This is a genomic window from Arthrobacter sp. J156, from assembly GCF_056172865.1.
On the sequence record NZ_CM149650.1, the window covers coordinates 2,326,065 to 2,381,498 of the forward strand.

A 55,434-nucleotide genomic window follows, 5' to 3' on the forward strand; every position below is an offset into this window, starting at 1 on the left:
TGTTCCGCAACCCCGTCTTCAGCGGGGCCCTCTCGGTGAACCTGCTGAGCGTGTTCGCGTTCGTCGGCTTCATCTACTTCCTGGCCCAGCACCTGCAGCTGATTGCGGGCCTGACGCCGATGCGGGCCGGGATGATGATGCTCCCGGGGCTCGGCCTGACGGTGCTGTTCGGATTCCTCGCGGTCCCCCTGGCCCGGCGGCTGCCCGTCTCGCGGCTCGTGGTCGCGGGGCTGGGGCTGAACGCGGTCGCCTACGGGATCGTACTGGCGTGGGGCCACACGGGTTCCGTCGTGGCGCTCATGGCGGCGTTCAGCGTGCTGGGCGCGGGCGTGGGCCTCGCGGAGACGCTCTCCAACGACATGGCCCTCTCGGCCGTTCCTGCCTCGAAGGCGGGCGCGGCGTCGGCGATCTCGGAAACCGCCTACGAGGTGGGCTCCGTGCTCGGGACGGCGGTGCTGGGAAGCATCCTCAATGCCGCCTACTCGCGCAACCTCGTCGTCCCGTCGATCGTGGAAGCGGGCGACGCGGACCGCGCCACGCAGACCCTCGGCGGCGCCCACCAGGTGGCCGGGGAGCTCGCGGCGCAGGAATCGGCCGCGGCCGCCCGCCTGCTGGAGTCCGCCGCCCACGCCTTCGACTCCGGCGTCACGATCACCGCCGGCATCGCGATCGTCGTGACGCTCGTCGCCGCCGTCGTGGTGTCCCGGGCGCTGCGCGGGAAGGCCTGACCGGGAGGCCCGCTTCGCCACCCGCGGACTACGCCGCACCGCGCCGGCGGCCATGCCGGGGCGTGATGTCGAGGACGAGGTCGGCGGGAAGTCCGTTCACCGGGGTCCCCGGCAGGGGCGGAGCCACCGAGGTCGTGGCGGGGCCGCCGGGCCTCGTCGTGACCACCGCGTGGCGCCCCGCCTCGGCCTCCGACACGGTCTCCTCGGACCATCCTTCGGCCTCCTTGTCGTAGTTGCAGGCCTCGCAGAGGCCCTGCCCGTTGTCGGTTGACGTCGCGCCACCGGCCGCAAAGGCCACGACGTGGTCGATGTGGCGGATCGGGGCGTCGCACCACGGCGTACGGCACGTGGCATCCCGCGTGGTGATGAACTTCTTCATCAGCGTGGGGAACGCCCTGGCACGGGAGTCCATGGCCATGAGCTCTCCGGAGCCGGGAGCCGTGTACAGGCGCCGCAGCCAGACCCGGGCGGCCTTGTCGCCCGGAGGAGCATCGGGGGCCCCGGGCGGCTCGCCGCCGACGTCGCCATCGTCACCGTCCGCGTCGCCGTCGACGACCACTCCGGACGACCCGGGGATGAACGTGCATCCCACCAGGGACCGTGCCCACTGGGCGGGAACGACGCCGTAGCCATTCAGTAAGGCCGGCTCGGCGTCCCCCTGGAACAGCGTCCTGTCGGTCATGACGAGTTGGATCTCGAGGTCGACCGGTGCCCGTGCGGGACGGCCGGTGACGCGTTCGACGAGCGTGTCGGCCATGATCTGCCCCCGGGAGCGGCGGTCGCCGGAGGCCCGGCACCGCTCGGCCTCCTGGGAGAGCGCCGCGACGACGGACACGCCGGCGGCGACCGGCAGCAGGGCCGTGACGTTGACCATCGTGTCGGGGGCGGGCCGCGAGGTCACGCGGCGCTCGGACTCGGCCTTCGCGGCCCGGGCCACGACCGAGTGCGGATCCAACGCCTGCGCCAGTTGCTGGGCCCGCGCCGCGAGGGCGCGGGGCCCGAGGCCGTCGACGCGAACCAGGTCCGAGCACATGTCCTCGTCGATGCGCCGGCGGTCGTCCAGCGCGAGGCAGGCGGTCTCCCGGGCCAGAAGCGTCGCTCCCCACTCGTCCAGAACGCCCTGGGACAACGCCCTGAGCGTGTGGGGCATCTCCGTCACGAGGATCTTGCCCAGACCGAGATGCCTCTTGCCCCGATGCGGGGACTCCCTGCGGGCGATCGCGAGCTGGGCTGCGACGCCCTGCCCCTGCCGCTCGGCCGGGACGCCCCGCGCGGCACGGTCCGAGCGCACGACGTGGTCGAATCCGGCGGCGAGCCGGGCCTGTGCCGCGCAGGCCGCCGACTTGAGGACTTCGAGCTCCCTGAGCATCTCGAGCGCTTCGTCGGCCGAGTGGTCCGGCAGGCCGGAATCCGGGTCGAACAACGCGGCCGAGCCCACGAGCGCCGCAAAGGCCGCGACCCGACGGGCGCTCAACCGCAAGGCGGGTTCGGCAGGGGCACCGAGCATGTCTGGAACCGGCCCTCCCGGCGGCTCCAACATCGATTCTTCGAACATGTGTACTACTCTACGGACGCGCCCCGACACTTTGCCCCGGCACCCCGGCCCCGTGGACAACCCCGCGGAATCCAGCGCTGTGGAGGGCGGCTCGCCCACGATCCACGCAACGCATCACACGTTCAGCCGGTACCCCCGTTTGATGACCGTCGCGACGAGCGCGGCCGCCGGCAGCGCCTGCCGCAAGCGGCTCACGGCCATGTCGAGCGCGTGCTCCCCGGGCGACTCGGGCAGCAGCCCCATGAGCTCGGAGCGCGGCAGCACGGCCCCCTGGGCGTCGGCGAGCGCGCGGAACATCGCCAGCTGCGAGGCCGTCAGCTCGGTCTGGGCCCCGCCGAGCTCGACGGTGTTCCCCCGCACGACGCACTCCCCCAGCGTCGTCGCATAGCGTTGCGTCCCGCGGTCGCCGAGGAACTCGACGACCTGCCGGATCAGCGCACCCATCCGGTACCGCTCGGGCACGAGGGGTTCGATCCCGGCGTCGTACAGGGGTTGCGCGGTGACGGGCCCGACGGCCGCCGCGGTCAGCGTGGTCTGGAACGCCTGGACGAGCTCCCAGTACCTCCCGCGTTCCTGGGCCGCGCTCCAGAGCGCGTCGACGGCCGGCGCGGAGGTGAAGGTGACGACGTCGAGCCCACCCCCGCAGGCGGCGTCGATGAGCCGCTCGACCTTCTCCTCGCTGTCCTGCGGCACGACCCAGCGGTAGGGCGAGACGGTCAGGACGCGGGCGCCGGCCGCGCTCAGCCGGGCGATCCCGTCGAGGTCGGTATGCCCGTGCAGCTGCAGGGCCACGGTGCGCCCGTCGACGCCGCGCTCGATCACGGCGTCGACGAGGGTCGCGGTCCGCTCGTCGTCGCTGATGCCGTCGTCGGTGAACCCGGCGGCGCGGACGGCGCCGCGCGCCTTGGGTCCGCGCACGTGGATGCTGGCGGATTCGAGGACCTCGGCGAGCGCCTCGCCGTGCCCGTGGGCCTCGGCGGCGTCGATCCAGCGCCGCATCCCGTAGGCGGTGGTGACGAGGAGGTAGTCGGGCCGGGCCTCGATGATGCGCCGCGTCTCCTCGACGAGCTCGGCGTCCTCCGCGATGGGGGCGATGCGCAGCACGGGGGCGTGGAGGACGCACCCGCCGCGGCGCTCGAGCGCCTCGATGAGCTCGGTGGAGCGCCGGTCGGAGGTCACGCCGATCCGGAAGCCGGCGAGCGGGGCGGCGGGCGCCGCCGAAGCGGGGGAACCCTCGGCGGGGACCGGAGGGAGGACGACGCCGGGGCCCGGGCCGGGTGCGGAGCCCTCCTGGGGCACGGGGCCGGCCGCGGGGCCGGGTCCGGGCTCCACGCACACGCGGCGCGTCACGGGCCCACCTCCAGGGCCGCGGGAACGGCCGCGGACATCCGGGCGGCCTGCGCGATCCAGTCGGACCCGAGGGCCACGACGTCGCCGATGACCACAACGGCCGGGGAGGCGCAGCGGGCGCGCGCCGCGGTGGCCGCGAGGGCGTCGAGCCGGGCGGTGGTGGTGCGCTGGGTGTCGCTGTAGCCGCGCTCGATGACGGCGGCGGGCGTCGAGCCCGCGAGGCCGTGGCGCAGCAGGCCCGCCGTGGTCTGCGGCAGGGTCGCGACGCCCATGAGCACGACGATCGTCCCGCCGAGCCCGGCGAGGTGGCGCAGCTCGGCGTCGGAGAAGGGCTCGTGGCCGGAGACCACGGTGAACATCTTGGACACGCCGCGATGGGTCACGGGGATTCCGGAGGAGGCGGGCACGGAGACGGAGGACGTGATGCCGGGGATGACGGTGACGGGGATGCCGGCGGCGGCGCACGCGGCCGCCTCCTCGCCGCCGCGGCCGAACACGAACGGATCGCCGCCCTTGAGCCGCACGACGGCCTTGCCGGCCAGCGCGGCCTCGACCATGCGCTCCTGGATCCGCTCCTGCGGGACCTTGTGGTGCCCGGGCGTCTTGCCGACGTCGACGAGTTCGGCGCCGGGGGCGAGCTCCGAAACCGTCCCGCGGGGCCCGAGCCGGTCGTAGAAGACGATGTCCGCCCCGGCGAGCGCGCGCACGCCGTCGACGGTCAGCAGCCCGGGCGTCCCGGGGCCTCCGCCGACGAGCGTCACGGTCCCGGCCGCGCCGGCGCCCTCCTCGCGGAGCAGGGGGATCCGGCGCTCGCGGGAGAGGGCCGGCAGGAAGCCCCAGCGGGCGTCGCCGTCCTCGACGGCGACGATCAGGCTCGCGCGCCCCAGGACGGGGCCGAGCGCGGCGAGGTCGGAGGGTGCGACGGCGGACATCACCTCGGCGCCGAGGGTGCGGTAGCGGGCCCGGGCCCGGCGGGAGGCCTCGAGCGCGCCGCAGACGACGACGGTGTGGCCCTTCAGGTCCAGCGTCCCGGGGATCACCGGGCACCTCCCGCGGGGGCGCCGACGGGGATCGTGCCGCCGAGCGGGACGGGACCGGCGGGGCGGCGCTGGCCGCGCTCCTCGACGTAGGAGAGCGAGTCGTCCTTCTGGTTCGGCGCGTTGACGAAGGAGCGGAAGCGGCGCAGCCGCTCGGGGTCCGCGAGGGTCGCCGCCCATTCGTCCTCGTAGGTATCCACGTGGCGGGCCATCGCGGCCTCGAGCTCCTCGCCGAGGCCGAGGGAGTCCTCGACGACGACGGAGCGGACGTGGTCGATCCCGCCGTCGAGGGCCTCCATCCAGTGCGCGGTGCGCTGCAGGCGGTCCGCGGTGCGGATGTAGTACATGAGGTAGCGGTCCACGTACTTCACGAGCGTGGCGTCGTCGAGGTCCTGGGCGAGCAGCTGGGCGTGGGCCGGGTTCGCGCCGCCGTTGCCGCCGACGTAGAGGTTCCAGCCATCGGCCGTCGCGATGACGCCGACGTCCTTGCCGCGGGCCTCGGCGCATTCGCGGGCGCAGCCGGAGACGCCCATCTTGAACTTGTGCGGCCCGCGCAGCCCGCGGTAGCGCAGCTCCATGGCGATCGCCATGGCCACGGAGTCCTGCACGCCGTAGCGGCACCAGGTCGAGCCGACGCAGCTCTTCACGTTGCGCAGCGACTTGCCGTAGGCCTGCCCGGATTCGAAGCCGGCCTCGACGAGCTCCTTCCAGATGTCCGGGAGCTCCTCGAGCCGGGCGCCGAACATGTCGATCCGCAGGGCGCCGGTGATCTTGGTGTAGAGCCCGTACTTCTGCGCGACGGCGGCGATGACGCCGAGCTTCTCCGGGGTGATCTCGCCGCCGGGGATGCGCGGGACCACGGAGTAGGTGCCGTCCTTCTGCATGTTGGCCAGGGCGCGGTCGTTGGTGTCCTGCAGGCCGCCGAGCCCGCCGTCGAGCACGTAGGCGGAGTGCTGGGAGGCGAGGATGGAGGCGATCGCGGGCTTGCAGATGTCGCAGCCCAGACCCGTGCCGAAGCGCTCCATGACGGCCTCGTAGGAGTGCAGGCCGGCGAGCCGGACGGCTTCGAAGAGCTCGGCGCGGGAGAACGCGATGTGCTCGCACATGGCGCGGGAGACCTCGACGCCGGACTTGACGAGCTCGCGTTCGAGGAGCTTCTTGAGCATCGGCACGCAGGAGCCGCACTGGGTGCCGGCGCGCGTGCAGGACTTCAGCGCGGGAAGCTCCTGGACGGGTTCGCTGCCCTCGCACGTCCCGCAACCGCCGACCGCGTCGCGGATGGCGCCCGCGGTGACGTTGTTGCAGGAGCACAGCACGGCGTCGTCCGGAAGCTCGGACTCGGGGGCCTCTCCCCCGCCAGCGGCGGAGAGGTAGGCGCCGGGCTCGCCGGGCAGCTCGCGGCCCAGGAGCGGGCGCAGCGAGGTGTAGGGGGCGGCGTCGCCGACGAAGATGCCGCCGAGCAGCGTCCTCGCGTCGTCGCTGACCACGAGCTTCTGGTAGACGCCGCGGGCCGGGTCGGCGTAGACGACCTCGAGCGCGCCCTCGGAGCGGGCGAACGCGTCGCCGAAGCTCGCCACGTCGACGCCGGAGAGCTTGAGCTTCGTGGCGGTGTCGAAGCCGCCGAACTCGGCGTCGCCGCCGTTGAGCCGGTCCGCGACGATCTCCGCCATGGTGTTCGCGGGGGCGACGAGCCCGATGCACATCCCGTCGAAGTTGGCGACCTCGCCGACGGCCCAGACGTGCTCGACGTCGGTGCGGCACGCGGCGTCGATGACGATCCCGCCGCGGGCGCCCATCCGGAAGACGGGAGCGTCCTCGGTGCCGAGGCGGGCGTTGACCGTCCGAGCGATCTCGTCGCGCGGGCGGACCCCGATGGAGACGACGACGAGGTCCGCGTCGATGACCCGCCCGTCGGCCATCTCGACCCCCGTGACGCGGGCTCCGCCGTCGTCCTCCGCGGTCAGGACGGCGGCGGGGAACACGCCCCCGTGGACGGTGAGGCCCTTGCCCGCGATGAGCCGGCCCATCGCCTGGCCCGCGCCCTCGTCGAGCTGGGTGCCCATGAGCCACTTGCCGCCGTCGATCACGATCGGCTCGGCGCCGAGGGACTGCAGGCCCGCCGCGGCTTCGAGGCCCAGCAGGCCGCCGCCGATCGTCACGGCGTTGATCGTGCGGCCGTAGCGCTCCGTGAGGACCGCGACCTGTTCGTTGATCGTCCACACGTCCTCGAGGGTGCGGTAGACGTGCGTGTGCTCGTTGCCGGGGATCGGCAGGGTCGCGGCGTTGGAGCCGGTGGCCAGGACCAGCTCGTCGTAGCCGAAGCGGCGGCCGTCCTCCGTCAGCACCTCGCGGGCGTCGAGGTCCAGGTCGACGGCGCGGGCCCCCGTGACGAGCTCGATGCCGGGCGTCTCCCAGAGGCCCCGCTCGCCGAGGGTGAGATCGACGTCCGTCTCGGTGAGCGCCTTGGAGAGGGCGACGCGGTCGTAGGGGACGTGGGCCTCCTCCGTCAGGACGGTGACGGTGCTGCCGTCGAGGCCGCGGGAGGCCATGGCCTCCGTGAAGCGGTGGGCCGCGGGGCCGCCGCCGATCACGACGACGCGGCGGGGCGACGGGGCGCCCGCGGCACCGCTGGCGGCTTCGGGGATGCTGTGGTGGCTGCTCATGGTGGGTCCTCGCTTGGTTCGCGCCGTGGTGGGCAACGCGGTGGTGCGGCCGGAGGGACGCCGTGGCGTGCACCCCTCCGTGGTGCTGTGGATCCAGCCTAGGAAGCGGGTTTTGCCCCGTGGTGTCCGAAGTGTTTCGGCGGCGCAACGTTGTCTTCCTGCACCCCCGGAATCCCGGTGAGCCGGGCGAAACCTGCCGGAAACATGGGCGCCGGGCGCCGCCAACCGGCGCCTCACGCGGTGCCCGGGACCGGCGTGAGAGCGGATTTACGGCAGGGAAACGGGCGCGGAACCGGACCCGTAACACGGCGCTGACAGGCTGGCCGCCAAGACACCGACACACGGGACCGACACACCGGACCCCCGACGCACCGAACCCCTGAGGAGCACACCATGACCATCCTGATCGACGAGGCCCGCACCCTCTCGTCCGCCACGTGGCGTCCCGCCTGCCGCTTCGACGACCTCGAGCCCGGTTGGGGCGAGGCCGCCTGGATCGACGGCACGCAGGTCGCCCTCTACCGCTTCGCCGACGGCATCGTCCACGCCGCGGGCCAGCGCTGCCCCGCCACGGGGGCGCAGGTCATGGCCCGCGGCATCATGGGCAGCCGGATGATCGACGGCACCCTCGTCAAGACGATCGCGAGCCCCCTGCACAAGCAGGTGTACCGGCTCGACGACGGCACGTGCCTCGGCGAGCCGGGCCTCGCGCTCCCGGTCTATCCCGTGCATGTCGATGACGAGGGCCGGGTCTTCGTGGACCTGGACGGCACGGAGCGCGCCGGGACGGAGGCCTCGGCATGAGCACGGGCCTGCTGATTCCGACCCCGCCCGCGTCCGCCCCGGCGTCGAACGCCGCGTGGTCGGGGTGGGAGCCTCCCGTCGTCGCCGGCACCCTCGTCGCCGCGGCCCACGGGACCTCGAGCCCCGCGGGCCGGGCGGCGGTCGGCGCCCTGGTCGAGGCCGTCGCCGCGGCCCGGCCCGAGCTGTCCGTCCTCCCGGCGTTCGTCGACGTGCAGGAACCGGACGTGTCCACGGTGCTGCGCCTCGCCGGGCGCAACCCGCGGATCGTGCCGCTCCTGCTCTCCGCCGGCGTGCACACCCGGCGGGACCTCGCCGGGGACGCGGGCCGGTTCCCGGGCGCGACCGTGGCGCGGGCCCTCGGCCCGGACCCGCGCATCGCCGAGGTCCTCGGACAGCGCCTCGAGGAGGCGGGCCTGCGCCGCGGAGACCACGTCGTGCTCGCGTGCGCCGGATCCAGCGATCCGCAGGGCGTCGCCGATTGCCGGGTCATGGCCCGGATGCTCTCCGAGCACCTCTCGCGCCGCGTGGAGCCGGCGTTCGTCTCCGCCGCCGAGCCCTCGATCGCCTCGGCCGTGGAACGCGCCGCCGAGCGTTCGCGCCGCTCCTGGTTCCGCGGCGGGCGGCTCGTGCTCTCCAGCTACCTCCTGGCGCCCGGCCACTTCGCGGCCCGCGTGGCCGGCGCGGGGGCAAACGTCGTCACGGCCCCGCTGCTGGCGGCGGGGCGGCCCGTTCCGGAGCGGCTCGTGGAGCTCGTGCTCGAGCGCTACACCCAGCCGTAGGGGTTAATACGGGGTAACCCGGGGGCGAACTTTTCCACCCGATCCGGGGACCCGGTAGGTTCTGGGCGTGAAGTCGCGTATCGTTGCGTGTGTAGTCGTAGTTTTCTCGCAGTAAATTCAGTGCCAAGTCCCCGTCAGCGGGGCGTGTCTCTTTGTGACTCGCGGTAAATCTCGTAGCTGCATGCGGCCACCACGTCCGGTGGCTGCTCCCCTACGTCCCCTGCGGACAGTCTCGAAAGGACACCAACATGGCAACCGGCACCGTTAAGTGGTTCAACGCCGAAAAGGGCTTTGGCTTCATCGCCCCCGATGACAACTCCGACGACGTCTTCGCGCACTACTCCGCGATCCAGTCCAACGGCTTCCGCTCCCTCGAAGAGGGCCAGCGCGTTGAGTTCGAGGTGACCCAGGGCCAGAAGGGCCTGCAGGCCACCGACATCCGCGCCCTCTAGGCAGCAGTCGCACACAGAAGGCCCCGGACCGATTGGTCCGGGGCCTTCGTGCGTCCGGGGCAGAGTTCCGGGCGCGGGGGCCGGGACTCCCGCTGCTACGGCAGGAGCCCCGAGTGGCCGCGGGCGGCCGCCGTGCGGCGGGCCTCCTCGTGGCGGGCCAGGACCGCTGCGCGGGCGGCGCGGCCCGGCGTGCGGAGGGCGGCGTGCCGCGCCGCACGGCGGGCGGTGAGGACGTCGCCCCAGTCCTGCAGCGCCGCTCCGGCGCCGATGAGCGCGTGGGCGAGCACCGACGTCGTGCCGTCCCGGGGGACCGAGCGGAGCGGACGGGCGGGGGTCTCGAGTGCGGTGGACGGAGTGAGGGGCCGGGGGGCAAGCGTGCTGGTGGTCATGGCCGGGATCCTTCGGCGGGAGGTTCTTGCGGTGGCGCGGGAAGCCGGTCGCGGGCGTCCGGATGGGACGGGTCGACGAGCGGGAACGCGTTGAAGTGCAGCTGCACGGGGCGGGCCTCGGGGCCGCCCGTGCCGCGGTATTCCTCGACGAGGTCGGCGAGGAAACGGACGACGCGCTGGGAGAGCTCTTCGAGCCGGGCCGCGTCGAGGCGCAGGTTGGAGGAGTTCAGCACCGAGCTCTGCATCCATTCCTGGGGCAGGCGCTCGTCGCCGAAGCGGATGAAGTCGTCGAGGGCCTGGGCCCTGTTCTGCTCGAACTGCCGGGCGACGATCCGGGCCGCCGCGAGGGCCGCGCGGTCGTCTCCGTCGTCCGGAGGCGAGATGTTGATGGCGCCGGGAGGCCTCTCCCACCACCGTTCGCGGGCCGAGCCCTTGCCCTCGACCTCGCGGACCAGATCGTGCTTGGCCAGCTGGCGGAGGTGGTAGCTCGTCGAACCGCTCGACTCGCCGATCCGCGCGGCCAGCCCGCTCGCCGTCTGCGCTCCGTAGCGGGAGAGCATCTCCAGCAGCTGGAGGCGGATGGGGTGGCTCAGGACCTTCAGGGCCGCCAGGTCCAGCTGGCGGCTGCCGTACCGTTCGGCGTGGTCGTCGGGGTTCATGCTGGAAGACTACGCTTGCAAAAGAATCTTTGCAAGCATTTCTTTGCAACGGGATCTTTGCACTTGGCGGCCGCCCGTCGGGGCAAGCGATGCTCCTCACGGATCCCGGCGGGAATGCCCCGCGCCTCCCGGCGGTTGCCGCCTACGTGAGCATCCCCCTTTCGGTCCTCGACCTCGCCCCCGTGCCCGTCGGCGGTTCCGCCGCCCAGACCTTCGCCGAGTCCGTGGAGCTCGCCCAGACCGCGGAAGCCGCCGGATACCGGCGGATCTGGTACGCGGAGCACCACAACATGGAGCGCATCGCCTCGAGCGCCACCTCGGTGCTGATCGGGCACATCGCCCACCACACCTCCTCGATCCGGCTCGGGGCCGGCGGGATCATGCTGCCGAACCACTCGCCGCTCGTGATCGCCGAGCAGTTCGGCACCCTGGCCACGCTCTTCCCGGACCGGATCGACCTGGGACTCGGCCGCGCGCCGGGCAGCGACCAGCTGACCTTCCGCGCCCTGCGGCGCGATCCGGCCGCCGCCGAGGCGTTCCCCCACGACGTCCTCGAGCTGCAGGCCTACCTCGGCGACTCCTCGCGGATCAACGGCGTCAACGCCTACCCCGGACAGGGCACCCGCGTGCCGCTCTACCTCCTCGGCTCGAGCCTCTTCGGCGCGCAGCTCGCGGCCCAGCTGGGCCTGCCGTACTCCTTCGCCTCCCACTTCGCCCCGGATGCGCTGACCCAGGCCGTCGCGCTGTACCGGGAGCGCTTCGAGCCCTCGGAGCAGCTCGCCGAGCCCTACGTCATCGCCGGCGTCAACGTCGTCGCCGCCGAGGACAACGCCACGGCCCACCGGCAGCTCGAGCAGCTCAAGCGGGACCGCGTCGCCGCGTTCCTCGGCCGCGGCCGCGCCGTGCCCTTCACGCCGGAGGAGACCGAGATGCTCCTGGAGTCCCCGGCGGGCGAGAACATCCTGGCCATGCTCAAGTACACGGCCGTGGGCACGCCCCAGGCCGTGCGCGAATACCTCGAGGGCTTCGCCGCGCACGCCGGCGCCGACGAGCTCATCACGGTCCACGGGGCGAGCGGTCCCGGCGAGCGGCTGGCCTCCGTCCGGCTCGCCGCGCAGGCGATGGGGCTCGTCCCGGCCCGCGCGTCCTGAGCGAGGACGGAGTTCCGGGCGCCCGGTGGAAGCCGGGCCCTGTTCCCATCCCGCCCCGCGGGTCCTACGCTGTGCATCAAGGGGGACGGCCGGCCGGCCGCCGCCACGCTGAACGGCACGCGGAACAGGAGAGGCACCATGGGCAACCCCTACCTCGAACCAGCGGGAGAGCCCCGGCAGGGCTTCCCCCGGAGCGTCAAGGACGCCCTGCCGGCCGGTGGGTTCTCCGGGATCTTCAAGGCCGCCGAGCTGCCGACCGAGCTCAAGGTCTCCTACTACATCTGGGTGATCGGCGGCCTGCTCGGGCTGGTGTTCGGCCTCCTCGGCTTCTTCGGGATGCTCTTCGCGCTCGGCCTGTTCGCCGCGGCGGGGGCCGGTGGCCTGGGCGTGCTGGCGCTCGTGCTGATCGTCGTCTCGCTCGGCCTGGCCGCTGCGCAGGTCCTCATGGCCATGAAACTCAAGGAGCGCGAGCTGTGGGCGCGGACGGGCCTGACCGCGATCGCGGTGCTCTCCCTGCTGCTGGCCTTCTGGTCGGCGGGTGCCACCGCGGCGATCGGCAATGCGGCGGGCGGGAACTGGTTCGGAGTCCTCGTCGCCGGCACCGCGACGGTGCTGATGTGGCTGCCGAACTCGAGCGCCTGGCTCGCCGGACGTCCCGCCTCGGGGACCGGAAGGATGCTCTGACCCGGGCCGCGGCCCACCACACGACGGGAGGACGAGATGAGCGACTACTACGACGACACGGTGTTCGACGAGGAGGCCGACGACGACCTGTTCCCGGGCGAGGACGGACGCGACGGCCAGCCCTACGGCGGGTCCTCCGACGCCCCGGAGACCATGGCGGCCCTCGACCCGCTGCGCAAGCACGCCTACCTGACCGACGACGACCTCGAGAAGCCCGAGGACCTCGACAACGAGGACGACGGGCACGACAAGGACGAGGACGCCGAGTGGCCGGAGGAGGACGACGGCTTCGGCGACGACGAGCGCGTGGACCTCGAGGACGAGGACCGCGACAGGGACTGAGCGGGCGACCGGGACTGAGCGGGCGACGGGGACTGAACCGGCGGCAGCTGGGCCAGCCCGCGCTAGCATGGACCAGCGGCACCCGCCGCCCGGCACCGTCCAGCGCAAGGAACCTTGATGGTCAATCCCGTCCACTTGCGGACCCTCCTCGAGGTCCTGCGCCTGGGCTCCTTCGCATCCGCCGCGACGTCGCTCGGCTATACCGCCTCCGCCGTCTCCCAGCAGATGGCCGCGCTCGAGCGGGACACGGGCGTCGTGCTGTTCCGCCGCTCGGCCCGGGCGATCGAGGCCACCGAGGCGGCGTCCGTCATCGCCCGGCACGCCCGCCGCGTCCTGACCGACCTCGAGGCCCTTACGGCGGCCGGAGCCACGGCCGCGGCCGGGCAGGGCGGGAGCGAACTGCGGATCGGCCTCTTTCCCTCGCTCGCGAGCCACGTCCTGCCGCGCCTGCTCGCCGATGCCGCGTGGCAGAGGCTGGGCCTGTCCCTGCGGCTGAGCGTGGGCGAGCCGCACCAGACGATCCACGCCCTGCAGCAGGGCGGCGAGCTGGACGTCGCGCTCGTCTTCCAGGTGGGCCAGGCGGGGCTCGCCTGGCCGAGCAGCCTCGAGCGGCAATGGCTCGGCGACGACCCCTTCCGCGTGGTCCTCCCCGCCGCGTGGGGGATCCGCTCCGGCGCCGAGGTGACGGCGGACCAGCTCGCGAACATGCCGTGGCTCCTGCACCATCCCGGGACCCCGGACGCCACCGTGATCTCGCGCCTCTTCGCGGCGGTGGACCTGCACCCGCGCGTCGTCGCCTATTGCGACGACTTCAACGCCTCCCTCCGCCTCGCCGCCGCCGGGCTCGGCGCCGCGCTCGTGCCGCAACTGGCCCTGCAGGAGGCGCCCGACGGCGTCGTGCTGGTCGACGTGCCGGAGATCCGGCTCGCGCGGGGGATCTTCGCGCTGCGCCCCGGAGGGCGGGGGCCCGGCGCCCCGGTCGACGTGCTGCTGGAGCGGATCTCGGCCGAGCTGCGGCTCCTGCGGATCGGCGGCTGAGCCCCCGGGCCGCCGGTTAGCGCCGCAGGCGCAGGGCCTCGCCGATCCGGGCGGCGGCCTCCTGCACGCGCGGCAGCACGGCGGCCGCGGCGTCCTCCGGCGAGGAGTCGGCGTGGGGGCTGCCGGGCACGGTGCTCATCGAGAGGTTGATCGCGGCCGCGGGGGTGCCGTCGGGGGCGAAGACCGGCACAGCGAGGGAGCGCAGGCCGAGCTCGAGCTCCTGGTCCACGAGGCACCAGCCCTGCTCCCGCACGCGCTCCAGCTCGGCGCGGATCGCGGCCGGGTCCGTGAGGGTGTGCGGCGTGAACGCCTCGAGCGGGCGCACGGTCAGGGCCGCGTCGAGCGCCTCCGGGGACAAGTGGGCCAGCAGGACGCGGCCCATCGACGTCGCATGCGCGGGGAAGCGCGTGCCGACGGCGATGCCGACGCGCATGATCTTGCGCGTGTGCACGCGGGCGATGTAGACGATGTCCGGCCCGTCCAGGACGGAGGCGGAGGAGGATTCGCCGAGCTCGGCGGAGAGCCCCTCGAGCACGGGCTCGATGAGCTGCGGCAGCGTGTGGCTGGAGAGGAACGCGTAGCCGAGCTGCAGCACCTGGGCCGTGAGCTCGAACTGCTTGCCGTTGCCGCGCACGTAGCCGAGGTCGGCCAGGGTCAGCAGGAAGCGGCGCGCCGTGGCCCGCGACAGGCCCGTGCGCTTGGCGACGTCCGTGAGGGTCATCGCGGGATGCTCGGCGTCGAAGGAGCGGATGACATCCAGCCCGCGGGCGAGCGACTGGACGAACTGCTGCCCCGCGCCCTGCTGGGCCGGGGCACCCAGGGCGGCTCCGGCGTCGTCATCCATGCGGTACCTCCGTGCTGGCTCTGTTCGGGGCGGGAAGGCGCCCGGAACCATCCTATGCGCGTCAGGACCGCCGCTCAGCCGACCTTCGTCTCCACGTGCAGGTGGTCGAAGTGCATCGTCGTGGCGTTCCAGCCCCGTGGGTTCAGGTGCCGGCCCCAGCCGCCCTTCGAGTACGGGCCCCACTGTCCGTCCTGGCTCAGCCAGATCCGGTCCCGCCAGATGATGTAGTCCACGCCGAGGCGGCGGTGGTTGGCGACGAGGTAGGCGGCCATCGCGTCGCCGTTGCGGATCCCGGCGGCCGTGTTCCAGCCCTTGACCATGAAGTCGGCGCCGAGGCCGAGGCGGTGCCCGATCGAGCCGTTGCGCAGGGTCCCGACGGAGCCGTAGCTGCCCCCGTGGCGGGCCTTGACGTCCGCGAGCATGCGGGCCGTCACGGGCTGCAGGTAGGCGGGCGCCTTCGTGGCCAGGTTGGTCACGAGCGTGCCCTTGATCCAGCCCGTGCCGCGCGAGGTCTTCACCTGCGACCAGCCGTTGCGGCTCGCGAGCAGCGGCATCATCTCCCCCGCCGGGACCACGCCGAGGCTGCGCGTGGCCGTCGAGGGGCCCGTGCGGACGTTGGAGCGGTAGAGGGCCCAGCGGTGCGTGCTCGAGGGCAGGATCGTGGCGCCCGTGTAGACGGTCGCGGTCGTGGACAGGTCGCGCGTGGGCACCCAGCCCTCGCTCCCGGGGGCCTTGACGTAGGACCACGCGCCGGAGGCGCGCACGAGCGTGGCCCGGGTGCCCTTCGTGAAGGCCTGGAGGCGCTTGGACGCGAACGTCGGCTGCGCGTAGAGGGCCTGGGATCCGCCGAACCAGCGCGCCGTGGAGGCCGGGGCCGGCTTCGCGGGGGCGGGCGCGGCGACGAGGTAGGTGCTCGAGGCCCAGCCGGTCTTCGCCCCGTGCCTGACCTGCCACCACGTCCCGGAGACCTTGCCGGTCCGGGCCACGACGGTGCCCTTCGGCATGATCCCCAGCGAGGCGTGCTGCGTGCCGGCGGCGGCGCGCAAGTGCAGGTTCGCGGTGGTCCGGGCATGGGTGGCGGCCGGGGCCGCCGGGACCGAAACGCGAGCGGCGGCGGTCGTTACCGCGACGGAAGAAGACGACGCCGGGGCGGCACCCGCGCCGGGCACGGTGCCGAACGCCGTGCCCGCGAGGGCCAGCGCGAGGGCGCCCGCGGCACCGCGGCGCAGGAGGCGGCGTGGGACGGGGCGTGGGAGGCGGAGCGTGGCCGGGGAACCGCCGGGGACTCCGGGCGTCCGGGCGGGCTGGGGTGAGACCGACATGAGCCGACCCTAGCCGCCCGGGCCGCCGGGGTCACCCCCTGGGCGGCCCGGGATCCGGCGTCTAGCCCCGGTGCAGCTGGACCGGGAGGCGCTCGGCGAGCTCCTCGAAGGTGGTGCCGTGGGTCGAGCGGACCACGACGCGCCCGCCCTCGAGCAGGAACACCGCCGATTCGGTGTAGATGCGGGAGACGCAGCCGAGCCCGGTGACGGGGTAGCTGAGGGCCTCGACGAGCTTGGAGGCGCCGTCCTTCGTGAAGAGGCCCATCATGACCCACGTGGCTTTGGCGCCGATGGCGAGGTCCATGGCGCCGCCGACGGCCGGGATCGCCCCCGGGGCGCCGGTGTGCCAGTTCGCGAGGTCGCCCGCGGCGGAGACCTGGAAGGCGCCGAGCACGCACACGTCGAGGTGCCCGCCGCGCATCATCGCGAAGGAGTCCGCGTGGTGGAAGTAGCTGGCACCGGGGAGCTCGGTGACGGGGATCTTGCCGGCGTTGATGAGGTCCTCGTCGACGTCCTCCCCCGTCGCCACGGGGCCCATGCCGAGCATGCCGTTCTCGGTGTGCAGGGTGACGTCCTGTTCCGAGGTGAGGTGGTTGGAGACGTTCGTGGGCTGGCCGATCCCCAGGTTCACGAACGAACCGGCCGGGATGTCGGCGGCGACGAGGCGGGCCAGGGCGTCGCGGTCGAGCGGCGCGGCGGTGGAGGCGTGGTGCACGGGGGCGTCGGTCGTGGTCTGCGGGCTCGGGTTCACGCCGCGGCTCCTTCGGTGGTGGCGGGCAGGGGAAGCACGGTGTCGACGTAGAGGCCGGGCGTCACGACGACCTCCGGATCGATGCCGCCGAGGGGGACGACCTCGTCGACCTGGACGATCGCCTGGCGCGCGGCGGCGGCCATGATGGGGCCGAAGTTGCGGGCCGTCTTGCGGTAGACGAGGTTCCCGGCCGTGTCGGCGCGCAGGGCCTTGATGAGGGCGACGTCGCCGTGGATCGGGGTCTCCAGGACGTAGCCGCGGCCGTCGATGACGCGGGTCTCCTTGCCCTCGGCGAGCAGCGTGCCGTAGCCGGTGGGCGTGAAGAAGCCGCCGATGCCGGCGCCGGCGGCGCGGATGCGTTCGGCGAGGTTGCCCTGCGGGACGAGTTCGAGCTCGATCTCGCCGGCGCGGTAGGCCTCGTCGAAGTGCCAGGAGTCGGACTGGCGGGGGAAGGAGCAGATGACCTTGGCGACGCGGCGCTCCTTGATGAGCAGCGCGAGGCCGGCGTCGGCCTGACCGGCGTTGTTGTTCACGACCGTCAGGTCCGTGGCGCCGCCGTCGAGCAGGGCGTCGATGAGCTCCATGGGCTGGCCGGCGTTGCCGAAGCCGCCGATCAGGACGGTCGCGCCGTCGTGGATGCCGGCGACGGCGTCGGCGGCGGAGGTGGCGATGCGTGGTGCCATGGGGGTTCTCCCGGGATGGTGGCTGGGTGTTTGCGGGGCGGTGGTCAGTGGGTGGCGGCGGTGTTCTCGAGGACGACGGCGAGGCCCTGGCCGACGCCGATGCACAGGCTCGCGACGCCGTAGCGTCCGCCGGAGTCCTGCAGGCGGCGGGCGAGGGTGCCGAGCACGCGCAGGCCGGAGGCGCCGAGCGGGTGGCCGATCGCGATCGCTCCGCCCCACGCGTTCACGATGTCCTCGTCGATCCCCCACTGGCGGACGCAGGCCAGCGACTGGGCGGCGAACGCCTCGTTGAGTTCGACGGCGGAGACGTCCGACCACGTGATGCCGGCGCGCTTGAGCGCCGTGTTGGCGGCCTCGACGGGGGCCTCGCCGAAGTACTGCGGCTCGTTCGCGGCGGCGCCGCGGCCGGCGATGCGGGCGATCGGCTCGAGCCCGAGCAGCCCGGCGGCGCGCTCGGATCCGAGCCAGGCGGCGGAGGCGCCGTCGCTCATGGGCGAGGCGTTGCCGGCCGTGACGGTCGCGGTCTCGCCCGTGCGGAAGACGGTGCGCAGCCCCGCGAGGACCTCGGGCGTGGAATCGGCGCGGACGGTCTCGTCGCGCGCGAACTCCGTGCCCTTCCGGGTGTTCGGCGGGACCGGGACCACGAGGCCGTCGTAGCGGCCCTCGTCCCACGCGGCCGCGGCGAGGCGGTGGGAGCGGGCCGCGAACACGTCCTGCTCCTCGCGCGTGATGCCGTGCTTCTCGCGCAGCTGCTCGGTGGCCTCGCCGAGGGAGACGGTCCACTCGGCCGGCATCTGCGGGTTCACGAGCCGCCAGCCGAGGGTCGTGTTGGCGAGCTCGAGGTTGGCCACGGGGTAGGGGCGCTCGGTCTTGGGCAGGACCCAGGGGGCGCGGGACATGGACTCGGTGCCGCCGAGCAGCATCAGCTCCGCCTCGCCGAGCTCGATCTGCCGGGAGGCCATCATCGCGGCGTCGAGGGAGGAGCCGCACAGGCGGTTCACGGTGGTGCCGGGAATCGAGGTGGGCAGACCGGCGAGGAGCGTGGCCATGCGGGCGACGTTGCGGTTCTCCTCTCCGGCGCCGTTCGCGTTGCCGAAGACGACCTCGTCGATGGAGCCCGCATCGAGGGCCGGGGCGCGCTCGACGAGGGTGCGCACGACGTGCGCCGCGAGGTCGTCGGGCCGGTGCGAGGCGAGGGCGCCGCCGATCTTGCCGAAGGGGGTGCGTACGGCGTCGTAGACAAAGGCCTGCTGCATCGAAGTCCTCACCTCGGGAAGTCAACATCAAAAAGTTCACATGATGCACTCATGTGCGTACTGTGAACTCTACCGTGTGATGGCGTGCGCCACAAGGGCCCGGTTAGGGTGTGAGGTGCCGGCCGGCGCCGGATCCACGGCGAGCGAAGGAGGCACGGGTGGCGAACTCCCCCTCGGGCGACTCCGCGCTGGACCGCCTCGTGCGGATCCTGACCTCCTTCGATGCCGCCCACCCCGGCCTCTCGATCGGCGCGCTCGCCCGTCGCGCGGACATCCCGCGCGCCACGACCTACCGGCTCGTCGACGAACTCGTCGAGCACGGGCTCCTGGCCCGGGAGCCGGACGGATCGGTGCGGCTCGGGCTGCGGCTCTGGGAGCTCTCCAACCGCGCGTCCCCGGCGCGCGACCTGCGCCAGGTCGCCCTGCCGTACATGGAGGACATCAACCAGCTGCTGCGCCACAACACGCAGCTGGCCGTGCTGCACGAGGACGAGGTGCTGATCGTCGAGCGGCTCTCCCGCCCCGGCGCGGCCGTGAACCAGGCGCGCGTCGCGGGCCGCATGCCGGTGCTGCGCACCTCGATGGGCATGGCCCTGCTGGCCTTCTCCCCGCCGCACGCCGCGGACGGGTTCATCGAGCGCCACGCCGACGAGGTCGCGGCGCGCCACCCGGACATCCGCCGCGAGCTGGCCCGGATCCGGCTCGCCGGCCACGCCACGTTCGACGGCTTCATCGACGAGGACACGACCGGGGCGGCGGTCCCCATCCTCGACGGCCGCGGGCAGGCCGTCGCCGTCCTCGCCGTCGTCGTGCCCCGCGGCTCCGAGCTGCTGCCGGCGGCCGTCATGGCGCTGCGCACCGCCGCCCGCGGCATCGCGCGCGAGCTGTCCGGGGAACGCTAGGCGCCGCCCTCGTCCGCCGCGGCGAAGTACGCGTCGACCGCGTCGTCCAGCACGGCCGCGACGGGCCAGGCACCCTCGCTGCTGTTGCCCAGCACGCTCGCGGTGATGCGCGCCGCGGGGAGGTGGGTCGAGCGGAAGGAGGCCCCGGCGTCGTACCCCTCGAGCACGAGCGCGGGGTGCCGGGCGTGCAGGAAGAACCCCATCCCGGCCCGCAGCCCCTCTTCCGGCACGTCGTGGCGGGGCCGGGTCATCTCCTGGACCGTCGCGGGCGAGACGATCCGCCCCTCGACGACGGCGAGCCAGAAGCGGTGCAGATCCGCAGCGGTCGTGAACGCCCCGCCGTCGCCGTTGCCGAGCACGGGCAGGTGCAGGGTGTTCACGACGTCGCCCTCGTCATAGACGTAGCCGTACGCCGCGTCGGCCGGCAGGGCGTTGAGCGGAGGGAAGCCCGTCCGCTCCAGGCCCGCCGGATCCAGGACGAGCCGGCGGATCAGCGAGTGGTAGCCCTCGCCCCCGACGCGCTCGAGGAGCACGGCCAGGACCATGTAGCCGCCGTTGCAATAGGTGAAGCGCTCCCCCGGCGCGGACGCCTGCGGGTAGCCGTCGAGCAGGGGCAGGAACGCGGCCGCGCTCGTGAGCGTGTGCACGGGGGCGCTCAGCACGAAGTCGTCGACGTCCCAGTCCGCCTCCTCGTCGAGGTAGTCACCGATCCCGGACGTGTGGGTGAGCAGGTGCTCGACCGTGACGGCGTCGTCGATGAGCGGCAGGTCATCGCCGAGGAGCTCCCGCACGCGCTGGTCCAGGCGGAGCCGGCCGCCCTCGACGAGCCGCATGACGGCCAGGGCCGTGAACGCCTTGCTACCGCTCGCGATCCCGATCCGGGCGTCGGCCGTCATCGGCACGCCGAGCGCGCGGTGGAGGTGGCCGGCGCAGCGCTCGAGCGTGCGCACGCCGCCCTCGTCGACGGCGACGACGCCCGTGAAGGAGTTCCTGGCGATGGCCGCCTCGAGGGCGGCGGGATCGACGTGCATCACGGCCTCCTGCCGGCGCTGGTGGTGCGGACTCTACCCCGGGAGGGGCGGCGGGCACAGTGACGGATGCCGGGCCGTCGTCCCAATCAATGAGACCGTCCGGGACGGGCCGGGGTGGCCCGGGACACACTGGTTGCGGGCCGCCGCGGCGCATCGAGGCACCGCCGGCCCCCGAAGACTTTCCAGGAGGCCCACGCCATGGCGGCACCACGCACCACGCTGACGACGCGCGTCGGCATCGTCGGCGGCGGACCGGCGGGGCTCATGCTCTCCCACCTGCTCTCCCGCGCCGGGATCGAGAACGTCGTCGTCGAGTCCCGGGAGCGCGACGACATCGCCACGACCCACCGGGCCGGCATCCTCGAATCCGGTTCCGTGCGGCTGCTCGCCGAATCCGGCGTCGGGGGGCGCGTCCTGGACCAGGGCGACGAACACGCCGGGATCGACCTGCGTTTCAACGGCGAGTCCCACCCGCTGGACTTCAAGGACCTCGTCGACGCGACCGTGACCCTCTACGCCCAGAACGAGGTCTTCGCGGACCTCGCCGCGGCCCGGGAGCGCGACGGCGGCGACGTCCGCTACGGCGCCCGGGTCACCGCCCTGTTCGATCTGGAGTCCACGGCCCCGTCCCTGCACTTCACCGACCGCGACGGGGCGGAGTTCGAGCTCCGCTGCGACGTCGTCGTCGGCGCCGACGGCTCCCGGAGCTTCTGCCGCCGCGCCATCCCGCACGCCTGCGACTTCAAGGCCGAATACCCCTTCGCCTGGTTCGGCATCCTCACCGAGGCCCCCAAGAGCGCCCCGGAACTGGTCTACGCCAACTCGCCCCACGGCTTCGCCCTGATCAGCCAGCGCAGCGAGACCGTGCAGCGCATGTACTTCCAATGCGATCCGGGCGAGGACGTCGACGCCTGGAGCGAGGACCGCATCTGGTCCGAGCTGCAGCGCCGCGTCGACGGCCCCGACGGCTTCGAGCTGAAGACCGGCCCCATCTTCGACAAGACCGTGCTCGGCTTCCGCTCCTACGTCCGCGAACCGCTCGGCCACGGCCGCCTGTTCCTGGCCGGCGACGCCGGGCACACCGTGCCCCCGACCGGCGCCAAGGGACTGAACCTGGCCCTCGCCGACGTCGAGGTGCTCTTCGAGGCCCTCGACTCCTTCTACTCCACCGGCAACGACGCGCTGCTGGCGGCCTACTCGGACACCGCCCTACGGCGGGTCTGGAAGGCGCAGAACTTCTCCGCGTGGATGACCAACATGCTGCACACCCCCGCCGGGGGAGATCCGTTCGCGGCCAAGCGCGCGCTCGGCGAGCTCGAGACCGTCACGTCCTCCCGCTTCGGCCGGCAGTACCTGGCCGAGTCCTACACCGGCTGGCCCCACGCCCCGGCGTCGTCCTCCCGCTAGACCACCACCCACCACACCAAGCACCCCACCCGAAAGGAGCGCTCGATGGCCACCACCGACACCGGCAACGAGACGTTCGCGAACAGCCACGTGCTGGACCCGGCCGCCTCGACGGCCTCGCAGGAGCAGATCAACGAGGAGATCTCCGCCCTCCACGGCGCCTACCGCGATTCCGTCGCGGCGGGCGGCGAAGAGGAGACGCAGCCGCGGATCGACTTCGCCCCGTACCGCAGCTCCCTGCTGCGCCACCCGACCAAGAGCCTGCACCACGCCGACCCGGAGACGATCGAGCTCCACAGCCCGGCGTTCGGCCAGCGCGACGTGCACGTCCTCGAATCGGACCTGACCATCCAGCACAACGGCGAGCCGATCGGCGAGCGCATCGTCGTCACGGGCCGCGTCCTCGACGGCGACGGCCGCCCGGTCCGCAACCAGCTGATCGAGGTCTGGCAGGCCAACGCCGCGGGCCGCTACGTGCACAAGCGGGACCAGCACCCGGCCCCGATCGACCCGAACTTCACGGGCGTGGGCCGTGCCATCACGGGCGAGAACGGCGAGTACACGTTCACGACCATCAAGCCGGCCCCGTACCCGTGGAAGAACCACCACAACGCGTGGCGCCCGGCGCACATCCACTTCTCGCTCTTCGGCACCGACTTCACGCAGCGCATGATCACCCAGATGTACTTCCCGGGCGATCCGCTGTTCAGCCTGGACCCGATCTACCAGTCGATCCAGGACCAGAAGGCCCGCGACCGGCTCGTGGCCGTCTACGACCACTCGGTGACGAGCCACGAATGGGCCACCGGATACCGCTGGGACATCGTGCTCACGGGCAGCAACCGCACCTGGATGGAAGACGAAGAGGGGGACCACTAGAGATGGCACAGGCACCTGAACTGAAGCTCGTTCCGACGCCGGGGCAGACCGTGGGCCCGTTCTTCGGCTACGCCCTGCCCTTCGAGAAGGGCGGCGAGCTGCTGCACCCGGGCCACCCGCGCGCGGTACGCCTCTACGGCGACGTCACCGACGGCAACGGCGATCCGATCCCGGACGCGCTGCTGGAGATCTGGCAGGCGGACGAGGACGGCAACGTCCCGGCCGAGACCGGATCGCTGGTCCGCGACGGCTATACCTTCACCGGCTGGGGCCGCGTCCCCGTGGACAACCTGGGCCGCTACACCTTCACCACGGTCAACCCGGGGCCGAGCGAGCCCGGCAAGGCGCCGTTCATCCTGCTCACCGTGTTCGCGCGCGGCCTGATGAACCGCCTGTTCACGCGGATCTACCTGCCGGAGGACGCCAAGGCCCTCGCGGCCGACCCCCTGCTCTCCTCGCTCGACGACGCCGCCCGGGACAGCCTGATCGCCACGCGCGAGGCGGACGGGAGCCTGCGCTTCGACGTGCGCCTGCAGGGCGAGGGCGAGACGGCGTTCCTGCAGTACCCGCGGCTGTCCTAGCCCGGAGCCGGGACGCCGTTGACACTGCTAGCTTGTGGAGCATGATGACCAGTACCGACTACGGACTGCTGAACCCCGCCTGGGCGGGCACCGCCGTCGCCGCGGCGACGGATGACGCCGCGCTGGTCCAGGCGCTCCTCGACGTCGAGGCCGCATGGGTCGCGGTGCTCGAGGACGCGGGGCTCTGCCCGGCGGGGACCGCCGACGCGGTGGACGCGGCGGCCGACGCCTCGCTCTACGACGCGGCGTCGCTCGCGGCGCGCACGGCCGACGGCGGCAACGTCCTCATCCCCCTCCTCGGGGACCTGCGGGCGGAACTGAAGGCGGCCGGAGCTCCGGGCGCCGCGGCCGTTGTCCACCGCGGCGCCACGAGCCAGGACATCATCGACACCGCGCTCATGCTGCTCGCCGTCCGCGCGGGCGGGGTGCTGCGGGCGGACGTCCGGCGCTCCGCGGACGCCCTCGCGCGGCTCGCGGACGCGCACCGCGGCACGCTGTGCGTCGCGCGCTCGCTCACCCAGCACGCCCTGCCGGGCACGTTCGGGCTGCGGGCCGCGAACTGGCTGTCCGGCGTCGTGGAGGCGGGGCGGCGGCTCGAGTCCGCGCTCGACGCGGCGCCGCTGCAGTGGGGCGGGGCCGTGGGGACGCTCGCCTCGCTGACGGACTCGCTCGCGTCCGCGGGGTACGACGCCGGGGCCCGGGTCCCGGAGCTGACCGGCGCCCTGGCGGCGCAGCTGGGCCTCGCGGATCCGGGCGCGCCGTGGCACACGAACCGGCTCCCGCTGACGGGGCTCGGCGCCTCGCTCGCGGATGTGTGCGCGGCGGCCGGCAAGGTGGCCGCCGACGTCCTGCTGCTGGCCCGGCCCGAGCTCGCCGAGCTCACCGAACCCCGCGAGGCCGGCAAGGGCGGCTCCTCGGCCATGCCGCAGAAGCAGAACCCCGTGCTCTCGGTGCTCATCAAGCAGGCCGCGCTCGCCGCGCCGCAGCACGCCGCCCAGCTGTTCCTCGCCGCCGGCACCGCGGTGGACGAGCGCCCCGACGGCGCCTGGCACGCCGAGTGGGCCGCGCTGCGCGAGCTGCTGCGACTGGCCGGCGGGTCCGCCGCGAAGCTCGCCTCCCTCGCCGAGGGCCTCGGCGTCCACCCCGAGGCCATGGCGCGCAACGCGGCCCTGTCCGGGGACCTCCTCGTCTCCGAACGGCTCATGGCGCGGCTCGCCCCCGCCCTCGGGAAGGGGGACGCGGCCGCGGGCAAGGCCCGGATCCAGGCCGCCGTGCGGGACTCCCTCGGCGGCGGGGGCGAACTGCGGGAGCTGCTACGGGCCGGACTCCCGGACGGGGCGATGGATCCCGCGGACTTCGACGCGCTCTTCCACCCGTCCGGCTACCTCGGCCAGGCGGACGCCTTCATCGACGCCGCCCTGGCACGCCACCGACACCTCCGGAAGGAATCATGACCGCACCACGGCTGCGCACCACCCACCTGAACCCGATCGCCGGCGGCGACCCGTCCGGCGCGCCCTCCGGCAGGCCCGCCCTGGTCCTGGGCCCCTCGCTCGGCACGGGGGCCGTGGCGCTGTGGGGGCCGATCGCGCCCCTGCTCGCCCCGCACTTCGAGCTCTTCGCGTGGGACCTGCCGGGCCACGGCGGGGCCGCGCCGAGCACGGAGCCCTTCACGCTCGCCGAGCTCGCCTCCGCCGTCGTCGCCGCGGCCGGGGCGCTGCGGGAAGAGGGGCGGATCGATCCCGCGCTCCCCGTCCACTACGCCGGGGTTTCCATCGGCGGCGCCACGGGCGTGCAGCTCGGGCACGACCATCCGGGCTTCTTCTCCCGGATCTCCGTCATCTGCTCCGCCGCGAAGATCGGCACGCCCGAGGCCTGGACAGAGCGCGCGGAGCTCGTCGCGCGGGCCGGGACGCCGACCATGGTGGTCGGATCGGCGCAGCGCTGGTTCGCCCCCGGCTTCATCGAGGCGAACCCCGTGGTCTCCACCAACCTCCTGCACACCCTGCAGGACGCGGACCGCTTCTCCTACGCCCACGCGTGCGGGGCCCTCGCCGGCTTCGACCTGCGCGACGGGCTCGGTGCCATCACCGATCCGCTGCTCGCGATCGCCGGCGCGCACGACTCCGTCTGCCCGCCCGCCGACGCCGAGGCCCTGGCGGCCGGCGTTGCGGACGGACGCTCCGCCGTCGTACCCTCCGCCGCGCACCTGGCGCCGGCCGAGGATCCCGAGGCGACCGCCCGACTGCTCATCGACTTCTTCACCCAGGAGGACCCCCGTGGCTGAATCGACCCGCCTGCCCGGCGACCCGTACGACGACGGCATGGTGGTGCGCCGCCAGGTCCTCGGCGACGCCCACGTCGACCGCGCGAACACCAACACGAGCCCTTTCACCGAGGAGTTCCAGGAGATGATCACCCGCTACGCGTGGGGCACCATCTGGACCCGCCCGGGGCTCGAGCGCACGACGCGCTCGGCGATCACCCTGACCGCGATGATCGCCGGCGGCTACTGGGAGGAGCTCGAGATGCACGTCCACGCCGCCCTGCGCAACGGCATGAGCCCCGATGAGATCAAGGAGGTGTTCCTGCAATCGGCCATCTACTGCTCGGTGCCGGCGGCGAACGTGGCCTTCAAGATCGGGCAGAAGGTCCTGGCCGAGTACGAGGACTGAGCCCGGGGCCCGGGCACCGGCGGCGGGAGCGAACCGTGCGGTAGCGTCGTGGGCATGAGCGAGCACGTCCTGACGAGCACCGGAGCCGGCCTGGGCCTGATCACCCTGAACCGGCCCGAGAAGATCAATGCCCTGACCCGCCCGATGGTGGCCGCGGTCGGCGCGGCCCTGGACGCCTGGCGGGAGGACCCCGCGGTGCGGATCGTCGTGCTGCGCGGCGCCGGCGAGCGCGGCTTCTGCGCCGGCGGCGACATCAAGTGCTTCTACGAGTCCATCGTCGCGGACCGCCACCAGGACTTCCTGGACTTCCTGGCCGAGGAATTCGCGGTGGACCACGCGATCGCCACCTACCCGAAGCCCGTCGTCGCGTTCATGGACGGGCTGTGCATGGGCGGCGGCGTTGGCCTGGCCGGGCACGCCTCCGTCCGGATCGTCACGCCGCGCTCGAAGGTCGGCATGCCGGAGACGCGGATCGGCTACTCCCCCGACGTCGGCGGCACGCACCTCCTGGGGTTGGCGCCCGGACACCTCGGCGAGTACTTCGCCCTGACGGCCGGGACGATGGGCGCCGCGGACGCGATCCACGCCGGCTTCGCCGACTTCTGCGTCGCCGAGGACGCGCTCGGGGACGTCCTGGACGCGCTGCCGGATCTCGCGGGGCTGCCCGCGGAGGACCTCGCGGCGGCCTTCGAAGTCATGCACGGATCCCCGGCGCCCGCGGACACGGGGACCTCGCTCCTGGCGCAGCCGTGGATCGACGCCGCCTTCGCCGGGCGCACCGTCGCGGACATCCTCGCCTCGCTGGATTCGCTTCCCCACCGCGGCGCCGCGGACGCGGCCCGGGCCGTCCGATCGGTGTCCCCGCTCGCGGCCGAGACGGCGCTGCAGGCGGTCCGCGCCGCCCGCGCGGCCGACCACCTGCCGGAGGCGTTCGACCGCGAGCTGCGGCTCGCCGCGTTCCTCATGGACCATCCGGACCTGCCCGAGGGGATCCGCGCCCAGGTGATCGACAAGGACCGCAACCCGCACTGGTCCCCCGCCGACCCGGCGGACGTGGACCGCGAGGCGATCTCCGGCGTCGTCCTCGGCGCGGCCGCGGACGGCTAGGCCCCGCGCGCGTTGTAGACCGTCGCGGTCCCCGATTGCGTGAGGCGGCGGAACTCGCCGAAGACGCCGAGGGACTCCTCGCGCAGGATCCCGCCGCGCACCGCGATGCCGCGGGCCTCGAGCTCGGCCTCCCAGCGCGCGGGGATCGGCCCCTCGTCGAAGCCCGTGAGCGCCTCCACCTCGCCGCTTCCGACGGCGTACTCGAGCTCGCGGACGCCGGACCAGATCACGGCGCCGAGGCACATCAGGCAGGGCTGGGCGTTGGTGGTCAGCGTGCGCCGGGCCCCGTCGGCCCCGAGGTCGCGCGCCCCCGCTGCCGCGTGGGCGAGCTGCAACGCGACCACCTCGGCGTGCATCGCGGACAGTCCCGTGTCCATCACGAGGTTCACCCCGGCCGAGACCACACGGTGCTCCGGCCCCTCCGTCACGAGGGCGCCGAACGGACCGCCGTCGCCCTCGGCGATCGTGCGGGCGGCGAGGCGGCTGGCGAGCCGGATGCGGTCCTCGGGATCGGGCAGCAGCTCCGGGATCGCCTCGAGCTCCCGGCGCAGCCAGCCGGGGGCCTCGAGACGGAACGACGCCGGGAGGCCGGCTCCCGCGCGGGCCGGATCCACGGTGCCGGTCCCGTCCGTCGCCGCTCCGTCCGTCGTCGTCATCGCCGCTCCCCTCGCCGTAGGGATCCAGCGTAGCCGCGGCGCGGCCTACGGGACAGGGCCGGCGGGCTTGCGGAAGACGACGGCGAGCACCATCAGCAGCAGCCCCAGGCCGATCGGCCAGAAATCGATCTGCAGCCCGAAGCCGGGCGCGGGGAACCCGAGCAGCTCGCCCGGGCCTTCCCAGCCCACGATCGACTCGTCCCACGCGGCGCCGTCGATCCGCAGCGCCTCCTCGGCGGCGCGATTCGCCCCGGCCCCGAGGCACAGCTGCCACACGACGCCGGCGACCACCGTGAGCAGGCCGGCACCCTGCAGCCGGCGCGAGAGGGATCCGTCGTGGAGCGTTCCGAGGCGCTGCCGGCGGCAGAGCCCGGCCACGAGGAGCAGCAGGACCACGACCGTCCCGCCCTGCACCACGGCACCGGAGGCCAGCAGGGCACGCGTCACGCCGGACAGCCCCTCGACGTCGACCTCCGCCGTTGTGAAGCCTCCCCCGACCACGCGTGCCGTGGCCCCCTCGACGGACGCGGACGCCGGGAGCCGGGGCCAGGACTCCGCCACGGGAAGCGGCACCCAGACGGCGGGGCCGAGCGCGGCCGTGGCCGCCTCGACGAGCGTCCCGAGCACGGTCAGGACCGCCGAGAGCCAGGCGAGGACCTCGACGACGCGGACGACGGCGGGCGTGCGGGCCCGCCGTCCGGAGAGTGCGGTCACGTCGTCCTCCTCATCGGCTCCTGCTCGGGCAGGGCGGCTATCAGTTCTCCGACCAACGGGTTCCAGGGACGCGACGCCGGACCGCTGAGCACGAGGGTCCGCTCCACCGTGGGCACGAGCGGCCTCATGCACAACGACGCCGGGAGCATCCCCTCGCCGAGGCTCGGGATGATGGCGACGCCGATGCCCTCCTGGACCATGCTCATGATGGTCGCGAGCTCGCGGACCCGCTGGCTCGTCTCGAAGGGGATCCCGGCGAGCGCGTGGATCCGGCGCAGCTGGCCCTCGCAGCCGCCCTGGCCGGCGATCAGCCCGTCCTGCAGGAGCTCGTCGAGCGGCATCGACGGCTCGTCGGCGAGCGGGTGGTCGCGGCGCACGATCGCCCGCATCTCGTCGACGGCGACCACGCGGGACCCCGGCGGGGTGGAGGCGGGGTCGATCAGGATCGCGGCGTCGACCATGCCGGACTCGAGCCAGTCCGGCAGCTCGTCGTCGTCGCCCTCGAAGATGCTGACCTCCACTTCCGGCAGCCGGGCCTTCCAGAGGCCCATGAGCCCGGGGACGAGACCCTGGCACGCGGTGGCGACGGCGCCGAGCCGCACGCAGCCGCGGACCTTGCCGGAGCCGGCGTCGATGCTGCCCTGGAGCGCCTCGAGGGCGGCGAGGGCCGAGCGGGCGTGGGGCAGGAGCTCGGAGGCGAGCCGGGTGGGGCGGTTGCCGCGGTCGCGGTCCAGGAGCGGGGCGCCGATCGCCTTCTCCCAGGACTTGAGCGTGTGGGAGACGGAGGACTGGCTGACGCCGAGCTTCTCGGCCGCGGCGGTGAAGGAGCCGTGGTCGACGACGGCCGCCAGCGCGCGGAGCTGGGGCAGGGTCACTGTCATGAGTGCAGCATATACCCGCTTGAAGCCAATGTATTTGATTCATGCAGCGTCCGGACGGATGCTGGAGCGAGCGGCCCGGCTCACGTTCCCGGCCCGGCCCCCGTCTACGGGGAAGACACCCAGGAGGACACCATGGACACGCTGCGCAGGATCTCGCTCCCGCTGGCCTTCGCCGCGCTCGCGCTCGTCTGGGGCTCGAGCTTCCTCTTCATGAAGGTCGCGGCCGAGGGCCTCACCGCCGGACAGATCGCCGCCGGCCGCCTGGTCCTCGGCGCGCTCACCCTGCGCGTGCTCATGGTCGTCACCGAGCGCGCCTGGCCGCGGGACCGCCGCTTCTGGGGGCACATGGCGGTGACCGCGCTGTTCCTGTGCGCCGTCCCGTTCCTGCTCTTCGCGTGGGCGGCCCCGCACATCCCCTCGGGGCTGTCCTCGATCTTCAACGCGAGCACGCCGATCATGGCCGCGCTCTTCACCGCGGCGATCCTGCCCACCGAGCGGCTCGGCCAGCGCGGGGCCTCGGGCGTGGCGCTCGGCGCCGCCGGCGTGGTGGTCGTCGTCGGTCCGTGGACCCTCGCGGCCACGGCGGGCGCCGCGCTTGAAGCCCAGCTCGCCTGCCTCGGCGCCACCGCCTGCTACGGCTTCGGCACCGCCTACCTGCGCCGCTTCGTCGCCGGACGGCACCACCACGACGCCCTGACGGTCTCGACCGTGCAGGTCAGCCTCGCGGCGGCCGCCGCGCTCGTGCTGATGCCCCTGACGGGCTGGGCGCCGATGCGGTTCGACGCGCCCATGCTCGCCTCGCTCGCGGCGCTCGGGATCCTGGGCACGGGGATCGCCTACATCTGGTTCACCCTGGTGGTCACCGCGTGGGGCGCCGTCGCGGCCTCGACCGTGACCTACCTGACCCCGCTCGTCGGCGTGTTGCTCGGCGTGGCCGTCCTCGGCGAGACGCTCGCCTGGCACCACCCCGTCGGCGGGGCGATGATCCTCGCCGGCATCATCGTGGCCCAGTCGCGCCGGGTCCGCCCCGCGGGAAGGACGGCCGAACCGGCCCCTCGGACCGTCACCCTGCTCCCGGCCGCCCTTCCGGACGGACCGCGCTCCCGGCCACGACCGGCGTCGTCCCGTGCGTCGTGTCCTTGATCTCGGTCCGCGCCGGAGCCGCCACCCGCGCGCCCGGGACGCCGTCCGGCGTCATACCCGGCACGGGCTCGAGCGGCTCCATCCAGGGGATCGGGGCGTGCTCGCCGAAGTGGTCCGCGTCCGCCTCCTCCCAGTCCAGCGCCCACCCGCGCGGCGGCTCCTCGAGGAGCTCGCCGGGCCGGATCCAGTGGTACACCGCCGCGTAGCTGCGCGTCGTCAGGTGGTCCACGCGGCGCCGGAGCATCCGCGGGCTCAGCCGGGCCGGGTCCGTCACGCCCATGGACGCCATGATCTGCGCCGCCTCCTGGACCGTGAGCTTGTGGTAGTTGTGCACACGGTTGCCCTTGTCCTCGACGTCGAGGGCGCGCATGAGGCGCTTGTCCTGCGTCGCGACCCCCACGGGGCACTCGTTCGTGTGGCACTTCTGGGCCTGGATGCAGCCCGTGGCCATCATCATCGCGCGGGCGCTCATCGTGAAGTCCGCACCCTGGATGAGGCGCTTGACGATGTCGCTGCCCGTGGCGACCTTCCCGGCCGCGCCGATCCGGATCCGGCTCCGCAGCCCCGTGCCGACGAGCGCGTTGTGGACGAGCATGAGCCCCTCGGTCAGCGGCGTGCCCACGTGGTCCTCGTACTCGAGCGGGGCGGCGCCCGTGCCGCCCTCCGAGCCGTCGACGATGACGTAGTCCGGCGCGATCCCGGTCTCCAGCATCGCCTTGCACATCGCCAGCACGTCCGTGCGCGAGCCCACGCAGAACTTGTAGCCGATCGGCTTGCCGCCCGAGAGCTCCCGCAGCCGGCCGACGAACTCCATGAGCTCCCGGGGCGTGTGGAACGCGGAGTGCGAGGCCGGGGAGACGCAGTCCACGCCCATCGGGATCTCACGGGCCGCCGCGACCTCCGGGGTGATCTTCGCGGCCGGCAGCACGCCGCCGAGACCGGGCTTGGCGCCCTGGCTGAGCTTGATGGTGATGCCCTTGACGCGCTCGTGGGCGGCCTTCGCGGCGAAGCGCTCCGGATCGAACCGCCCGTCCTCGTCGCGGCAGCCGAAGTACCCCGAGCCGACCTCCCAGAACAGGTCGGCCCCGTAGGCGAGGTGGTGCTCCGTGAGCCCGCCCTCGCCCGTCTCGTGGATGAAGCCGCCGAGCGCCGCGCCCTTGTTCATGGCCAGCACGGCGTTCTTCGAGAGCGAGCCGAAGCTCATGGAGGAGACGTTCATGAGGGAGATCGCGTAGGGCTGCCGGCAGTCCGGTCCGCCGATCACCACGCGCGGCGGGTCCGCGGGCGGCGGGACGGGCGCGGTCGAGTGCAGGAGGTACTCGTAGCCGAGCTCGTTCACGTCCCGCTCCGTGCCGAACGCCTTGTGGCTGTCCGCGCCCTTGGCGCGGGCGTAGACGAGCGAGCGCGTGTCGCGGTCGAACGGCTTGCCGTCGTAGTTGCGCTCGATGAAGTACTGCTGGATCTCGGGGCGGATCGACTCGAGCAGGTAGCGCATGCGGCCCAGGACCGGGAAGTTGCGCAGGATCGCGTGCTTGGTCTGCAGGGTGTCGTGGATGCCGAGGGCCAGCAGGGCCAGCGCGACGCCGGCCATCGCCCACCAGCCCGCGGAACCGAAGGACGCCGCCACGACCGTGGCGAATCCCAGCAGGGACAACAGGGCGAGGATCAGGAAGCGCACCATGGACGCGAGCCTACCGCGCCGTAGCCCGTCCGCGGAGCCGTTCCGGCGGCTCTCATTCCGGCCTCATCGTCCCGTGCGAGGCTGGTGCCATGCAGACACACCACGGCACCCCGTCCCCCGCCCGACGCGCCGCCGCCCTGCTGGCCGCGGCCCCGATCCTGCTCACCGCCGCGTGCGCCGCCGGCCCCGGGGCGACGTCCCCCGAAGGCGCGGCGGATCCCTCCGGCGCGGCCCCGGCGTCGGACTCCTCCCCCGCGTCCGCGGAGCAGACCGGCCCGAGCGGCACCCCCGACGCGAGCATCCCGGCGAACGAGACCATGACGGGGCTGAGCAACGAGCGCGGGGTCGCGATCGGCCGGCTCGGCGAGGAGATGCGCTTCGAGGACGGGGACGGGAAGGCGGTCGCGGGCGTGACCGTCGAACGGATGCGGGTGGTCGACTCCTGCCCCGACGGCGCCGCGCCGGAGAACGGGCACTTCCTGGTCCTGGACCTCGACGCCTGGCACGACGACGCCGCCGGTTCCCGCCCGATCCGGCTCGCCGCGGACCAGTGGTCCTACTACTCGCCCGAGGGCGAGCGCTCCGACGCCGCGCTGGACACCGACGCGGCCCGTTCCTGCGACATCGGCGACGACTTCGAGGGCCCCGACGGCGAGGACTTCGAGGACGAGAGGATCAAAGACGAGCTGGGCCCGGACGACGACGACGAGGACGGCTTCCTCGTGCTCGACGTCCCGGCCGCCGAGGGCTCCGTGGTGCTCACGGACCTCGACGAGGAGGCCGTCGACTGGCCGTTCCCGCAGTAGGACGGAGCGTGCGCAGCGGGGCCGGGGTGGTGATTCCATCCCGGCCCCCGGTGCTTTCCGGGCGGCGCGGGGCCCGGGAATCCGCGGGAGAACGGGGAGGGGCTTGCAAAGTTACTTTCCAGTAGGTTCAATGTAACCCAGGTCACACCAACCCGGGATGGCCGCCGCCGCCACGCGGCCGGCCGTCCTTGCGCTCCAAGCGCGGGCCCCACCCCGTCCCGCGCAGCTCCACCCCCACCGGCCGCGCTTCGGCGCGCCCGAAAACAGCCCGGGCAGCGCCGCCCGGCTCCCCCAAGGAGACCCATGAACGCACACCACGCCGCCAAACAGCACCGGCTGATGCACACCGTCGTCACCGTGCTCCTGGCCCTCTTCCTCATCGCGGCCCTCGCCTTCTACGCCCTGTTCAGCGGCCAGCTCGCCAACGGCGCCGCCCAGCTCAACGCGGGCATGGGCCAGGCGCAGGACGGGATCGGCGAGCTCGAGTCCGGGGCAGGCCGGGCCGCCGCCGGCGCGTCCACCCTGGCCGGGGGCGCCGCGGAACTGAACGCGGGCGCCGCGAAGCTCGCGGACGGCACGGGCACCGCGCACCGCGGGGCCCAGGACCTCTCCGAGGGCGCGGGTGCCCTCGCCGAGGGCACGAGGACCCTCTCCGACGGCGCCTACCGGGCCGCCGAGGGCGCCGCGAGGCTCGCGGACGGAGGACAGGCGCTCGGCACGGGCGTGTCCAAGGTCGCCGCCGGCGCGGGCCGCGCGGACGCCGCCGCGAAGAAGCTCGACGCGGGGGCCGCCCGCCTGGCCACCGGCGCCGCCTCGGCCCGGGAAGGCGCCTCGAAGCTCGACGCCGGGGCCTCCGAGCTCAGCGAGGGCACCGGCGAGCTCGCGGACGGCGCGGGCCGGATCGACGAGGGCGTCGGCCGGGTCGACGCCGGGGCCGCCTCCCTCGCGCAGGGCGGCCGGGAGCTCGGCGACGGGGCCGGGCAGCTCAAGGACGGAGCCGGCCGGCTCGCCGACGGCGCCTCGCAGGTCGACGCCGGTGCGGCCCGCCTCGCCGACGGCGCGCAGGCCGCCGCCGAGGGCGCCGGGACGCTCGCCGACGGCGCCGCGCGCGTGGACGAGGGAGCACAGAAGCTCGGCGCCGGCGTCGAGACCGCGAAGGCCGGTTCCGGCCAGCTGAAGGAGGGCCTCGGCACGCTGTCCGCCGGGATCGGCCAGGCCTCGACGGGGGCCGGGGAGCTCGCGGCCGGCTCGAAGGAACTCAAGGCCGGGACCGCGGCCGCCCTGGACGGCGCGCGCCAGCTCGCCGCCGGCGCGTCCGAGGCCGGGCCGGGAGCGCAGCGCCTGAGCGACGGCGCCGCGCAGGTGGGTGCCGGCACCGAGGAGCTCCTCCAGTTCGCCAAGGACAATCCGCTCGTGCCGATCGGCGTGCTCCTGTCCAAGCTCGAGCAGCTGAACTCCGGCGCCGGCCAGGTCGCCGACGGCGCCGCGCAGCTCGCCGAGGGCAGCGGACGCCTGCAGGCGGGCACCGCCCAGCTCGCCGCGGGCCTCGAAGAGGTCGACGGCGGGGCCGCGCGGCTCGCGGCCGGGTCCGGCGAGCTCTCGGCGGGGCTGAAGAAGCTCGACGCCGGCGGCGCGGACGCGGCGAAGGGCGCCGGGGCGCTCGACGCCGGGCTCGCCCAGATCCAGGCCGGCTTCGCGGGCGACGGGGACAAGAACCCGGGACTGCTCGCGGGCACCGCCCAGCTCGCCGAGGGCTCGACCCGGCTCGCGGCCGGCAACGGCGAACTGGCCGACGGGGCCGGGAAGCTGCGCGAGGGCGCCGGGGCGCTCGGTACCGGGGCCGGCGAGCTCGCGGCCGGAACGGACCGTCTGGCCGAGGGCGCGGGACGGCTCGCCGACGGCGCGGGCCAGCTCAAGGCCGGTACCGGTGAGCTGAAGACCGGCACGGGGGCGCTCGTCGAGGGCACGGACCGCCTCCAGGCCGGCGCGGGGCGCCTGGCCGCCGGGGCCGGCGAACTCGCCGAGGGCAACGGGAAGATCGCCGACGGCGCCGGGACGCTGCGGGCCGGCACCTCGGAGCTCGCGTCGAAGACGCCGGACCTGAAGAAGGGCGCGGACACCGCCGCGGCGGGGGCGCTCAAGCTGCGCGACGGCGCCTACACCCTGCACGAGGGCAACGCGAAGCTCCACGAGGGAGCGCTCAAGCTCAAGGACGGGGCCGGTCGGCTCGCCGACGGCTCGGGCCGGCTCGAGGGCGGCCTCGCGAAGCTCGACGCGGGCGCCGGGGACCTGGCGGACGGGACGACGCGGCTCCAGGCCGGGGCCGGCGACCTCGCCGAGGGCAACCAGGCCCTCGCCGACGGGACCTCCCGCCTCGCGAGCGGCTCCACCGAGCTGGCCTCCGGCACCGAACGGCTCGAGGGATCCACGCGCGCGGCCGCGGTGACGGAGTCGCCCACGGGCCTCGTGCTGCTGGTCCCGCTCGCGCTCCTGGCCATCCCGCTCGTGCTCATGCTGCGGGCGCGCAGCCACCTGCGCCGCAAGGCCGCCTGACACGGAGGTCCAACGCGGGGCGGCGGCTCAGCCCAGGAGGGCGGCCGCCTCGCGGTCCAGGACGACCGTCACGCGCGGGTGGCGCTGCACGATCGACGCCGGGAAGTCCTCGGTCACGGGACCCTGCAGCGCGCGGCGCACGGCCTCGGCCTTGCGGGCGCCGTGGGCGATGAGGAGCAGGTGGCGGGCCTCCATGATCGTCGCGATGCCCTGCGTGATGCACTCCGTGGGCACCTCGTCAAGGCCGTCGAAGAAGCGCGCGTTGTCCCGGCGCGTGCTCTCGGCGAGCGGCACGACCCGCGTCCGCGAGTCGAAGGCGGACGGCGGCTCGTTGAAGCCGATGTGCCCGTTGGATCCCACGCCGAGGATCTGCACGTCCACGCCCCCGGCGGCGGCGATCGCCGCGTCGTAGTCGTCCGCGCGGCGCTCGTGCTCGGCGTGGTCGGCCCCGTGCGGGTCCGGGGTCCGCACGCGCGCCGGGTCCAGGCCCAGCCGCTCGACGACCTCGGTGCGGATGACCTCGGCATAGGACTGGGGGTGCCCGTCGGGCAGGCCGATGTACTCGTCGAGGGCGAACCCGGACACCTCGGAGAAGTCCGCCCCGGACGCCGCGAGCGCGGCGTAGAGCGGCAACGGCGAGGAGCCCGTCGCGAGGCCGAGCACGGCGGCGGGCGAGGCGGCGACGGCGTCGAGGACGACGCGGGCGGCGAGGCGTCCCGCCTCCGCGGCGTCCTCGGCGACGATCACCTCGGGGGCGCGGTGCCGCGGGCGGGGGGTGTTCACGGTGGTTTCCACGGGGCCTTTCATGCAGTGCTGTGAGGTGCGGTGCTACGGCCGCAGGGCGTCGACGAACCAGCCGGTGATGCTCGCCGGGTGCGTGATGGCGGTGCCGACGACGACGGCGAACGCGCCGGCGTCGAGCGCGGCCCGGGCCTGGGCGGGGGTGTGGATCCGGCCCTCGGCGATGAGCGGGGCCTCGAGCCCGGCGGCGGCGATCGCCTCGAGGAGGCCGAGGTCCGGCCCCTCGGTCTTCTCCCGCTCGCCCGTGTATCCGGCGAGGGTGGTGCCGATGAGGTCGGCGCCGGCCTCCGCCGCGGCGAATGCGTCCCCGAGGGAGCCGCAGTCCGCCATGACGAGCGCGTGCGACTCGGCCTTGACCTGCGCGATGGTCTGGGCGAGCGTGAGCCCGTCCGGGCGCTCCCGCCGCGTGCCGTCGAGCGCCACGACGTGGGCGCCCGCGTTCGCGACGGCGAGGGCGTGCCGGGCGGTCGGGGTGATGAAGACGCCGTCGTGCCCGTCCTTCCACAGCCCGATCACGGGCACCTCGACGGCCGAGCGCGTGAACTGGATGTCCGCGATGCCCTGCACCCGCACGGCCACGGCCCCGCCGACGACCGCCGAGGCGGCCACTTGGGACATGGTCTGCGGGTGCCGCATCGGCTCGCCCGGGTAGGCCTGCGCGGAGACGATCAGGCCCCCGCGCAGGGCCTCGAGCTCGTGGCTGGTCGGTTTCATGGTGCCTCCTGGTCCGTCCGGGCGATCTCGGTGGTGGTGACCAGCAGCCTAGAGCAGCCCGTTGCGGGCGACGATGGCGCGCACGGCCTCGGTCTCGGAGGAGTCGAGGGCGGCCATCGGGGCGCTCATCGTGTTGGAGCCGATGACCCCCATGACCTGCAGGGCAGTCTTGAAGGCGCCGAGGCCGGCGGCGCCGCCGGAGACGCGGGCCGGGTCCGGGGTGTAGACGATCGTGAACAGGTCGGCGAGGCGGTCCTGCTCGTCGCGTACGGCGGCCCAGTCGCCGGCCACGGCCGAGTCGTACATGCGGCGGTACCCGGCCGGGTCGACGTTGCCGAGGCCGGGCACGACGCCGTGGGCGCCGCCGAGCAGCGCGCCGTCGACGACGACCTCGTGGCCCGTGAAGACCGAGAAGCCGGGCAGGTGCCGCGTCGCCAGGAGCAGCTGGCGGAAGGAGACGTCGTCGCCGGAGGAGTCCTTGACGCCCACGATCACGCCCTCCTCGGCGAGCTTGACCAGCAGCGCGGTCGGGAACTTCACGTGCGTGCGGACGGGGACGTCGTAGGCGAAGAGGTCCGCGCCGGTGCCGTCCTTGATGGCGCGCAGGTGCGCCTCGATCTCCGCCGCGTTGGACAGGGCGTAGTAGGGCGTGGTGACCACGAGCGCGTCGGCGCCGAGCTCGACCATGCGCCGTCCCTCCTCGATGACGCGCGCGGTGGTCTGCTCGTTGGCGCCGACGATGAGCGGCACGCGGCCGTTGTTGCGGGCGGCGATGGTGCGGACCACGAGCTCGCGCTCGGCGTTGGTCAGGTAGGGGACCTCGCCGGAGGAGCCCAGGACGAACAGACCGGTCACTCCCCCGTCGATGAGGTGCTCGACGACGGCGCCCAGGCCCTCGACGTCGACGGCGCCGTCCGCGGTGCGCGGCGTGACGACGGGCGGGATGACGCCGGAGTACTTGGGGGTGGCGGTGGCTGGTGCGGTGCTCACGGGGGTTCTCTTTCTCGCAGGTGGGATGGTGGGCGCCGCCCGAGTGGTCTGTGTGGGGTCCACCCGGGCGGGCCGGTCGGGGGGGCCGCCCGGAGGCGGCGGGGGTACGACGCCGGACGGCGCCTAGGCGGGCAGGTGCAGGAGCGAGGGGGCGGCCCCGAGCAGGGTCTTGGTGTACGCGTTGGACGGGCGGTCGAAGACCTGTTCCGCGCTGCCCTCCTCGACGATCTCGCCGGCGTTCATGACGCAGATCCGGTCCGAGACGTAGCGGACGGTCTGGATGTCGTGGGAGATGAAGACCATGCCGAGGTTCAGTTCCGACTTGAGGTCGGAGAGCAGGTTCAGCACCTGGGCCCGCACGGAGACGTCGAGGGCCGAGGTCGGCTCGTCGGCGACGATGATGTCCGGGTCCAGGGCCAGGGCGCGGGCGATCGCGACGCGCTGCCGCTGGCCGCCGGAGATCTGGTTCGGGAAGGCCCCGGCGGCGGAGGCCGGCAGGCCCACGAGGGCGAGGAGCTCCTTGACGCGCTGGGCGCGGCTCGCGGAGCTGCCGATCCCGTGCACGGTGAGGGGGTCCGTGAGGATGTCCTTGATCTGCATGCGCGGGTTCAGGGCCGTGGCGGGGTCCTGGAAGACCACGGAGACGCTGCGCCCGAACTCCTTGCGCAGGGCGGCGTTGCGCTTCAGCGCCGGCTTGCCGCGGAAGAGCACCTCTCCGGAGGTCGGCGCCTGCAGGCCCACGAGGACCGAGGCGAGGGTGGACTTGCCGCAGCCGGACTCGCCCACGATCCCGACGGTCTCCCCGCGGCCGATGCTGAAGTCCACGCCGTTGACGGCCTTGACGATCGTCGGCTTGAAGATCGAGCCGGAGCGCGCCCGGTGGTGGACGTGGATGTCCTTCAGCTCGATGACGGGTTCGGCCCGGTGCGGGCCGGGGGTGCTCGCCTCGCTCATCGGACGCCTCCTTCCGTGGTGGTGCCGGGCGTGGATCCGGCGAGGTGGCTGGCCCAGAAGTGGTCCTCCGAGCCCTCGACGGGCGTGAAGGCGAGCTGCTGGTCGGGGTCGGCGCCGGGGCGCGTGGAGCGCTCGGCGAAGCGGTCGCCCGCGGCGAAGTCGTACGGGCTGGGCACCGTGCCGGGGATCTGGTGCAGCCGCTCCGCACCCGACTCGATCGAGAGCACGGCGCCGAGCAGGCCGCGCGTGTACTCGTGGGTCGGGCGGGTCAGCACGGAGCGGACGGAGCCGGACTCGACGACCTGCCCGGCGTACATCACCGTGACGCGGTGCGCGAGGGAGGCGACGAGCGCGAGGTCGTGGCTCACGAACACCATGGCGAAGCCGAGTTGCTCGCGCAGTTCGTTGAGCAGGTCCACGACCTGCTTCTGCACCGTCACGTCCAGGGCCGTGGTCGGCTCGTCGCAGACCACGAGCTTGGGGCTGCGGGAGAGGGCCATGGCGATCAGCACGCGCTGGCGCTGGCCGCCCGAGAGCTCGTGCGGGTAGGACTTCAGGGTGCGCTTCGGGTCGAGCTTGACGAGCTCGAGGAGCTCGGCCGGGCTCTTGCGCCCGTTGCGGCGCGTGAGCTGCTCGAGCTGGTCCTTGATGAGCATCGACGGGTTCAGCGAGGACAGGGCGTCCTGGTAGACCATCGCGATCTGCTCACCGCGCAGCCCCTTGTAGACCGAGTCGTCGCCGGCGCGCGTTCCGCCCTTGCCGTCCGGGGGCAGCAGCTCCCGGCCCTCGAAGGTGATGGAGCCGCTGATCCGGGCCGTCGGGGGCAGCAGGCCCATGATGGCGAGCGAGGTGATCGACTTGCCGCAGCCGGACTCGCCGACGAGGCCCATCGTCTCGCCCTCGCGGACGGTGAAGGAGACGTCGTCCACGATCGCCGTCTCGCCGAAGCGCTCCGGGAAGCGGATGGACAGGTTCCTGACCTCGAGGACCGGGCGCGGGGCACCGTGGGTCGCGTCGAGCGCGAGCCGGTCGGAGCGCGAGGACTCGACGGCGGCGAGCTGGTCCAGCTCCGCGGCGAGGCGGGCCCGTTCGGCGTCGCCCGTGTCGGCGGCGGCGAAGGTCGTCGCGGCGGCCTGGCCGGCCTCCACGGCGGTGTCGGCGACCTTGGTCTTCTTGCGCAGCCGGGGGTTCACGAGCGCGTCGGTCATGCCCTCGGCCAGGACGTTGAGCGCCAGGACGGTGAGCAGGATGACGAGGCCGGCGAAGGTCGTGGCCCACCAGGCGCCGTTGAGGACCAGGGTGCGTCCGTAGGAGATCACGTTGCCCCACGAGGGGGCGGGGTCCTGGACGCCCGCGCCGAGGAAGGACAGGGACGCCTCGAGGATGATCGCGTCGGCGACCATCACGGTCGCGAAGACGAGCACGGGGGCGGCGCAGTTGCGCACGATGTGCCGGCCGAGGATGAAGAAGCGGCCGGCGCCGATGACGCGTTCGGCGCGGACGTAGTCCTCGCCCCACTGGGAGAGCACGTTGGCGCGGACGACGCGGGCGATCTGGGGGACGTAGATGACCGCGATCGCGAGGATGATGACGGGGATGCTGTTGCCGAGCGACGCCAGGAGCGCGGCGGCGAGGGCGATGCCCGGGAACGCCATGAGCATGTCCATGATGCGCATGATGGTCTCGTTGGCCCACTTGCTGCTCGTCGCGGCGAGCGCGCCGAGCAGGGAGCCGACGACGAGGGCCAGGCCCACGGCGCCGAGGCCGATCATGAGCGAGGACTGCGCGCCGTAGAGCAGGCGGGAGAAGATGTCCCGGCCGAGCCGGTCGGTGCCGAAGAGGTTCTCCGCCGAGGGGCGCTGGGCCGGGATCCCGGAGGCCAGCGGGTCGTGCGGGGCCAGGACGGGGGCCAGGGCCGCGGCGACGCAGATGAGGAGCAGGAACAGCAGCGCCAGCTTGGAGCCGAGCGGGAGGGCCGTGAAGCGGACCGCGCCGGAGCTCAGGCGCGCCACGAGCCCGTTGCGGGGTGCCAGGGGAGCCATGGGTTACACCGTCCTAATGCGGGGGTTGATCAGCAGGTACACGAGGTCGACGAGGATGTTGACCAGGACGAACGTCACGGCGATGGTCAGGACCACGCCCTGGACCAGGTTGACGTCGTGGGCCGTGATGCCGTTGAGGATGAGCTGGCCCATGCCGGGCAGCGAGAAGATCATCTCGATGACCACGGCGCCGCCGAGCAGGTAGCCGATCCGCAGGCCGAGCACGGTCACGGGGGTCACGAGCGCGTTGCGGAGCACGTTGCGGCTGACGACCTCCTGGCGCGGGACGCCGTTGCCGATCGCGGTGCGGACGTAGTCCTTGTCGAGCTCCTCGACCATCGACGTGCGGACCACGCGGATGAGGGAGGCGGAGACGGGGATCGCGAGGGCGAAGGCCGGAAGCGCCATGTGGGACAGCCACGGGCCGAACCCGGAGCCGGCCGGGGGCATGCCGCCGGAGGGGAAGAGGGGATTGGAGCCGAGGGCGAGCCACTGGATGAGCAGGATGCCGAGCCAGAAGGACGGGGTGGCGACGGCGGCGATCGAGAAGACGCGGATCAGCTGGTCGGGCGCCTTGTCCCGGTAGAGAGCGGCGACGACGCCGAAGACGAGGGAGATGGCGATCGCGATGAGCACGCCGAGGAACGTCAGCTGCAGCGTCAGGGGGAAGGCCTGGGCGATCATGTCGGCGACGGGGCGGGCCGGCGGCGTCGTGTTGCCGAAGTCCAGCACGAGCAGGCGGCCGAGGAAGGCGAAGTACTGGACGGGCAGCGGGAGGTTCAGCCCGCGCTCGGCGCGGTAGGCCTCCTTGGCCGCCTCGCTCGCGCCGTCGCCGAGCGCCGTCGTGGCCTCGTCGCCGGGGGCGAGCTTCAGGATCACGAACACGAGGAACGTGACGCCCAGGATCATCAGCGGCAACGCGGCCAGGCGGCGCAACAGCAGTCGCAGGAGGGTTCCCACGGTAGGACTCCGATGTGTTGGGGAAGGGTGGAAGCGGGGGGCGGGGGCGCGTGGGGGGAACGCGGCCCCCGCCAAACCGGAACGCCGGTCCGCGCCCGCCGGGGGACGGGCGCGGAGCGGGGATGTCCCGGGGCAGGCCGGCGCCGCCGTCGTCCCGTCCTTGCGGTTCAGGACGACGGCGGTGCGACTAGGCCTTGGGGGTGACGCCCACGAACGAGACGCCGGTGGTCGGCAGCGGCTGGAAGCCGTCGAGCCGCTCCGGATCCCACGCGGTGGGGAGCTGGCGGTGGAAGAGCGGGTACAGCGGGACCTCCTCCGAGATGAGGTCGATCGCCTCCTTCCAGGCCGCCTTGGCGCCGGCCTCGTCGGAGGCCTGGACGGCCTCGTCGAGCTTGGCCTGGAGGGTCTTGTACTCGGCCGTCTCGCTCCAGCGGAAGCGGTTCTTCGGCCAGACGTCGCCGCGGTACCACCAGCTCAGGAGCAGGTCGAGGTCGTTGCCGAAGACCGAGGGATCGCCCGGGGCGGCGACGACGGTGAAGTTGCCCGTGTCGACGTTCTCGCCGTACAGCGCGCCGGACTGCAGGTTCTTCATGGTGACGTTGACGCCCGGGAGCTTGTTCCAGGACTCGAGGATGAGCGGGGCGACGTCCTTGACCCAGGCGGTGTCCGTGGTGAGCAGCTCGAACTCGAGGCTCGTGACGCCGGCTTCCTTGAGCAGGGACTCGGCCTTCGCGGCGTCGTAGTCGTACTGGCCCGCTGCGGCCTCGTACTGCGGGTGGGTGTCCTGCACGTAGGACGTGGCCTGCTTGGCGTTGCCCAGCAGCGCGCGGTCGATGATGGTCTGCGTGTCCAGGCCGAAGTGCAGCGCCTGGCGGACGCGCTTGTCGGCGAAGCGCTCGTCGGAGCAGTTGAACATCAGGAACAGCAGGCCGAAGGACTGCACGGACTCGACGGTCAGCTTGGACTTCAGGCGGTCGACGTCGAGGTAGGGCACGTCCTCGATGGCCTGGACGCGGCCCGACTCGGCGGCGGTCACGCGGGCGGCGGCGTCGGAGAGCAGGAACCAGGTCATGCTGTCGGCGGTCGCGGCCTGCGAGCCGTTGTAGTCCTCGAACTTCTCGAAGACGATCTTGTCGTCCTTCGTCGCGGAGACGAGCTTCCACGGGCCCGAGCCGATCGGCTGGGCGTCGAACGCCGCCTGGTCGGCGGAGGCCACCGACTTCGGGACCACCTTGACCACGGAGATGCGGGTCGGGAACAGCGGGAAGGCGTACTTGAGCTTGAAGACGACGGTGTCCTCGCCCTTGGCCTCGACCGAGTCGATGAACGGGATGAACTGGGCGAACAGGGAGGCGTTCTCCGTGTCCAGGACGCGCTCGAACGAGTAGACGACGTCTTCCACGGTGACGGGGTCGCCGTTGTGGAAGGTGGCGCCCGAGCGGAGGGCGACCTCCCACGTGGTGTCGTCGACCTGGGACGGCTCGGACGCAGCGAGGGCGAGGTAGGGCTCGCGGGTGGCCGGGTGCAGGTCGACGAGGCCCTCGAAGACGTGCATGTTGGCGGCGAACGGGGTGGCGCCGGAGGAGGTCATCGGGTCGAAGCCCGTGGACAGGGCGTAGGAGATGCCCGCCTCGATCGTGCCGCCCGCTGCCGCTCCCCCGCCGGCTGCGCCCGACGCGGCCGACGTGGTCGCGGCGGTGCCGGACGGACCGCCGCAAGCGGCGATGGTCGCGGAGAAGGCGGCCGCGGCACCCATGAGGCCGGAGACCTTGAGGAAGTTCCGGCGGCTGCCTTCTTTGGCAGCGATTTCGCTGAGAGACATGGTGACCTCATTCTAGAACGGTGAATATCGGACGTAGGATGTCCGATGCGATGAGTTAGACTGTAAGCGGGGTCACAGACAGAGGTCAAGTCCCGCCATCGAGAAAAGAGGAGCATCACATGACGACGACGCCGACGCGCCACGTCCGGTTGGGTGCGCAGCAGCGGCTGCGCGCACTGACAAGCGACATCATGGAGCTGATACTGGAACGCGGCCTGCTCCCGGGCGACGCCCTGCCGACGGAGCAGGAGCTCACCGCGGAGCTCGGCGTGGGACGGAACACCCTGCGCGAGTCGATCAAGGTGCTCCAGGCCCTCGGAGTCGTCGAGATCCGCCACGGGTTCGGGATGTTCGTGGCGAACGACAACCTCTCCGCCCTCGCGGACAGCCTGACGTTCCGCGGCCGCATGTCCCTGCAGCACAAGGGCCACGAGGCGAGCGAGCTCGTCGAGGTCCGGCAGGCGCTCGAGGCCGGGCTCATCGGCTCGGCGATCGACGCGGCCACGCCGGAGCAGCTCGCGGCCCTCGACGCCGCCGTCACGGAGATGGAGCGGCGCGCGGAGGCGGGCGAGAACTTCGTCGCCGCGGACCAGGAATTCCACCGGCTGCTCTTCAGCTGCCTCGAGAACGAGCTGCTGACCAACCTGCTCGGCGTCTTCTGGCAGGTCTACCGCACCATCCACGACGCCGTCGGCACGGGAGCGGTCGCGGATTCCGACGGCGGCGAGGACCTGCGGGACACGGCGCGGATCCACCGCGACATCCTCGATGCGGTGACCGCCCGCGACAAGCCGCTCGCCTCCGAGCTCATGAACCGCCACTTCGACGGCATCCGCGGCCGCCTCGCCGTCTTCGCGGGCGGCGCCTGAGCCCAGGGCTCCCCGGGCCTCAGCCCCAGACGTGGGGGGCGGGCCTGCGGGAGCCGGGCAACGCCGTCGCACTCCTCCAGTCCCCGACCCAGTCGGGCAGGGCGAGGTCCGCGGGGGGCTCGACGCCCATCGCGGCGAGGATCTCCTCGTTCGGCACGGGGCCCTTCTTCGAGAGCAGGCGCGTGGCCATGACGGCCCGCACGTAGACCTCCCCGTCCACGACGATCCGCTGCTCGAAGTAGATGCAGCGCTCGTCCATCCCCGCGATCCGCGTCTCCTGCGTGAAGCGCTGGTGGAGCACCACCGACTTGCGGAAGGTGATGGTCTCCGCCTGGACGACGGGCGACCAGCCCTTGCGCTTCATGACGTCCCACGCGCCCGCGCGCATCATGAGGTCGAAGCGGCCGAGGTCGAAGAGCGAGAAGTACATCCCGTTGTTGATGTGCCCGGCGAGGTCGATGTCCGTCAGGAGCGCGCGGCCCGGCGTCGTGGCGGCGTCGAACAGCCCGAGCTTCGGGCGCCGGCGCGCGGTCAGGAGCAGGTGCAGGAACCGGAAGATCAGGTGCATCCCCTCATACTACTCGCGGGTAACATCCGGGCGCCATGCCGTGTTCTCATCTTCCGCTCATCCCGCGCTCATCCTCCGCTCATCCGGCGTTGCTTGACTTGCCCCACACGGGGCACCCGGCCCCGGAATGAGGGAAGGACGTGGGGGACATGACCCTGGCCATCACCGTGATCGGTACCGGATACCTCGGCGCCACCCATGCCGCGTGCATGGCCGAGCTCGGCTTCGAGGTCCTCGGCGTGGACGTGGACCCGGCGAAGGTCGACGCGCTCTCGCGCGGGGAGCTGCCCTTCCACGAACCCGGCCTCCCGGAACTGCTGCGCCGCCACGTCGACTCCGGCCGGCTGCGCTTCACGACCTCCTACGCCGAGGCCGGTGCGTTCGGCGACGTGCACTTCATCGGCGTCGGCACCCCGCAGCGGCCCGGCCAGTACGGGGCCGACCTGACCTACGTCGACGCAGCGGTCACCGCGCTGGCCGAGAACATCACCCGGGACGCGCTCATCGTGGGCAAGTCCACCGTCCCCGTCGGCACCGCCCGCCGACTCGCCGGCCTCGTCCAGGAGCACCGCGCCCACGACGTCGAGATCGGCCTGGCCTGGAACCCCGAGTTCCTCCGCGAGGGCTTCGCCGTCAAGGACACCCTGGCCCCGGACCGGCTCGTGATCGGCACCGACGACGACGGCCGCGCCGAGGCCGTGCTGCGCCGCGTCTACGCCGCCGCCCTCGAGACAGGGACCCCGTTCATCAGCACCGACCTCGAGACCGCCGAGCTCGTCAAGGTCGCCGCCAACGCCTTCCTCGCCACCAAGATCTCCTTCATCAACGCCTTCTCCGAGGTCACCGAGGCCGTCGGCGGGGACATCCGCACCCTCGCCGACGCGATCGGCCACGACGCCCGGATCGGCCGCCGCTTCCTCAACGCCGGCGTCGGATTCGGCGGCGGCTGCCTGCCCAAGGACATCCGCGCCCTCCAGGCCCGCGTCAGCGAGCTCGGCCTGGACCGCTCGATGCGCTTCCTCGGCGAGGTCGACGAGATCAACGCCCGCCGCCGCGACCGCGTGGTCCACCTGGCCGAGCAGATGGCCGGTCCGCTCGCCGGGCGCACGATCGGGATCCTCGGCACCGCCTTCAAACCCGATTCCGACGACGTCCGCGACTCCCCCGCCCTCGACGTCGCCGCCCGCCTCTTCAACGCCGGCGCCGACGTGAACGTCTACGACCCCCAGGCCAACGCCAACGCCGCCAAGCGATTCCCCCGCCTGAACTACGTCGACTCCCTCACCCAGGCCGCCACAGGCGCGGACCTGGTCATCCTGCTCACCGAATGGGCCGAGTTCAAGGCCCTGGCCCCCGCGGACCTCGCCGGCCTCGTCGCCCACCGCCGCCTCATCGACGGCCGCAACGTCCTGGACCCCGCCACCTGGGAAGCCGCCGGATGGGACGTCGCGGCCCTCGGCCGGCGCGCGGTGCCGGACGGATCGGCACCGGAGACCGCACCCCGGACCGCAGCCCCGTCGCTTGAGCCGCTCCCCCACCGTCCGGGCGGGCCGCGGGACCTGATGGCAGCCGGCACCGCACACTGATTGACAAAACCCAACCACTAGGCGCAGACTGGCATCGGCGCGCCCGGTCCACTCCGGCGCGCCCCCACGACTCCACCCACGCACCCCGGAGAGACACCATGGCACCGCGCGCCCTGCGGCCCTTCGCCCACCGCGACTACCGCATCCTCATCACCGCGCTCGCCATCAGCGTCTTCGGGCACGGCATGTGGGCCGTGGCCATGGTCTACCAGGTCAAGGGCCTCGGCGGCGGGCCGGCCCAGCTCTCGATCGTCGCGACCGCGACGAGCATCGGCCTGCTCGCGCTCGTGCTCGTCGGCGGGATCGCGGCCGACCGGCTCTCCTGCCGGCGCATCATCATCGTCGTCGAGGCCGTCAGCCTGGCCGTGATGGCCTCGACCGCCGTGCTCGCGCTGACCGGCGTCATCGAGCTGTGGCACCTCGCCGTCGCCGGGTTCATCCAGGGAGCCGGAGCCGCGTTCTTCTTCCCCGCCTACTCCGCCCTCCTGCCGCGCATCCTCCCCCCACAGGACCTCCTCGCCGCGAACGGCATGGAGGGCACCATGCGCCCCGTGCTCCAGCAGGCCGCCGGCCCCGCCGCGGCCGGCATGATCGTCGGCGCCCTGGCCCCCGCACACGCGATCGCCGGCGTCGCCGTGTGCCACGCCGTCGCATTCGTGATCCTGAACCTGGTCCACCACGACCGCCGATACGACGAGCACCTGGCCCCGGGGGACGTGCGGCCGAGCGTCGTCGCCGACCTGCGCGAGGGCGTCGTCTACACCGTGCGCACGCCCTGGCTCCTGTGGACGCTGCTCTTCGCCGTGCTCTCCGTGCTGAGCTTCATCGGCCCCATCGAGGTGCTCCTGCCGTTCGTCATCTCGGGCCAGCTCGACGGCGGCCCGGAGATGTTCGGCTTCGCGCTCGCCGCGCTCGGGATCGGCGCCGCGATCGGCTCGATGACGACGGCGTCGCTGCGGCTGCCACGGCGCTACCTGACGGTGATGATCATGCTGTGGGGCTTCGGAGCACTGCCGCTCGCCGCCGTCGGCTTCGTCAACCAGTTCTGGCAGCTCGCGGCGATCCTGCTCGTCTGCGGCGCGACGGGCGGCGTCGGCCAGGTCATCTGGGGAACGCTCCTGCAGCGCCGCGTCCCGCAGCACATGCTCGGCCGCGTCTCCAGCCTGGACTTCTTCGTCTCGCTCGCGCTCATGCCGGTCTCCATGGCGCTGGCCGGGCCCATCGGCGAGGTCGTGCCGTTCTGGATCATCTTCGTCGTCGCCGGCGCGGTCTCCCCCGTCATCGGCGTCATCGCGTGGCTCGCCGCCCGGATGCCGCAGGACGAGATCGAGCACCCGCTCGACTCCGATCCCGCACCGGCCCCGTTGGCCTCCGCCTGAGGGCTCAGACCGCCTGCTGGGCGTGGCCGTTGATCGCGTCGGCGGCCCGGATGAGCGCGAGGTGGGAGAACGCCTGGGGGAAGTTGCCCGCCATGCGCGAGTTGACGGCGTCGTACTCCTCCGCCATCAGGCCCAGCCCGTTCGCGTAGCCGACCAGCTGGTCCATGAGCGCCCGGGCGTCGTCGATCCGGCCCGAGCGCGCATACTGCTCCACGAGCCAGAACGAGCAGGCCAGGAACGGGTGCTCGCCCGGCGGCAGGCCGTCGACGCCGTCGTGCGTGCGGTAGCGCAGCAGCAGGCCGGCGTCGTCGCGCAGGTCCCGCTCGATCCGCGCGACGGTGCCGAGCATGCGCGGGTCGTCGGGGGCCACGAACCCGACCTGCGCGAGCACGAGCAGCGAGGCGTCCACCTCGGTGCCGCCGTAGGTCTGCGTGAAGCTGTCGATCTCCTCGTTGAAGCCGCGCTCCATGACCTCGGCGGCGAGGCGGTCGCGCAGCACCGCCCAGGTCTCGGCGTCACCCTCGAGCCCGTGGTCCTGCACGGCCCGCACCCCGCGGTCGAACGCCGCCCACATCATCACGCGCGAGTGCGTGAAGTGCTTCAGCTCGCCCCGCATCTCCCAGATGCCGTGGTCCCGGCGCTCGATGTTGCGCTCGACGTAGCCGAGCATCGCCTTCTGCAGCGGCCAGGAGAAGTGGTCCTCCACCCCGCCCAGGTTCCGCAGCTTCTCGAGCGCCACGAGCACCTCGCCGACGACGTCGCCCTGGTACTGGTCGACCGCGCCGTTGCCCTCGCGGACCGGGCGCGAGCCCTCGTAGCCGGGCAGGTGCTCGAGCTCGCGCTCCGGCAGCCGCCGCTCCCCCGCGAGCCCGTACATGATCTGCAGGTCGTCGGGGTCGCCCGCGACGGCGCGCAGGAGCCAGTTGCGCCACTGCAGCGCCTCGTCCTCGTAGCCGTGGGTCATCATCGCCTCGAGCGTCAGGGCGGCGTCGCGGAGCCAGCAGAAGCGGTAGTCCCAATTGCGTTCCCCGCCGAAGGCCTCCGGCAGCGAGGTGGTCGGCGCGGCGACGATCCCTCCCGTCGTCTCGTGGGTCAGCGCGCGCAGCACCAGCAGCGAGCGGCGCACGTTCGCGTCGTAGGACTCCTGCCGCGGGATGTCGCGGGCCCACTTGCGCCAATAGCTCGCGGTCTGCTGCAGGCTCGCGCCGACGTCGATCCGTTCCGGGACGTCGCGGTGGGACGGGAACCAGCAGAGCTCGAAGTCCACGACCTCGCCGGCCGAGACGAGGAACTCGCCCTCGTGGCGCTGCCCCTGGGCGCGCGGGAGCCGGTCGCCGTGCAGGACGAGGGCGTCCGGGCCGCCGACGGCGACGATCGACTTGCCGCCGCGCGACTCGCTGCCGTGCCGGCGGACCCAGGGGACGACCTTGCCGTAGTCGAGGCGGAACGTGAGCTCCTGCGTCATCCGCACGGTGCCGGCGAGGCCCTCCACGCGGCGGGCCAGCGAGGCGCGGCGGTCGCCGACGGGCATGAAGTCGGTGACGAGGACGTGGCCCGTGTCCGTCTTCCAGAGGGTGCGCAGCACGAACGTCGAGTTCACGTAGGAGCGTTCGACGACGGTCGGTACCGTCGGCGCGTCCTCCCCGGCGTCGTTCCCGTCCGCGGCCGGGCGGCAGTCGTCCGGAGCGCCGCTCGGGGCCAGCCGCCAGCGCCCGTGCTCCGCGTCGCCGAGCAGGGCGGAGAACACGGAGGGGGAGTCGAAGCGGGGCAGGCAGAGCCAGTCGATGCTGCCGTTGAGCGAGACCAGGGCCCCGGTTCGCAGGTCGGACAGGAGCGCGTAGTCCTCGATCGGAGAAGCCATTCCCCCACCCAAGCGGACAGGCGGGCCCCGGTGCAAGGCGGGACGCCCGATCGCCCCTCCCCGAGCGCGCCCACCCCTCCCGTGGCGTCGGGGAAAACGTTGGAATACCGCGCGCGGAGGGACAACGACCCCGACACGAGGCAGGGGGCCGCGGGGAGATGGCCGGTGGAGGGCGCTGCCCGAAGCGCTCGCTTGGCATTTTGTGGGTTTATGTTGACTTGCCGCCGTTTTGGGGGGTACTGTGATTCCACACGTCACACCGTGTGATGTGCATCACGAACGGGAGGGCTGCCGATGCTGGCCGAGGAACGCCACCGCCTCATCACGGCCATGGTCGCCCGCGACGGGCAGGTCACGGTCGCCGCGCTCTCCGAGGAATTCGGCATCACCCGCGAGACCGCCCGCCGCGACCTGGCCCTGCTCGAACAGCAGGGCACCGTCCGCCGCGTCCACGGCGGCGCCGTCCCCGCCGCACAGGCCAGCACCGCCGAGGAGAGCCTCTCCCGCCGCACGACGCTGCGCCACTCCGAGAAGCAGCGCATCGCGGCCCGCGCCCTCGAGCTCATCCCCGCCGGCGCCGCCTCGGTCGCGATCGACGCCGGAACCACCACCGAGCTGCTCGCCCAGCTGCTCGCCGAGACGGCCACCGGTCCGCGCGCCGCCGAACTGCTGGTCATCACGCACGCGGTGCCGATCGCCTACCGGATCTCCTCCGCCGCCGAGATCGCCCTCGAGGTCCTCGGCGGACGCGTCCGCGGACTCACGAGCGCCGCGGTCGGCGACCAGGTCCTGGACCGCCTGGACCAGCTGCGCCCCGACATCGCCTTCGTCGGCACCAACGGGCTCGACGCCGGATTCGGCCTCAGCACGCCGGATCCCCTCGAGGCCTCGGTCAAATCCGCGATCGTCCGGGGGGCCCGCAGGGTCGTGGTCCTCGCCGATTCCAGCAAGCTCGGCGTCGAGACCCTGGTCCGCTTCGCCGGGCTGGAGGACATCGACACCCTGGTCACCGACGCCGAACCACCCGCGGCCCTCGCCGAAGCCCTCGCGGCGGCCGACGTCGACGTGGTCCTCGCATGAGCACCTCCGAACCCCGGGAGCAGGCCCGCATGATCATCACCCTCACCGCCAACCCCAGCCTCGACCGCACCGTCGAGCTCTCCGGCCCGCTCCAGCGCGGGGGCGTCCAGCGCGCCGGCAGCGCCTCGGCGCAGGCCGCGGGCAAGGGCGTCAACGTCTCCACGGCCCTCGCCGCGGCGGGCGTGCCGACCCTCGCCGTACTTCCCGGCGACCCGAACGACCCCGTGGTGCTGGGCCTGGCCGAGCGCGGCCTGGACCACGTGGCCCTGCCCGTCGGCCAGCCGCTGCGCAGCAACATCACGCTCGCCGAGCCCGACGGCACCACCACCAAGGTCAACGAACCAGGCCCCGTCCTGAGTCCGGAGCAGCAGCGCGATCTCGGCACCGCCGTCGTCTCCGCCTGCCGCGGCGCCGCCTGGCTCGTCCTCGCCGGCTCCCTCCCCCCGGGCGTCCCCGCCGCGTTCTACGCCGAGCTCACCGTCCGCGTCCGCGACGAACTCGGCCCCGAGGCCCCGCTCGTCGCGCTCGACACCTCCGGAGACCCGCTCCGCGCCGTGTTCGCCGCCGGACGCGCGGCGGCCCCCGACCTGGCCAAGCCCAACGCCGAGGAGCTCGCCGAGCTCACCGGCACGGACGAGGACTTCGAGGCCGACCCGGCGCGCGCCGCCGCGGCCGCCGCGGAACTCGTCGCCCGCGGCACGGGCGCCGTCCTCGCCACCCTCGGCGGCCGCGGCGCGGTCCTCGCCACGGCGGCCGGCGCCTGGCACGGCACGCACCCGCCCGTCGCCGCGCGCAGCACGGTCGGCGCCGGGGACTCCTCGCTCGCCGGCTACCTGATCGCCCACTCCGCCGGCGCGGACGCCCCCGGCTGCCTCGCCCAGGCGGTCGCGCACGGCGCCGCCGCCGTCTCCCTGCCCGGATCCACGATCCCCGTCCCCGAACAGACCACCCCCGGCGCCGTCGGCGTCGCCGTCCTGCGCACCACCACTCCCTAAGGAAGAACCATGTCCCAGTTGATCACCCCAGAGCTGGTGCTCCTCGATCAGAACCTCGGCGAGGACACCGGCGCGGTCATCGCCCGGCTCGCGCGGCTCGTCGTCGACGCCGGCCGCGCCACCGACGTCGACGCCCTCACCGCCGACGGGATCGCCCGCGAGCAGAAGACCGCGACCGGCGTCCCCGGCGGCATCGCGATCCCGCACTGCCGCTCCGCCGCCGTCACGGAGCCGACCCTCGCCATGGCGCGGCTGGCCCCGCCGGTCGACTTCGGCGCGAAGGACGGCCCCGCCGACCTCGCGTTCTTCATCGCCGCCCCGGAGGGCGCGGACCAGGAGCACCTCAAGCTCCTCTCCAAGCTGGCCCGCGCGCTCGTCAAGAAGCCCTTTACCGCGGCCCTGCGGGAGGCCTCCACTCCGGAGGAGATCGTCGCACTGGTCCAGGAGGCCGTCGCGCCCGCACCGGCCGCCGCTCCCGCACCCACTTCGGACGACGCCGGGGCCTCCTCCGGCAAGCACGCCGCCCCGGCCGGGGGCTCGGCTGCAGTGGACGCCACGCCGCGCGCGCAGCGCCGCCTCGTCGCGGTCACGGCCTGCCCGACCGGCATCGCCCACACCTACATGGCGGCCGACTCGCTCGTCGCCGCGGCGGCCGAGGCCGGCGTGGACCTCCAGGTCGAGACGCAGGGCTCCGCGGGCTCGACGGCGCTGGACCCGGCCGTCATCGCCGCGGCCGACGCCGTGATCTTCGCCGTCGACGTCGACGTGCGGGACAAGTCCCGCTTCGCCGGCAAGCCCGTCATCCAGGTGCCGGTCAAGCGCGGCATCGACGAGCCGGCCAAGCTCGTCGCCGACGCGCTCGCCGCGGCCGACGACCCGCGGTCCACGCGCGTCGCCGCCGCCGCGGAGGGCGGGGAAGGCGCCGACGGCGGGGCCCCGTCGTCGGAATCCTTCGGGGGACAGCTCAAGCGCGTCCTGCTCACGGGTGTGTCCTACATGATCCCGTTCGTCGCCGGCGGCGGCCTGCTGATCGCCCTGGGCTTCCTGATGGGCGGCTACAACATCACCGACTTCGCCGACGACATGACCATCAACAACTCGCTGTGGAACCTGCCCACCGAGTTCCCGGACACGGCCTGGGGCCCGCTCGGCGCCTACCTCGGGGCGGTCGCGTTCAAGATCGGCGGCCTGTCCATGGGCTTCCTGGTCCCGGCGCTGGCCGGCTACATCGCCTACGCCCTCGCCGACCGGCCGGGCATCGCCCCCGGCTTCGTCGCCGGCGCGGTCGCCGGATTCATGGGTGCCGGCTTCCTCGGCGGCATCGTCGGCGGCCTGCTCGCCGGCTACACGGCCCGCTGGATGGGCGGCTGGAAGGTCAACCGCGTGGTGCGCTCGCTCATGCCGGTCGTCATCATCCCGCTGCTCGCCTCGATCGCGGCGTCCGGCCTGATGTTCCTGGTGCTCGGCGGCCCGATCGCCTCCCTCATGGTGGCCCTGACCGATTGGCTGAACTCCATGACCGGCGCCTCCTCCCTGGTGCTGGGCATCATCCTGGGCCTCATGATGGCCTTCGATCTCGGCGGTCCCGTCAACAAGGTCGCCTATTCCGTGGCCGTCGCCGGCCTCGGCGCCGTGACCGCGACCAACCAGGCCCCGCTGCTCATCATGGCCGCGGTCATGGCCGCCGGCATGGTCCCGCCGCTCGCGATGGCGCTCGCCACCGTCCTGGACCGCAGGCTCTTCTCCGCCGCCGAGCGGGAGAACGGCAAGGCCGCCTGGTTCCTGGGCTCCGCGTTCATCTCCGAGGGCGCCATCCCGTTCGCCGCGGCCGATCCGCTGCGCGTCATCCCGGCCAGCATGCTCGGCGCGGCCGTGACCGGGGCGCTGTCCATGGCGTTCGGCGTCGGCTCCCAGGCCCCGCACGGCGGGTTCGTGGTGTTCTTCGCGATCAACCCGTTCCTGATGTTCGTGCTCTCCATCGTCGTCGGCACCGTGGTGTCCGCCCTCGCCGTGATCGCGCTCAAGCGCTACGCGGTGAAGCGTGCCCCGGCCGCCGAGGACCTCCCGGCAGCGGCCTAACCCCCGTCCCTTCTTCCCCCCAGGATTCGAGGTTCACCATGAACGCCATCCACGGAGTCGGAGTCGGCGCCGGACGCGTCGTCGGTCCCGTCAAGCACATGCCCGCCCCGCTCGCCCCGCCCGCCTCCGACGCCGCCTGGCCCGAGGGCGCGACGGCCGAGACGGAGGCGGCGCGGCTCAAGGAGGCCGCCGCGGCGGTCGCGGATCAGCTCCGTGCGCGGGCCGCCTCCGCGGCGCCCGCGGCCGCCGAGGTCCTGAAGTCGACCGCCCTCATGGCCACGGACTCGATGCTGCGGAAGAACTCGACCAAGCTGATCACCGCGGGCCGCAACGCCGAGTCCGCGGTGTGGGAGGCGGCCGAGGCCTTCGCGTCCTCGCTCCTGTCCCTCGGCGGCTACATGGCCGAGCGGGCCACCGACGTCCTGGACGTCCGGGCGCGGATCGTCGCCGAGCTGCGCGGCGTCCCGGCGCCGGGGATCCCCGGCTCGGAGACCCCGTTCGTCCTCGTCGCGGAGGACCTGGCACCCGCGGACACGGCGACGCTCGACCCGGGCATCGTCGTCGCACTCGTCACGAGCGGCGGCGGGCCGCAGTCCCACACGGCGATCATCGCCCGGGCGCTCGGCCTCCCGGCCGTCGTCGCGGCGGACGGCGTCGGCGCGATCCCCGAGGGGACCGAGGTGTTCGTCGACGGGGCCGCCGGGCTCGTGCGGCCGGAGCCGGACGCCGCGGACCGCGCCTCCGCGGAGGCCTACGCCGCCCGCGAGCCGCTGCCGACGTTCACGGGGCGCGGTGCGCTCGCGGACGGCACCAGCGTGCCGCTCCTGGCGAACGTGGGCGGGGCGGACGACGCCGTGGCTGCCGCCGCGGAGGGCGCCGAGGGCGTCGGGCTGCTCCGGACGGAGTTCTGCTTCCTCGGCCGCGACACGGAGCCGGGGCACGAGGAGCAGGTGAAGGCCTACCGCGGCGTGTTCGACGCGTTCGAGGGGAAGAAGGTCGTGGTGCGCACGCTCGACGCGGGCGCCGACAAGCCGCTGCCGTTCCTCACCGACACGAGCGAGCCGAACCCCGCACTCGGCGTGCGGGGCTACCGCACCGACGCCGCGACGCCGGGCGTCCTGGCCCGCCAGCTCGCCGCGATCGCCGAGGCGGCGGACGGCAGCGCGGCCGAGGTGTGGGTCATGGCCCCCATGATCTCCACGCCGGCCGAGGCCCGTGACTTCGCGGCGCT

General features: G+C 73.4%; 51 protein-coding genes (2 of these 51 running past the window's edge). 26 read left to right on the top strand and 25 right to left on the bottom strand.

Features of this window, described 5'->3' with window-relative positions; genetic code table 11:
• Positions 1-728, top strand: the 3' end of a protein-coding gene (locus tag AC0QR5_RS10600) for an MFS transporter (RefSeq protein WP_329862045.1). It extends 889 nt beyond the left edge of the window; 728 of the gene's 1,617 nt are visible here — the last part of the coding sequence; the start codon falls outside the window, past its left edge; it ends in the stop codon at positions 726-728.
• Positions 729-756: 28 nt separating this feature from the next.
• Here the strand turns inward: AC0QR5_RS10600 and AC0QR5_RS10605 are convergent, their stop codons facing one another.
• From AC0QR5_RS10605 to nirB, 4 genes are all read right to left on the bottom strand, one after another.
• Complete coding sequence (locus AC0QR5_RS10605) at positions 757-2,283, bottom strand: HNH endonuclease (protein ID WP_329862046.1); 1,527 nt, start codon at positions 2,281-2,283, stop codon at positions 757-759.
• Positions 2,284-2,397: 114 nt separating this feature from the next.
• Complete coding sequence (locus tag AC0QR5_RS10610; protein WP_475372524.1) at positions 2,398-3,468, bottom strand: uroporphyrinogen-III synthase; 1,071 nt, start codon at positions 3,466-3,468, stop codon at positions 2,398-2,400.
• 161 nt (positions 3,469-3,629) lie between these two features.
• Complete coding sequence (gene cobA, locus AC0QR5_RS10615) at positions 3,630-4,670, bottom strand: uroporphyrinogen-III C-methyltransferase (protein WP_430633174.1); 1,041 nt, start codon at positions 4,668-4,670, stop codon at positions 3,630-3,632.
• Complete coding sequence (gene nirB, locus AC0QR5_RS10620) at positions 4,670-7,333, bottom strand: nitrite reductase large subunit NirB (RefSeq protein ID WP_329862049.1); 2,664 nt, start codon at positions 7,331-7,333, stop codon at positions 4,670-4,672. The genes cobA and nirB overlap by 1 nt, the downstream gene beginning before the upstream one ends.
• Before the next feature lie 393 nt (positions 7,334-7,726).
• Here nirB and nirD point away from each other — a divergent pair, with 393 nt between their 5' ends.
• The 3 genes from nirD to cspE all read left to right on the top strand — a co-directional run bounded on the left by nirD (position 7,727) and on the right by cspE (position 9,368).
• The gene (gene nirD / locus AC0QR5_RS10625) at positions 7,727-8,137 is read left to right on the top strand and encodes a nitrite reductase small subunit NirD (protein ID WP_329862050.1); all 411 of its coding nucleotides are present in this window, start codon (positions 7,727-7,729) and stop codon (positions 8,135-8,137) included.
• Positions 8,134-8,916, top strand: a complete 783-nt coding sequence (locus AC0QR5_RS10630) for a sirohydrochlorin chelatase (protein ID WP_329862051.1) — start codon at positions 8,134-8,136, stop codon at positions 8,914-8,916. Before nirD ends, AC0QR5_RS10630 begins: the two co-directional genes overlap by 4 nt.
• A gap of 248 nt (positions 8,917-9,164) precedes the next feature.
• Positions 9,165-9,368, top strand: coding sequence for a transcription antiterminator/RNA stability regulator CspE (cspE, locus tag AC0QR5_RS10635; RefSeq protein WP_329862052.1), 204 nt, complete (start codon positions 9,165-9,167; stop codon positions 9,366-9,368).
• Between the two features lie 95 nt (positions 9,369-9,463).
• Here the strand turns inward: cspE and AC0QR5_RS10640 are convergent, their stop codons facing one another.
• Positions 9,464-9,757: a hypothetical protein gene (locus AC0QR5_RS10640; protein ID WP_329862053.1), complete on the bottom strand. Its 294-nt coding sequence runs from the start codon at positions 9,755-9,757 to the stop codon at positions 9,464-9,466.
• A complete protein-coding gene (locus AC0QR5_RS10645) occupies positions 9,754-10,416 on the bottom strand; it encodes an ArsR/SmtB family transcription factor (RefSeq protein WP_329862054.1) in 663 nt (220 codons plus the stop codon). The genes AC0QR5_RS10640 and AC0QR5_RS10645 overlap by 4 nt, the downstream gene beginning before the upstream one ends.
• Positions 10,417-10,562: 146 nt before the next feature.
• Here AC0QR5_RS10645 and AC0QR5_RS10650 point away from each other — a divergent pair, with 146 nt between their 5' ends.
• The 4 genes from AC0QR5_RS10650 (at position 10,563) to AC0QR5_RS10665 (ending at position 13,631) form a co-directional block, all read left to right on the top strand.
• On the top strand, positions 10,563-11,567 hold the full coding sequence (locus AC0QR5_RS10650) for an LLM class flavin-dependent oxidoreductase (RefSeq protein ID WP_329862055.1): 1,005 nt from the start codon (positions 10,563-10,565) through the stop codon (positions 11,565-11,567).
• A gap of 138 nt (positions 11,568-11,705) precedes the next feature.
• Complete coding sequence (locus tag AC0QR5_RS10655; RefSeq protein ID WP_329862056.1) at positions 11,706-12,251, top strand: hypothetical protein; 546 nt, start codon at positions 11,706-11,708, stop codon at positions 12,249-12,251.
• Between the two features lie 36 nt (positions 12,252-12,287).
• Positions 12,288-12,593 carry a hypothetical protein gene (locus AC0QR5_RS10660; RefSeq protein WP_329862057.1) on the top strand — a complete coding sequence of 102 codons (306 nt, stop codon included), beginning with the start codon at positions 12,288-12,290 and terminating at the stop codon, positions 12,591-12,593.
• 117 nt (positions 12,594-12,710) lie between these two features.
• Complete coding sequence (locus tag AC0QR5_RS10665; RefSeq protein ID WP_329862058.1) at positions 12,711-13,631, top strand: LysR family transcriptional regulator; 921 nt, start codon at positions 12,711-12,713, stop codon at positions 13,629-13,631.
• A gap of 16 nt (positions 13,632-13,647) precedes the next feature.
• On the opposite strand, the gene AC0QR5_RS10670 is transcribed toward AC0QR5_RS10665, so the two are convergent.
• From AC0QR5_RS10670 to AC0QR5_RS10690, 5 genes are all read right to left on the bottom strand, one after another.
• A complete protein-coding gene (locus AC0QR5_RS10670; protein WP_329862059.1) occupies positions 13,648-14,475 on the bottom strand; it encodes an IclR family transcriptional regulator domain-containing protein in 828 nt (275 codons plus the stop codon).
• Positions 14,476-14,549: 74 nt separating this feature from the next.
• Positions 14,550-15,797 (bottom strand): SH3 domain-containing protein, encoded by a 1,248-nt coding sequence (locus tag AC0QR5_RS10675; protein WP_329862060.1) that lies wholly within the window; start codon positions 15,795-15,797, stop codon positions 14,550-14,552.
• Positions 15,798-15,858: 61 nt separating this feature from the next.
• Positions 15,859-16,512: a 3-oxoacid CoA-transferase subunit B gene (locus AC0QR5_RS10680; protein ID WP_430970735.1), complete on the bottom strand. Its 654-nt coding sequence runs from the start codon at positions 16,510-16,512 to the stop codon at positions 15,859-15,861.
• Positions 16,513-16,544: 32 nt separating this feature from the next.
• Positions 16,545-17,231: a 3-oxoacid CoA-transferase subunit A gene (locus tag AC0QR5_RS10685; RefSeq protein WP_329862062.1), complete on the bottom strand. Its 687-nt coding sequence runs from the start codon at positions 17,229-17,231 to the stop codon at positions 16,545-16,547.
• A 44-nt stretch (positions 17,232-17,275) separates the two neighbouring features.
• Positions 17,276-18,487 carry a thiolase family protein gene (locus AC0QR5_RS10690; protein WP_329862063.1) on the bottom strand — a complete coding sequence of 404 codons (1,212 nt, stop codon included), beginning with the start codon at positions 18,485-18,487 and terminating at the stop codon, positions 17,276-17,278.
• Positions 18,488-18,645: 158 nt separating this feature from the next.
• Between AC0QR5_RS10690 and AC0QR5_RS10695 the strand changes: the two genes are divergently transcribed.
• Positions 18,646-19,389 (top strand): IclR family transcriptional regulator, encoded by a 744-nt coding sequence (locus tag AC0QR5_RS10695; protein WP_329862064.1) that lies wholly within the window; start codon positions 18,646-18,648, stop codon positions 19,387-19,389.
• Here AC0QR5_RS10695 and AC0QR5_RS10700 read toward each other — a convergent pair.
• Entirely contained in the window at positions 19,386-20,420 is a 1,035-nt protein-coding gene (locus AC0QR5_RS10700; protein WP_329862065.1) for a serine hydrolase domain-containing protein, read from the bottom strand. The two genes, AC0QR5_RS10695 and AC0QR5_RS10700, sit on opposite strands and share 4 nt — an antisense overlap.
• Before the next feature lie 198 nt (positions 20,421-20,618).
• Here AC0QR5_RS10700 and AC0QR5_RS10705 point away from each other — a divergent pair, with 198 nt between their 5' ends.
• The 7 genes from AC0QR5_RS10705 to AC0QR5_RS10735 are packed head-to-tail and all read left to right on the top strand — an operon-like array spanning position 20,619 to position 27,069.
• Positions 20,619-21,827, top strand: coding sequence for a 4-hydroxybenzoate 3-monooxygenase (locus tag AC0QR5_RS10705; RefSeq protein ID WP_329862066.1), 1,209 nt, complete (start codon positions 20,619-20,621; stop codon positions 21,825-21,827).
• Between the two features lie 45 nt (positions 21,828-21,872).
• Complete coding sequence (gene pcaH, locus AC0QR5_RS10710) at positions 21,873-22,706, top strand: protocatechuate 3,4-dioxygenase subunit beta (protein ID WP_329862067.1); 834 nt, start codon at positions 21,873-21,875, stop codon at positions 22,704-22,706.
• Between the two features lie 2 nt (positions 22,707-22,708).
• Positions 22,709-23,287, top strand: coding sequence for a protocatechuate 3,4-dioxygenase subunit alpha (pcaG, locus tag AC0QR5_RS10715; protein ID WP_329862068.1), 579 nt, complete (start codon positions 22,709-22,711; stop codon positions 23,285-23,287).
• A 41-nt stretch (positions 23,288-23,328) separates the two neighbouring features.
• Positions 23,329-24,741, top strand: a complete 1,413-nt coding sequence (locus tag AC0QR5_RS10720) for a lyase family protein (protein ID WP_329862069.1) — start codon at positions 23,329-23,331, stop codon at positions 24,739-24,741.
• Positions 24,738-25,574, top strand: coding sequence for an alpha/beta fold hydrolase (locus AC0QR5_RS10725; RefSeq protein WP_329862070.1), 837 nt, complete (start codon positions 24,738-24,740; stop codon positions 25,572-25,574). Before AC0QR5_RS10720 ends, AC0QR5_RS10725 begins: the two co-directional genes overlap by 4 nt.
• A 37-nt stretch (positions 25,575-25,611) precedes the next feature.
• Positions 25,612-25,962, top strand: a complete 351-nt coding sequence (gene pcaC, locus AC0QR5_RS10730; RefSeq protein WP_430970736.1) for a 4-carboxymuconolactone decarboxylase — start codon at positions 25,612-25,614, stop codon at positions 25,960-25,962.
• 54 nt (positions 25,963-26,016) lie between these two features.
• The gene (locus AC0QR5_RS10735; RefSeq protein WP_329862072.1) at positions 26,017-27,069 is read left to right on the top strand and encodes an enoyl-CoA hydratase/isomerase family protein; all 1,053 of its coding nucleotides are present in this window, start codon (positions 26,017-26,019) and stop codon (positions 27,067-27,069) included.
• Here AC0QR5_RS10735 and AC0QR5_RS10740 read toward each other — a convergent pair.
• The 3 genes from AC0QR5_RS10740 to AC0QR5_RS10750 are packed head-to-tail and all read right to left on the bottom strand — an operon-like array spanning position 27,066 to position 29,320.
• Positions 27,066-27,725, bottom strand: a complete 660-nt coding sequence (locus tag AC0QR5_RS10740; RefSeq protein ID WP_329862073.1) for a nucleoside deaminase — start codon at positions 27,723-27,725, stop codon at positions 27,066-27,068. The two genes, AC0QR5_RS10735 and AC0QR5_RS10740, sit on opposite strands and share 4 nt — an antisense overlap.
• Before the next feature lie 45 nt (positions 27,726-27,770).
• Positions 27,771-28,439, bottom strand: coding sequence for a hypothetical protein (locus tag AC0QR5_RS10745; RefSeq protein WP_329862074.1), 669 nt, complete (start codon positions 28,437-28,439; stop codon positions 27,771-27,773).
• Positions 28,436-29,320 carry a LysR family transcriptional regulator gene (locus tag AC0QR5_RS10750; RefSeq protein ID WP_329862075.1) on the bottom strand — a complete coding sequence of 295 codons (885 nt, stop codon included), beginning with the start codon at positions 29,318-29,320 and terminating at the stop codon, positions 28,436-28,438. The genes AC0QR5_RS10745 and AC0QR5_RS10750 overlap by 4 nt, the downstream gene beginning before the upstream one ends.
• 132 nt (positions 29,321-29,452) lie before the next feature.
• On the opposite strand from AC0QR5_RS10750, the gene AC0QR5_RS10755 reads away from it, so the two are divergent.
• Positions 29,453-30,463, top strand: a complete 1,011-nt coding sequence (locus AC0QR5_RS10755; protein ID WP_329862076.1) for a DMT family transporter — start codon at positions 29,453-29,455, stop codon at positions 30,461-30,463.
• On the opposite strand, the gene AC0QR5_RS10760 is transcribed toward AC0QR5_RS10755, so the two are convergent.
• Positions 30,384-32,144: an FMN-binding glutamate synthase family protein gene (locus AC0QR5_RS10760; RefSeq protein ID WP_329862077.1), complete on the bottom strand. Its 1,761-nt coding sequence runs from the start codon at positions 32,142-32,144 to the stop codon at positions 30,384-30,386. The two genes, AC0QR5_RS10755 and AC0QR5_RS10760, sit on opposite strands and share 80 nt — an antisense overlap.
• 89 nt (positions 32,145-32,233) lie before the next feature.
• Between AC0QR5_RS10760 and AC0QR5_RS10765 the strand changes: the two genes are divergently transcribed.
• On the top strand, positions 32,234-32,950 hold the full coding sequence (locus tag AC0QR5_RS10765) for a hypothetical protein (protein ID WP_329862078.1): 717 nt from the start codon (positions 32,234-32,236) through the stop codon (positions 32,948-32,950).
• Between the two features lie 303 nt (positions 32,951-33,253).
• The gene (locus AC0QR5_RS10770) at positions 33,254-35,503 is read left to right on the top strand and encodes a hypothetical protein (RefSeq protein ID WP_329862079.1); all 2,250 of its coding nucleotides are present in this window, start codon (positions 33,254-33,256) and stop codon (positions 35,501-35,503) included.
• 27 nt (positions 35,504-35,530) lie between these two features.
• Here the strand turns inward: AC0QR5_RS10770 and AC0QR5_RS10775 are convergent, their stop codons facing one another.
• The 7 genes from AC0QR5_RS10775 to AC0QR5_RS10805 form a co-directional block, all read right to left on the bottom strand.
• A complete protein-coding gene (locus AC0QR5_RS10775; protein ID WP_329862080.1) occupies positions 35,531-36,286 on the bottom strand; it encodes a glucosamine-6-phosphate deaminase in 756 nt (251 codons plus the stop codon).
• Between the two features lie 45 nt (positions 36,287-36,331).
• The gene (locus AC0QR5_RS10780; protein WP_329862081.1) at positions 36,332-37,018 is read right to left on the bottom strand and encodes an N-acetylmannosamine-6-phosphate 2-epimerase; all 687 of its coding nucleotides are present in this window, start codon (positions 37,016-37,018) and stop codon (positions 36,332-36,334) included.
• A gap of 48 nt (positions 37,019-37,066) precedes the next feature.
• On the bottom strand, positions 37,067-38,008 hold the full coding sequence (locus AC0QR5_RS10785; protein ID WP_329862082.1) for a dihydrodipicolinate synthase family protein: 942 nt from the start codon (positions 38,006-38,008) through the stop codon (positions 37,067-37,069).
• Positions 38,009-38,131: 123 nt separating this feature from the next.
• The gene (locus tag AC0QR5_RS10790) at positions 38,132-38,962 is read right to left on the bottom strand and encodes an ABC transporter ATP-binding protein (RefSeq protein ID WP_329862083.1); all 831 of its coding nucleotides are present in this window, start codon (positions 38,960-38,962) and stop codon (positions 38,132-38,134) included.
• The gene (locus AC0QR5_RS10795; RefSeq protein ID WP_329862084.1) at positions 38,959-41,004 is read right to left on the bottom strand and encodes a dipeptide/oligopeptide/nickel ABC transporter permease/ATP-binding protein; all 2,046 of its coding nucleotides are present in this window, start codon (positions 41,002-41,004) and stop codon (positions 38,959-38,961) included. Before AC0QR5_RS10795 ends, AC0QR5_RS10790 begins: the two co-directional genes overlap by 4 nt.
• A gap of 3 nt (positions 41,005-41,007) precedes the next feature.
• Positions 41,008-41,913, bottom strand: a complete 906-nt coding sequence (locus tag AC0QR5_RS10800; RefSeq protein ID WP_475372525.1) for an ABC transporter permease — start codon at positions 41,911-41,913, stop codon at positions 41,008-41,010.
• Between the two features lie 238 nt (positions 41,914-42,151).
• On the bottom strand, positions 42,152-43,786 hold the full coding sequence (locus AC0QR5_RS10805; RefSeq protein WP_329862086.1) for an ABC transporter substrate-binding protein: 1,635 nt from the start codon (positions 43,784-43,786) through the stop codon (positions 42,152-42,154).
• A gap of 119 nt (positions 43,787-43,905) precedes the next feature.
• On the opposite strand from AC0QR5_RS10805, the gene AC0QR5_RS10810 reads away from it, so the two are divergent.
• Positions 43,906-44,655: a FadR/GntR family transcriptional regulator gene (locus AC0QR5_RS10810; protein ID WP_329862087.1), complete on the top strand. Its 750-nt coding sequence runs from the start codon at positions 43,906-43,908 to the stop codon at positions 44,653-44,655.
• 19 nt (positions 44,656-44,674) lie between these two features.
• On the opposite strand, the gene AC0QR5_RS10815 is transcribed toward AC0QR5_RS10810, so the two are convergent.
• Positions 44,675-45,223, bottom strand: a complete 549-nt coding sequence (locus tag AC0QR5_RS10815; protein WP_329862088.1) for an acyl-CoA thioesterase — start codon at positions 45,221-45,223, stop codon at positions 44,675-44,677.
• A 149-nt stretch (positions 45,224-45,372) separates the two neighbouring features.
• Here AC0QR5_RS10815 and AC0QR5_RS10820 point away from each other — a divergent pair, with 149 nt between their 5' ends.
• Entirely contained in the window at positions 45,373-46,809 is a 1,437-nt protein-coding gene (locus AC0QR5_RS10820) for a UDP-glucose dehydrogenase family protein (protein ID WP_329862089.1), read from the top strand.
• 98 nt (positions 46,810-46,907) lie between these two features.
• A complete protein-coding gene (locus AC0QR5_RS10825) occupies positions 46,908-48,188 on the top strand; it encodes an MFS transporter (RefSeq protein WP_329862090.1) in 1,281 nt (426 codons plus the stop codon).
• A gap of 4 nt (positions 48,189-48,192) precedes the next feature.
• Here AC0QR5_RS10825 and AC0QR5_RS10830 read toward each other — a convergent pair whose 3' ends face one another.
• Positions 48,193-50,049, bottom strand: a complete 1,857-nt coding sequence (locus AC0QR5_RS10830; protein ID WP_329862091.1) for a glycoside hydrolase family 15 protein — start codon at positions 50,047-50,049, stop codon at positions 48,193-48,195.
• A 294-nt stretch (positions 50,050-50,343) separates the two neighbouring features.
• Between AC0QR5_RS10830 and AC0QR5_RS10835 the strand changes: the two genes are divergently transcribed.
• The 4 genes in view from AC0QR5_RS10835 to AC0QR5_RS10850 are tightly spaced (at most 38 nt apart) and all read left to right on the top strand, a layout consistent with a single transcriptional unit that may run on beyond the window.
• Positions 50,344-51,129 carry a DeoR/GlpR family DNA-binding transcription regulator gene (locus AC0QR5_RS10835; protein ID WP_329862092.1) on the top strand — a complete coding sequence of 262 codons (786 nt, stop codon included), beginning with the start codon at positions 50,344-50,346 and terminating at the stop codon, positions 51,127-51,129.
• A 29-nt stretch (positions 51,130-51,158) separates the two neighbouring features.
• Complete coding sequence (locus tag AC0QR5_RS10840) at positions 51,159-52,124, top strand: 1-phosphofructokinase family hexose kinase (protein WP_329862118.1); 966 nt, start codon at positions 51,159-51,161, stop codon at positions 52,122-52,124.
• A gap of 9 nt (positions 52,125-52,133) precedes the next feature.
• Positions 52,134-54,203, top strand: a complete 2,070-nt coding sequence (locus AC0QR5_RS10845; protein WP_329862093.1) for a PTS fructose transporter subunit IIABC — start codon at positions 52,134-52,136, stop codon at positions 54,201-54,203.
• Positions 54,204-54,241: 38 nt separating this feature from the next.
• Positions 54,242-55,434, top strand: partial view of a putative PEP-binding protein gene (locus AC0QR5_RS10850; RefSeq protein WP_329862094.1) — the 5' portion only. It continues 496 nt past the right edge of the window; 1,193 of the gene's 1,689 nt are visible here — the first part of the coding sequence; it begins with the start codon at positions 54,242-54,244; its stop codon lies off the right edge, out of view.

Bases quoted from the DNA above. Each gene is read 5' to 3' on its own strand.
- AC0QR5_RS10605 (WP_329862046.1), bottom strand. From the start codon at position 2,283: ATGTTCGAAGAATCGATGTTGGAGCCGCCGGGAGGGCCGGTTCCAGAC.
- nirB (WP_329862049.1), bottom strand. From the start codon at position 7,333: ATGAGCAGCCACCACAGCATCCCCGAAGCCGCCAGCGGTGCCGCGGGC.
- nirD (WP_329862050.1), top strand. From the start codon at position 7,727: ATGACCATCCTGATCGACGAGGCCCGCACCCTCTCGTCCGCCACGTGG.
- AC0QR5_RS10630 (WP_329862051.1), top strand. From the start codon at position 8,134: ATGAGCACGGGCCTGCTGATTCCGACCCCGCCCGCGTCCGCCCCGGCG.
- cspE (WP_329862052.1), top strand. From the start codon at position 9,165: ATGGCAACCGGCACCGTTAAGTGGTTCAACGCCGAAAAGGGCTTTGGC.
- AC0QR5_RS10640 (WP_329862053.1), bottom strand. From the start codon at position 9,757: ATGACCACCAGCACGCTTGCCCCCCGGCCCCTCACTCCGTCCACCGCA.
- AC0QR5_RS10645 (WP_329862054.1), bottom strand. From the start codon at position 10,416: ATGAACCCCGACGACCACGCCGAACGGTACGGCAGCCGCCAGCTGGAC.
- AC0QR5_RS10655 (WP_329862056.1), top strand. From the start codon at position 11,706: ATGGGCAACCCCTACCTCGAACCAGCGGGAGAGCCCCGGCAGGGCTTC.
- AC0QR5_RS10660 (WP_329862057.1), top strand. From the start codon at position 12,288: ATGAGCGACTACTACGACGACACGGTGTTCGACGAGGAGGCCGACGAC.
- AC0QR5_RS10665 (WP_329862058.1), top strand. From the start codon at position 12,711: ATGGTCAATCCCGTCCACTTGCGGACCCTCCTCGAGGTCCTGCGCCTG.
- AC0QR5_RS10670 (WP_329862059.1), bottom strand. From the start codon at position 14,475: ATGGATGACGACGCCGGAGCCGCCCTGGGTGCCCCGGCCCAGCAGGGC.
- AC0QR5_RS10675 (WP_329862060.1), bottom strand. From the start codon at position 15,797: ATGTCGGTCTCACCCCAGCCCGCCCGGACGCCCGGAGTCCCCGGCGGT.
- AC0QR5_RS10685 (WP_329862062.1), bottom strand. From the start codon at position 17,231: ATGGCACCACGCATCGCCACCTCCGCCGCCGACGCCGTCGCCGGCATC.
- AC0QR5_RS10690 (WP_329862063.1), bottom strand. From the start codon at position 18,487: ATGCAGCAGGCCTTTGTCTACGACGCCGTACGCACCCCCTTCGGCAAG.
- AC0QR5_RS10700 (WP_329862065.1), bottom strand. From the start codon at position 20,420: ATGCACGTCGATCCCGCCGCCCTCGAGGCGGCCATCGCCAGGAACTCC.
- AC0QR5_RS10705 (WP_329862066.1), top strand. From the start codon at position 20,619: ATGGCGGCACCACGCACCACGCTGACGACGCGCGTCGGCATCGTCGGC.
- pcaH (WP_329862067.1), top strand. From the start codon at position 21,873: ATGGCCACCACCGACACCGGCAACGAGACGTTCGCGAACAGCCACGTG.
- pcaG (WP_329862068.1), top strand. From the start codon at position 22,709: ATGGCACAGGCACCTGAACTGAAGCTCGTTCCGACGCCGGGGCAGACC.
- AC0QR5_RS10720 (WP_329862069.1), top strand. From the start codon at position 23,329: ATGATGACCAGTACCGACTACGGACTGCTGAACCCCGCCTGGGCGGGC.
- AC0QR5_RS10725 (WP_329862070.1), top strand. From the start codon at position 24,738: ATGACCGCACCACGGCTGCGCACCACCCACCTGAACCCGATCGCCGGC.
- pcaC (WP_430970736.1), top strand. From the start codon at position 25,612: ATGGTGGTGCGCCGCCAGGTCCTCGGCGACGCCCACGTCGACCGCGCG.
- AC0QR5_RS10735 (WP_329862072.1), top strand. From the start codon at position 26,017: ATGAGCGAGCACGTCCTGACGAGCACCGGAGCCGGCCTGGGCCTGATC.
- AC0QR5_RS10740 (WP_329862073.1), bottom strand. From the start codon at position 27,725: ATGACGACGACGGACGGAGCGGCGACGGACGGGACCGGCACCGTGGAT.
- AC0QR5_RS10750 (WP_329862075.1), bottom strand. From the start codon at position 29,320: ATGACAGTGACCCTGCCCCAGCTCCGCGCGCTGGCGGCCGTCGTCGAC.
- AC0QR5_RS10755 (WP_329862076.1), top strand. From the start codon at position 29,453: ATGGACACGCTGCGCAGGATCTCGCTCCCGCTGGCCTTCGCCGCGCTC.
- AC0QR5_RS10760 (WP_329862077.1), bottom strand. From the start codon at position 32,144: ATGGTGCGCTTCCTGATCCTCGCCCTGTTGTCCCTGCTGGGATTCGCC.
- AC0QR5_RS10765 (WP_329862078.1), top strand. From the start codon at position 32,234: ATGCAGACACACCACGGCACCCCGTCCCCCGCCCGACGCGCCGCCGCC.
- AC0QR5_RS10770 (WP_329862079.1), top strand. From the start codon at position 33,254: ATGAACGCACACCACGCCGCCAAACAGCACCGGCTGATGCACACCGTC.
- AC0QR5_RS10780 (WP_329862081.1), bottom strand. From the start codon at position 37,018: ATGAAACCGACCAGCCACGAGCTCGAGGCCCTGCGCGGGGGCCTGATC.
- AC0QR5_RS10790 (WP_329862083.1), bottom strand. From the start codon at position 38,962: ATGAGCGAGGCGAGCACCCCCGGCCCGCACCGGGCCGAACCCGTCATC.
- AC0QR5_RS10795 (WP_329862084.1), bottom strand. From the start codon at position 41,004: ATGGCTCCCCTGGCACCCCGCAACGGGCTCGTGGCGCGCCTGAGCTCC.
- AC0QR5_RS10800 (WP_475372525.1), bottom strand. From the start codon at position 41,913: ATGATCCTGGGCGTCACGTTCCTCGTGTTCGTGATCCTGAAGCTCGCC.
- AC0QR5_RS10805 (WP_329862086.1), bottom strand. From the start codon at position 43,786: ATGTCTCTCAGCGAAATCGCTGCCAAAGAAGGCAGCCGCCGGAACTTC.
- AC0QR5_RS10810 (WP_329862087.1), top strand. From the start codon at position 43,906: ATGACGACGACGCCGACGCGCCACGTCCGGTTGGGTGCGCAGCAGCGG.
- AC0QR5_RS10815 (WP_329862088.1), bottom strand. From the start codon at position 45,223: ATGCACCTGATCTTCCGGTTCCTGCACCTGCTCCTGACCGCGCGCCGG.
- AC0QR5_RS10820 (WP_329862089.1), top strand. From the start codon at position 45,373: ATGACCCTGGCCATCACCGTGATCGGTACCGGATACCTCGGCGCCACC.
- AC0QR5_RS10825 (WP_329862090.1), top strand. From the start codon at position 46,908: ATGGCACCGCGCGCCCTGCGGCCCTTCGCCCACCGCGACTACCGCATC.
- AC0QR5_RS10830 (WP_329862091.1), bottom strand. From the start codon at position 50,049: ATGGCTTCTCCGATCGAGGACTACGCGCTCCTGTCCGACCTGCGAACC.
- AC0QR5_RS10835 (WP_329862092.1), top strand. From the start codon at position 50,344: ATGCTGGCCGAGGAACGCCACCGCCTCATCACGGCCATGGTCGCCCGC.
- AC0QR5_RS10840 (WP_329862118.1), top strand. From the start codon at position 51,159: ATGATCATCACCCTCACCGCCAACCCCAGCCTCGACCGCACCGTCGAG.
- AC0QR5_RS10845 (WP_329862093.1), top strand. From the start codon at position 52,134: ATGTCCCAGTTGATCACCCCAGAGCTGGTGCTCCTCGATCAGAACCTC.